At 64.5% G+C, this 49,057-nt stretch carries 37 protein-coding genes and 2 tRNA genes (1 of these 39 cut by a window edge); 25 read left to right on the top strand and 14 right to left on the bottom strand.

The annotated features are described in order from the left end of the window. On the top strand, nucleotides 1-1,973 hold the 3' portion of the coding sequence (locus CXR00_RS16500) for an FAD/NAD(P)-binding domain-containing protein (protein ID WP_258060557.1). It extends 40 nt beyond the left edge of the window; only the last 1,973 of its 2,013 coding nucleotides appear in the window; its start codon lies off the left edge, out of view; its stop codon occupies nucleotides 1,971-1,973. A 43-nt stretch (nucleotides 1,974-2,016) separates the two neighbouring features. Beyond that, nucleotides 2,017-3,243 (top strand): MFS transporter, encoded by a 1,227-nt coding sequence (locus tag CXR00_RS16505; RefSeq protein ID WP_104055869.1) that lies wholly within the window; start codon nucleotides 2,017-2,019, stop codon nucleotides 3,241-3,243. Nucleotides 3,244-3,312: 69 nt separating this feature from the next. Here CXR00_RS16505 and CXR00_RS16510 read toward each other — a convergent pair whose 3' ends face one another. Both CXR00_RS16510 and CXR00_RS16515 read right to left on the bottom strand, forming a co-directional pair. Beyond that, nucleotides 3,313-4,197: an alpha/beta fold hydrolase gene (locus CXR00_RS16510; RefSeq protein ID WP_104055871.1), complete on the bottom strand. Its 885-nt coding sequence runs from the start codon at nucleotides 4,195-4,197 to the stop codon at nucleotides 3,313-3,315. Nucleotides 4,198-4,305: 108 nt separating this feature from the next. Continuing rightward, nucleotides 4,306-5,799 carry an aldehyde dehydrogenase family protein gene (locus tag CXR00_RS16515; RefSeq protein WP_104055873.1) on the bottom strand — a complete coding sequence of 498 codons (1,494 nt, stop codon included), beginning with the start codon at nucleotides 5,797-5,799 and terminating at the stop codon, nucleotides 4,306-4,308. 224 nt (nucleotides 5,800-6,023) lie between these two features. Here CXR00_RS16515 and ctaD point away from each other — a divergent pair, with 224 nt between their 5' ends. Continuing rightward, nucleotides 6,024-7,778: a cytochrome c oxidase subunit I gene (ctaD, locus tag CXR00_RS16520; RefSeq protein WP_104055875.1), complete on the top strand. Its 1,755-nt coding sequence runs from the start codon at nucleotides 6,024-6,026 to the stop codon at nucleotides 7,776-7,778. A gap of 102 nt (nucleotides 7,779-7,880) precedes the next feature. After that, nucleotides 7,881-8,033, top strand: a complete 153-nt coding sequence (locus tag CXR00_RS18365; RefSeq protein ID WP_181032602.1) for a hypothetical protein — start codon at nucleotides 7,881-7,883, stop codon at nucleotides 8,031-8,033. Between the two features lie 93 nt (nucleotides 8,034-8,126). Here the strand turns inward: CXR00_RS18365 and CXR00_RS16525 are convergent, their stop codons facing one another. Beyond that, nucleotides 8,127-12,623 carry an ExeM/NucH family extracellular endonuclease gene (locus tag CXR00_RS16525; protein WP_104055877.1) on the bottom strand — a complete coding sequence of 1,499 codons (4,497 nt, stop codon included), beginning with the start codon at nucleotides 12,621-12,623 and terminating at the stop codon, nucleotides 8,127-8,129. A 213-nt stretch (nucleotides 12,624-12,836) separates the two neighbouring features. After that, a tRNA-Ser gene (locus CXR00_RS16530) sits at nucleotides 12,837-12,924 on the bottom strand. Between the two features lie 65 nt (nucleotides 12,925-12,989). On the opposite strand from CXR00_RS16530, the gene CXR00_RS16535 reads away from it, so the two are divergent. From CXR00_RS16535 to CXR00_RS16565, 7 genes are all read left to right on the top strand, one after another. After that, nucleotides 12,990-13,967: an NAD(P)H-quinone oxidoreductase gene (locus CXR00_RS16535; RefSeq protein ID WP_104055879.1), complete on the top strand. Its 978-nt coding sequence runs from the start codon at nucleotides 12,990-12,992 to the stop codon at nucleotides 13,965-13,967. A gap of 202 nt (nucleotides 13,968-14,169) precedes the next feature. Continuing rightward, nucleotides 14,170-16,461, top strand: coding sequence for a carbon starvation CstA family protein (locus CXR00_RS16540; protein ID WP_104055881.1), 2,292 nt, complete (start codon nucleotides 14,170-14,172; stop codon nucleotides 16,459-16,461). A 26-nt stretch (nucleotides 16,462-16,487) separates the two neighbouring features. Continuing rightward, the gene (locus tag CXR00_RS16545; protein ID WP_258060179.1) at nucleotides 16,488-16,670 is read left to right on the top strand and encodes a YbdD/YjiX family protein; all 183 of its coding nucleotides are present in this window, start codon (nucleotides 16,488-16,490) and stop codon (nucleotides 16,668-16,670) included. A 153-nt stretch (nucleotides 16,671-16,823) separates the two neighbouring features. Further along, the gene (locus tag CXR00_RS16550) at nucleotides 16,824-17,084 is read left to right on the top strand and encodes a hypothetical protein (RefSeq protein WP_104055882.1); all 261 of its coding nucleotides are present in this window, start codon (nucleotides 16,824-16,826) and stop codon (nucleotides 17,082-17,084) included. A 43-nt stretch (nucleotides 17,085-17,127) separates the two neighbouring features. After that, on the top strand, nucleotides 17,128-17,829 hold the full coding sequence (locus CXR00_RS16555; RefSeq protein ID WP_237685782.1) for a bacterial proteasome activator family protein: 702 nt from the start codon (nucleotides 17,128-17,130) through the stop codon (nucleotides 17,827-17,829). A gap of 5 nt (nucleotides 17,830-17,834) precedes the next feature. Continuing rightward, the gene (locus tag CXR00_RS16560; protein ID WP_104055884.1) at nucleotides 17,835-18,314 is read left to right on the top strand and encodes a hypothetical protein; all 480 of its coding nucleotides are present in this window, start codon (nucleotides 17,835-17,837) and stop codon (nucleotides 18,312-18,314) included. 97 nt (nucleotides 18,315-18,411) lie between these two features. Next, on the top strand, nucleotides 18,412-19,248 hold the full coding sequence (locus CXR00_RS16565) for an aldo/keto reductase (protein WP_104055886.1): 837 nt from the start codon (nucleotides 18,412-18,414) through the stop codon (nucleotides 19,246-19,248). A gap of 82 nt (nucleotides 19,249-19,330) precedes the next feature. Here CXR00_RS16565 and CXR00_RS16570 read toward each other — a convergent pair. From CXR00_RS16570 to tmk, 6 genes are all read right to left on the bottom strand, one after another. Further along, a tRNA-Thr gene (locus CXR00_RS16570) sits at nucleotides 19,331-19,406 on the bottom strand. A 79-nt stretch (nucleotides 19,407-19,485) separates the two neighbouring features. Further along, on the bottom strand, nucleotides 19,486-20,166 hold the full coding sequence (locus CXR00_RS16575) for a VC0807 family protein (protein WP_104055888.1): 681 nt from the start codon (nucleotides 20,164-20,166) through the stop codon (nucleotides 19,486-19,488). Between the two features lie 12 nt (nucleotides 20,167-20,178). Further along, nucleotides 20,179-20,772, bottom strand: a complete 594-nt coding sequence (locus tag CXR00_RS16580) for a TetR/AcrR family transcriptional regulator (RefSeq protein WP_219816040.1) — start codon at nucleotides 20,770-20,772, stop codon at nucleotides 20,179-20,181. A gap of 113 nt (nucleotides 20,773-20,885) precedes the next feature. Then, nucleotides 20,886-22,478: an alpha/beta hydrolase gene (locus CXR00_RS16585; RefSeq protein WP_104055890.1), complete on the bottom strand. Its 1,593-nt coding sequence runs from the start codon at nucleotides 22,476-22,478 to the stop codon at nucleotides 20,886-20,888. Nucleotides 22,479-22,551: 73 nt separating this feature from the next. Then, entirely contained in the window at nucleotides 22,552-23,694 is a 1,143-nt protein-coding gene (locus tag CXR00_RS16590; RefSeq protein ID WP_104055892.1) for a DNA polymerase III subunit delta', read from the bottom strand. Next, nucleotides 23,691-24,386 (bottom strand): dTMP kinase, encoded by a 696-nt coding sequence (gene tmk, locus CXR00_RS16595; protein WP_104055894.1) that lies wholly within the window; start codon nucleotides 24,384-24,386, stop codon nucleotides 23,691-23,693. Before tmk ends, CXR00_RS16590 begins: the two co-directional genes overlap by 4 nt. A gap of 60 nt (nucleotides 24,387-24,446) precedes the next feature. Between tmk and CXR00_RS16600 the strand changes: the two genes are divergently transcribed. Together CXR00_RS16600 and CXR00_RS16605 are read left to right on the top strand one after the other, a co-directional pair. Further along, entirely contained in the window at nucleotides 24,447-25,628 is a 1,182-nt protein-coding gene (locus CXR00_RS16600) for a PLP-dependent aspartate aminotransferase family protein (RefSeq protein ID WP_104055896.1), read from the top strand. A 9-nt stretch (nucleotides 25,629-25,637) separates the two neighbouring features. After that, the gene (locus tag CXR00_RS16605; RefSeq protein ID WP_104055898.1) at nucleotides 25,638-25,958 is read left to right on the top strand and encodes a DUF2516 family protein; all 321 of its coding nucleotides are present in this window, start codon (nucleotides 25,638-25,640) and stop codon (nucleotides 25,956-25,958) included. A 67-nt stretch (nucleotides 25,959-26,025) separates the two neighbouring features. Here CXR00_RS16605 and CXR00_RS16610 read toward each other — a convergent pair whose 3' ends face one another. Further along, nucleotides 26,026-26,748, bottom strand: a complete 723-nt coding sequence (locus CXR00_RS16610) for a class I SAM-dependent methyltransferase (protein WP_258060558.1) — start codon at nucleotides 26,746-26,748, stop codon at nucleotides 26,026-26,028. Between the two features lie 235 nt (nucleotides 26,749-26,983). Here CXR00_RS16610 and CXR00_RS16615 point away from each other — a divergent pair, with 235 nt between their 5' ends. After that, nucleotides 26,984-27,736: a phosphoglyceromutase gene (locus tag CXR00_RS16615; protein ID WP_104055902.1), complete on the top strand. Its 753-nt coding sequence runs from the start codon at nucleotides 26,984-26,986 to the stop codon at nucleotides 27,734-27,736. Between the two features lie 82 nt (nucleotides 27,737-27,818). Here CXR00_RS16615 and phoU read toward each other — a convergent pair whose 3' ends face one another. Further along, nucleotides 27,819-28,481 carry a phosphate signaling complex protein PhoU gene (gene phoU, locus CXR00_RS16620; RefSeq protein ID WP_104055970.1) on the bottom strand — a complete coding sequence of 221 codons (663 nt, stop codon included), beginning with the start codon at nucleotides 28,479-28,481 and terminating at the stop codon, nucleotides 27,819-27,821. Between the two features lie 186 nt (nucleotides 28,482-28,667). Between phoU and CXR00_RS16625 the strand changes: the two genes are divergently transcribed. Beyond that, entirely contained in the window at nucleotides 28,668-29,900 is a 1,233-nt protein-coding gene (locus tag CXR00_RS16625; RefSeq protein ID WP_104055904.1) for a cell wall metabolism sensor histidine kinase WalK, read from the top strand. Continuing rightward, nucleotides 29,897-30,577, top strand: a complete 681-nt coding sequence (locus CXR00_RS16630) for a response regulator transcription factor (protein ID WP_104055906.1) — start codon at nucleotides 29,897-29,899, stop codon at nucleotides 30,575-30,577. Before CXR00_RS16625 ends, CXR00_RS16630 begins: the two co-directional genes overlap by 4 nt. A 145-nt stretch (nucleotides 30,578-30,722) precedes the next feature. Here the strand turns inward: CXR00_RS16630 and CXR00_RS16635 are convergent, their stop codons facing one another. Continuing rightward, nucleotides 30,723-31,316, bottom strand: coding sequence for a hypothetical protein (locus CXR00_RS16635; RefSeq protein WP_104055908.1), 594 nt, complete (start codon nucleotides 31,314-31,316; stop codon nucleotides 30,723-30,725). A 267-nt stretch (nucleotides 31,317-31,583) separates the two neighbouring features. On the opposite strand from CXR00_RS16635, the gene CXR00_RS16640 reads away from it, so the two are divergent. From CXR00_RS16640 to glgX, 6 genes are all read left to right on the top strand, one after another. Further along, the gene (locus tag CXR00_RS16640; RefSeq protein WP_104055910.1) at nucleotides 31,584-32,066 is read left to right on the top strand and encodes a CarD family transcriptional regulator; all 483 of its coding nucleotides are present in this window, start codon (nucleotides 31,584-31,586) and stop codon (nucleotides 32,064-32,066) included. Between the two features lie 150 nt (nucleotides 32,067-32,216). Next, on the top strand, nucleotides 32,217-32,981 hold the full coding sequence (ispD, locus tag CXR00_RS16645; RefSeq protein ID WP_104055912.1) for a 2-C-methyl-D-erythritol 4-phosphate cytidylyltransferase: 765 nt from the start codon (nucleotides 32,217-32,219) through the stop codon (nucleotides 32,979-32,981). Nucleotides 32,982-32,983: 2 nt separating this feature from the next. Next, a complete protein-coding gene (ispF, locus tag CXR00_RS16650; protein ID WP_104055914.1) occupies nucleotides 32,984-33,496 on the top strand; it encodes a 2-C-methyl-D-erythritol 2,4-cyclodiphosphate synthase in 513 nt (170 codons plus the stop codon). A gap of 38 nt (nucleotides 33,497-33,534) precedes the next feature. Next, nucleotides 33,535-34,989: a cysteine--tRNA ligase gene (gene cysS / locus CXR00_RS16655; protein ID WP_104055916.1), complete on the top strand. Its 1,455-nt coding sequence runs from the start codon at nucleotides 33,535-33,537 to the stop codon at nucleotides 34,987-34,989. Nucleotides 34,990-35,113: 124 nt separating this feature from the next. Then, nucleotides 35,114-36,115, top strand: a complete 1,002-nt coding sequence (rlmB, locus tag CXR00_RS16660; protein WP_104055918.1) for a 23S rRNA (guanosine(2251)-2'-O)-methyltransferase RlmB — start codon at nucleotides 35,114-35,116, stop codon at nucleotides 36,113-36,115. A 28-nt stretch (nucleotides 36,116-36,143) separates the two neighbouring features. Beyond that, nucleotides 36,144-38,255: a glycogen debranching protein GlgX gene (glgX, locus tag CXR00_RS16665; protein WP_104055920.1), complete on the top strand. Its 2,112-nt coding sequence runs from the start codon at nucleotides 36,144-36,146 to the stop codon at nucleotides 38,253-38,255. Between the two features lie 50 nt (nucleotides 38,256-38,305). Here glgX and glgP read toward each other — a convergent pair whose 3' ends face one another. Continuing rightward, nucleotides 38,306-40,930, bottom strand: a complete 2,625-nt coding sequence (gene glgP, locus CXR00_RS16670; protein ID WP_104055922.1) for an alpha-glucan family phosphorylase — start codon at nucleotides 40,928-40,930, stop codon at nucleotides 38,306-38,308. 209 nt (nucleotides 40,931-41,139) lie between these two features. Between glgP and CXR00_RS16675 the strand changes: the two genes are divergently transcribed. The 3 genes from CXR00_RS16675 to glgB are packed head-to-tail and all read left to right on the top strand — an operon-like array spanning nucleotide 41,140 to nucleotide 48,712. Then, a complete protein-coding gene (locus tag CXR00_RS16675) occupies nucleotides 41,140-43,173 on the top strand; it encodes an alpha-1,4-glucan--maltose-1-phosphate maltosyltransferase (RefSeq protein ID WP_104055972.1) in 2,034 nt (677 codons plus the stop codon). Then, a complete protein-coding gene (gene treS / locus CXR00_RS16680; protein WP_104055924.1) occupies nucleotides 43,173-44,942 on the top strand; it encodes a maltose alpha-D-glucosyltransferase in 1,770 nt (589 codons plus the stop codon). The genes CXR00_RS16675 and treS overlap by 1 nt, the downstream gene beginning before the upstream one ends. After that, on the top strand, nucleotides 44,939-48,712 hold the full coding sequence (gene glgB, locus CXR00_RS16685; RefSeq protein ID WP_104055926.1) for a 1,4-alpha-glucan branching protein GlgB: 3,774 nt from the start codon (nucleotides 44,939-44,941) through the stop codon (nucleotides 48,710-48,712). The genes treS and glgB overlap by 4 nt, the downstream gene beginning before the upstream one ends. Nucleotides 48,713-49,057: the final 345 nt, after the last annotated feature.

The following is a 49,057-nucleotide window of genomic DNA, read 5'->3' on the forward strand; positions in this document are numbered from 1 at the left end:
GAGCGGGCCCGCGGGGGATCTCTGTTGTGGAACGTACGCTGGCCCGGTACCTGGCGCTGCCGGAACCGAGCCGGCCTGCCCTGAAAATCCGGGTCATCGATCCGTTCAATCCCGGTCCGGGCCATGTCTGGCGCACCGGCCAGTCCCGGCTGTTCCTGATGAACACGCCCTGCCTCTTTCCCACCGTGGTTCCGGCCGGTGCCACCGCCGATGAGCTGGCGGCATCGCCGTCGGGCCTGTCCTTCGACCAGTGGCGGATACTGATGACGGATCCGGGCGCCGGCACGGAGCTGCCGGCTGCCGACCGGGACGAACTGGAACAACTGACACCCGGTGCCTTTCCCAGCCGCGCAGTGTACGGCCGGTACCTCGAATGGACTTTCGCCCGGTTGCAGGAAGCGGCGCTCGCAGCCGGCGTGGAACTGGACCATGTCCGCTCCGAAGTCCTCAGTCTCACCAGGCCGGGAACCGGTGCGGGCTGGGTGCTTGAGGTGGCAGGCGAAGGCACGCTGGACGCAGACGCCGTCGTGCTCGCCCTCGGCCACCTTCCGGCAGCCCTGAGCGCGGATCAGGATCGGCTGCGTGATGCCGCGGACCGCCACAACCTGCGCTACCTGCCGCCCGCAGTTCCTTCCGACGTGGATTTCAGTGTGTTTCCCGCCGGCGAGCCCGTACTTGTCCGCGGACTCGGGCTGAACTTCTTCGACATCATGATTCAGGTGACCACCGGCCGCGGCGGACGCTTCCTGCCCAGCGGACTGCCTGCGGGCCGGGCGCTTCGCTATGAACCCAGCGGGCGTGAACCGGTCCTGGTGGCAGCCTCGCGGCGGGGAACCCCGTACCGGGCAAAGGCGCGGCTGGACTCTTACGTGCCGCGCAGCGTTCGCCTGCGCTACTTCACTGAAGAAGCCGCAGCAGCCTTCAGGCAGCAGGGAATCCTGCCCGGCTTCGACCATGATCTCTGGCCGCTGCTGCACCGCGACGCCGTTTGGGCCTACTACTCCACACTTGCCCGGGTGGCGGCGGACGAGCTGCTCGAACCCGCAGAGCTGTTCCTCGAAGAGCTCCGCGCGGCCCTCGATCTTCCCGGCCCCGAATGGGATTCGGTCAAGGAAGAAGTGCTGGACCGCTTCGTGCCGGCGGACCGGCGCACCAACCTGGAAGCTTTGGCCCAGCCGCTGGGCAGGCGCCCCTACCGCGGCGCGCATGATCTGGACAACGCCGTCCTGGCCTATTTGGAGGACGACGCCGCCGGTTCCGCAGCAGGGGAGGACGATCCCCTGAAAATGGCGATTGGCGCCCTGAACGCCGGACGCACGCTGCTGAAATCCATAGTGGCCGACGGCGGACTGGCCGACGCCTCCTGGCTTTCCGAACTGCGCGGCTGGTTTGAGCCGCTGGTGGAAGGGCTCGCGAGCGGACCTCCACCCGAGCGGATCGAACAGCTGGCCGCTCTGGTGCGGGCCGGCGTCGTGCACTTCGTGGGTCCGGACCCGCGCTTTGACATCGACGAAGCGCGCGGTGTGTTCACCGGTTCCTCGCCCTGGTCCGGCACGGAGTACGCCGCCCGGACGCTGGTGGAAGCGATGATGCCGCCCAACCGCGTGGACCGGAACATCTCCCCGCTGCTCGGCGGAATGCTGCGCGACGGACTGGTGCGGCCCAAGGTCATGATGGCGGCGGACGGAACGGCTGTGATCACCCCCGGCCTGGATGTCACCCTGCCGCCGTACCGGCCGGTGGGGATCAGCGGTGAGCCGCAGGAGAACCTGTATGTACTGGGGCTCCAGCTTTCATCGGTCCAGTGGGGTACCGCAATCGCGGCTGAAGCGGGTTCCCCGGCTGGCGCAGGCGCCCGAACACTGCGGGATGCGGACGATATTGCCTCGGCGCTCCTGACCTCAGCGGCCGGCCGCGGACAAACCGGCGGGGCAGGCAAGTACCAGCGGGCGAACGCCGGCAGTTCGAGCTGACCCGTTCCTTGCCTGCGCGCGCGGGCTTGCCTATGCTCAGGCGATGTCTGTGAAAACGATGCCGGGGGACTCAGGAAAGGCACTTCGCCGGGAACGGGCTGCGCTGCTGGCAGCCGGGCTCACCTACGGTCCTGCTGAGCTGATCGATTTCCTTATCCCGCTGTGGGCGGGAATTGCCCTGGGGGCGAGTGCCTCGCAGGTGGGGTTGCTGATCGCGGCGGAACTGCTCGTCTCGGTTCTGGTCCGGCCTCTGGCGGGACGCTTGGCCGACAGCAGGGAACGGCGGACTCTTGCCGGGATCGGTGCAGTCATTTACGGGGTGTCCTGCTGCGGCTACGCCCTTGCAGATTCCCTGCCGACGGCGTTTGCCGCTGCGGTTGTGGGTGGTGCCGGCGGAGCCGTCTTGTGGGTGTCCCTGCGTGCCATCGTGAGCGAAAGATTGGCGGCAGACTCCGGAGTCTTTGCCCGGTTTATGTCCGTGCAGTCCACCGGTTCATGGATCGCCTTTGTCGCCGGGCTGACGCTGCTGGGACAGACGGACCTCTTCGCTCCGGTACTCGCAGGATGCGGTGCGGCCTGCATGGTTGGTGCGGTGGCGCTGTTCACCAGCCCTGTCCGGCTTGCCCGGATTCCGGACGGCACGGGAACGGTCGGGGGAGTAAGCGGCGGGTCCCGGGCCGTCGCCCGTCGCGTGCGGCCCATGCTGATTGCTTCGGCCACTACCACTGTGGCAGAAGCGGCTGTTTCCGTCCTGCTGTTGCTGCACCTGCAGCGGGGATTCGGACTGGGTGTCATTGAAGCCGCTTATGTCTTTCTTCCCGGAGCCATTGCCATGATGGTTCTTCCGCCCGTGCTGCATAAAGCCGTCCTGCGGATCGGGCGGCGGCGGGCGGTCATGGCGGCGTCCGTTTTCAGTGCGGTCTTTGCCGTGTCGCTGGCATGGGTCGGCAGCCCGGTGCTGGTCTCGGTCCTGTGGATCCTGAGCGGTGTCGCGTTTGCCGTGCTGATGCCGGTTGAACAGGCCGTGGTTGCCGAGGCAGCACCGAACAGTGTCGGCACTGCCATGGGCATCTACACCGCCGTGGGACTGCTCAGTGCGGCCGCCGGCGCCCTTGCCGCAGGGGCGCTCTACGAGTTCAGTTCCTGGCAGGTAGCCTGCCTGGTTTCCGGGGCCTTGATTCTCAGCGGTGCAGTGCTGGGCCCGTGGGCAATCCGGACGCTGGGTGTTGCTGATGTCCCGGCCGACGCATCACCGGTTCTTCCGGGCTGATCCTGACCGGGGCTCCGATCCGGTGTCCCGACGGTGCCGCTTACCGCGGGATATTCGCGCATCGCCTCTTCACTCGAGGGCTTGTTCCGGCGCCGCGTTCTGCCGCAGCATCCGGCAGAACGCGGCACTGTTCTCTGCGGGCCACCAGTGTCCGCCGTCGACGGCGCTGATCCGCAGATCCCGAACCTCCTCGCGCAGCCCGTCCGTCAGCCGCGGAGACAGGAACGGATCCTGCAGCGGAACCACCACGTGCACGGGAACGCCGATGAGGGGTGGGAGTCCTCCGGCCGGAACACCGGACCCCAGCAGGTTGGCCCGATACAGCTGCAGCCCGCGGATACCGTTGTCTGTGGCGGTTTCGGTGCTGGTTCCCGCTCGCTTCGCGTAGCGCGGCCCGAGAAGCCGCCACAGGAACTCCGGCAGCACGGGAAGCTGGAAGAAGGCCACATACGTACTGCGCACTGCCTGCCCCGCTGCCAGCAGCCACCGGCGCGGAGACCGCAGGGACGCGGCAAACCAGCGCCGCAGGTGACCGATGTCCGGACCGGAAATGCTGGTGAAGCCGAGGATCGTGCCCTCGGCCCGGGTATCGCGGACTGCAGCCCAGCACTGGATGGACCCCCAGTCGTGGCCCACGAGACGGACCGCCCCGGTTTCTGCCGATGCCAGCACCGCGTAGAGATCATTGACGAGCAGCGGCAGCCGGTACGGAGCCAGGGGGCTGCCTTCCTGGTTGCTGTCCACCCGTGACGCACCCGCATTGCGGGTGTCGTAGGCGAGGACCCGGTGGTCCGCAGCCAGATCCTCGATCACACTGCGGAACACCGTGTGGTCATCCGGGTAACCGTGCACCAGGAGCACGGTGGGTGTCATCGGTGCCGCCGGCAGCCCGTACTCGAAAACGGCCAGCCGGGCGCCGTCGTTCTCCACTGTCCACTGTCGCCTCGCCTGCATCGGCTCCCCCTTCATCTGCGTGGTACCCGGCAAAAGAACGATGCCGTCCCGGCAATCAGCCGGGACGGCATCCTTTCAGCTTTCAGCTCCGGGTGGAAGCTGAACCCGTTAGAACGGGTACTGCCGCGGCTCACGCTGCAGGGTCACCGTGTGGTCGGTGGTGAATTCCTCGATCGCCCATTCGCCGTTGAAACGTCCCAAACCGGAGTTCTTCTCGCCGCCGAAAGCCACATGGGCCTCGTCCTGAACGGGGATGTCGTTGACGTGCGTCATACCGGCCTTGATGCGGCGGGCAAACAGAACGCCCCGGTCCAGATCCGAGGTGAAGACCGAGCTCGCCAGTCCGAGATCACTGGCATTGGCCAGCGCGAGGGCGTCTTCGGCGTCGGCCGCGCGGATGATGCCGGCGATCGGACCGAAAATCTCCTCCTGGAAGAGCTCCATGTCCTTGGTGACATCGGCAAAGACGTAGGGGGAGAGGACCTGTCCGTTGGTTTCGCCCTCCACCGCCAGCCGTGCACCCTGCTCCTGAGCCAGCTCAATCTTCTTCTGCAGGCCTTCGAGCTGCTTGGCGTTGATGATCGGGCCCACCGTGGTCTGCGGGTCCGTGGGATCCCCGGACTTCAGCGTCTTGGCGTGTGCGGCAAACTTCTCCACGAACTCGTCATAGACGGCATCCTCGACAATGATCCGGTTCACGGCCATGCAGATCTGCCCCTGGTGCAGGAACTTGCCCATGATGGCGGCCTTGACGGCCTGGTCCACGTCAGCGTCGGCGAGGACCACAAAGGGACTGTTGCCGCCGAGCTCGAGCGCCACATGCTTCAGCGTGGGCCCGGAAGAAGCGAGGGCACCCAGGTTCTTGCCCACCGGGGTGGAACCGGTGAAGGAGATGAAGGAGGGAACCGGGTGCTCCACAAAGGCGTCACCGATTTCAGACCCGGCGCCAACGACGACGCTGAGGACGCCTGCGGGAAGCCCGGCTTCCTCGAAGATGCGGGCGATCATCAGGCCGCCGGTCACCGGGGTGTCCGAAGCGGGCTTGAGGACGACGGCGTTGCCCAGTGCCAGCGCGGGTGCCACGGAGCGCTGGGACAGGTGCAGCGGGAAGTTCCAGGGGCTGATGACGCCGACGACGCCAAGCGGGCCTCGGTAGACGCGGGACTCCTTGCCGGGGACGTCGGACTGCAGGATCCTGCCGGACACCCGGTGCGGGAAGGTGGCCGACTCCTTGGTGATGGCGCGGGCGGAATCAACCTCGATGTTGGCCTTGATCACGGTGCTGCCGGATTCGGCGGCGAGCCAGGCGATGATCTCGTCGCGGCGCTCGTCGAAGATTTCCGCTGCGCGTTCCATGACGGCGCGGCGGGCCGCAGGTGTCTGCGCCGCCCACTGAAGCTGGGCGTTGGCCGCTGCGGTGTAGGCCTCGTCCAGGTCTTCCCGGGACGCCTGGCGGATGCTCATCAGTTCGGTGCCGTCAAACGGGCTCTTGTCCGAGAGGGTCTTTTCCGAGCTGCCGTCGCGCCACTGCCCGGCGATGTACTGCTTCGAAGGAATCCAGTCCGTGAGGGCCGGAGCTGGTGACTGAACCTGCGTTGTCATGTGTTTCTCCTTGGAGTCTCGAGGCATGTCCCCGGTTCAACCGGGTGCTGGTCGCTTTCATTCCCCACTGTTGGACCGCACCGCTTCGAGCCAGTGGGCTGCGGAAGGTTCCTGCAGCCTCTGGACGGCGGTGAAAGAGGAGACCTACGATACAGACACGGCGGGCTCTGAGGGGATCGCTGGAAGTACGTTGTTCTGGCCACTGCACCCAAGGATGGCACTGCATGTCGACGCTCAAGTACTCCACTGATGAATCCGGCACCTTCGTTGCGCCGCGCGTCGTTCCGCTGTCCAAGGGACGCATCGTCGTCAACTGGATCACCTCGACGGATCACAAGACGATCGGGTACATGTACCTGATCGCGTCGTTCATCTTCTTCTGCCTGGGCGGGGTGATGGCCCTGGTGATCCGCGCCGAGCTCTTCGAGCCCGGAATGCAGATCCTGCAGACCAAGGAGCAGTACAACCAGCTGTTCACCATGCACGGCACGGTCATGCTGCTGATGTTCGCCACGCCTCTGTTCGCCGGCTTTGCCAACGTCATCATGCCGCTGCAAATTGGTGCACCCGATGTTGCCTTTCCCCGGTTGAACGCGCTGGCTTTCTGGTTCTTCCTCTTTGGCAGCACCATCGCGGTCAGCGGGTTCATTACGCCTCAGGGCGCGGCGTCCTTTGGATGGACGGCCTATGCGCCGCTGTCCAACACCACGTTCTCGCCCGGGATCGGCGGGGACCTGTGGGTGTTCGGGCTGGCCCTGTCCGGGTTCGGCACTATCCTGGGCGCAGTCAACTTCGTCACGACGATCATCTGCCTGCGCGCCCCCGGCATGACCATGTGGCGGATGCCGATCTTCACCTGGAACACGCTGGTCACCGCCATCCTGGTCCTCATGGCGTTCCCGCCCCTGGCCGCAGCACTGTTCGCCCTCGGAGCGGACCGCCGGTTCGGAGCACACATCTTTGACCCCGACCGCGGCGGCTCCATCCTTTGGCAGCACCTGTTCTGGTTCTTCGGCCACCCCGAGGTCTACATCATCGCCCTGCCGTTCTTCGGCATCATCTCGGAAGTGCTGCCGGTCTTCAGCCGGAAGCCGATCTTCGGGTACAAGGGGCTCGTCTTTGCCACGATCGCCATTGCAGCCCTGTCCGTCACCGTGTGGGCCCACCACATGTACGTCACCGGTGCGATCATGCAGTCCTTCTTCGCCTTCATGACCATGCTGATCGCCGTACCGACCGGCGTGAAGTTCTTCAACTGGATCGGCACCATGTGGCGGGGATCCATCACGTTCGAGACGCCCATGCTGTGGAGCATCGGCTTCCTCATCACGTTCCTCTTCGGCGGCCTGACGGGCATCATCCTGTCCTCGCCGCCGCTGGACTACCAGGTCTCTGACACCTACTTTGTGGTGGCACACTTCCACTACGTGATCTTCGGAACCGTTGTGTTCGCCATGTTCGCCGGCTTCTATTTCTGGTGGCCCAAGTTCACCGGGAAGATGCTTAACGAGCGTTTGGGCAAGATCCATTTTTGGCTGTTGTTCATTGGGTTCCACGGCACGTTCCTGATCCAGCACTGGCTGGGCGTTATCGGCATGCCGCGCCGCTACGCCGATTATTTGGTGGAGGACCGCTTTACCGCCATGAACCAGCTGTCCACGATTTCCTCCATGATCCTGGGCGTTTCAATGATTCCGTTCTTCTGGAACGTGTACATCACCTGGCGCCGGGGACGCCGGGTGGACGTGGATGATCCCTGGGGCTTCGGGTGTTCGCTGGAGTGGGCCACGTCCTGCCCGCCGCCGCGCCACAACTTCACCTCCCTGCCCCGCATCCGGTCCGAGCGTCCTGCCCTGGACCTGCATCATCCGGAGCTGAAACCGCGGGCCAACGAGGACACGGACAACCCCATGGTCAAGGTCTTCGGGGCTGCGGATATGGGCAGTGAGAAGCCCAACGATCCGGACCCGCGGGACTAGCTGTCTGAAGGCAGCCAGCGGGTCTAGACCTGCCGCCGCGCGTGCACCATCCTGACCACCTCGATCCTGGGCAAGACCATCGAAGGTTCGCTCGGCGGCACCGTGGCCGACATCGAGGAGGTCTTTGACCTGATGCTCCGCGGCGAAATTACTCCGGGCTACGAGGAAATCACGTTCGACCAGATCGGCGAGGGCCTCGAGCGGCTGAAGAACAACCAGGTTCTCGGCCGGCTCGTTGCCCGCTTCGGGAACTAGACGCCGCAAATAAGAGGCGGTGCCGCCGGGACCCAGGGTCCCGGCAGCACCGCCTCTTATTTGTCTCAGGCTCTATTGATCAAGCAGCCCGGACTAGCCCCGCTGACTCAGACAGACCAGGTACTTGGCCCACTCGAGGGCGTACCGGAGCCAGCCCCGGACATCCCACCAGTGCTGGGGCGGAACCGGAGCCTTGCAAACCGGAGCCGGCGGAACTGTCGGAGCAGCCTCCACCGTGACAGGAAGCGTCACCGTGGTACCGGACGGAGCCGCGGTGAGCACCAGGGTGCCCGAACCGGAAGCCGACGCCGGCAGGGTGACGTTCACAGTTGCCGTCCCGGTTGCCACAGGGGCTGTTCCCAGAGCGGTGGCGGTGCCGGCCGCATTCACCCAGCTGGCGGCCAGCCCGGTGTTCGCGGGGCTGCCCAGCGAGGTCAGATCCAAACCGGACACGGTGAAGGACGCCGCGGTTCCGGCCGTTGCAGTTGTCGGGGCGCCCTTGACGATGACGCCCTGGCGGGCAAAGTCCGGGGAGAGCGGACTGTTGGCTTCGATGTAGCTGATCCAGGCATCACGGTCCACCAGTCCGGAGTCACGGGTGTCAGTGCCTTCGGAGAAGACGGTGAAGTTGTCGCCGCCCTGGGCCAGGAAGCTGAAGGTGCCCACCCGGTAGGCGCGGGACGGATCCATGGCGGCACCGTTGATGGTGACGGTCTGGATCCGGGAGCCGCGCGGCTGGTCCGGATCATAGGTGTAGGTGATGTTGTCGGACAGGCCCAGCGCCAGGAAGGCACGTGAGCTTCCGTCGGGCTGCCACTGCTGTTCCAGCATCGTCTTGAGCTGGGCACCGGTGAGCGTGGTGGTCCACAGGTTGTTGACGAACGGCAGCACTGCGTTGGCTTCGGCGTAAGTGATCACGCCGTCGTCGCCGTAGTACAGCTCGGCGCGCAGACCGCCGGGGTTGGTGACGCCGATTTCGGCGCCGCCGCGCTCGGCGGAGGACAGCGTGTTCAACAGGGAGTCTGCCACGAGGTTGCCCAGCGTGGATTCCGAGCTGCGGTCATCGCGGACCGTCCCGTTGAACGCCGTCGTAATGTCAGCCGTCACCGAACCGACCGGCTGGTTGCCGATCTCGGCAGCGGAGGCCAGCGCCGCATCCACGATGGACTTGACCTCTGCCACCGCGGGGTAGGCGGCAACGAGTGACTCAGCGCTCGCGGTGGTCCGCGGAACGTTGGTCGCCGTGTAGGACAGCACCTCATCCGTGGCCGGGTTGTAATCCAGGGTGATCTGGCCGACAAACTCGCCGTAGGAACCGGTCTGCAGCACCGGACGGGTCTTGCCGTCAGTGCCGGGAACGGGGGCATCCCAGGCGTACTGCTTGTGGGTGTGCCCGGTGTAGATGGCGTCCACCAGCGGGCTGGTGCCGTTGATAATCTCGGCAAACGCGCCGCCGTCCGCCAGTTCATCGGCGAGGGAAGCGCCGTCGGGGGTGCCGCTGCCGGCACCCTCGTGGTACTCGGCGATGATGACGTCCACATCGCCCTCCGCCTGCAGCTTTTCAGCTACGCGGTTGACGGCTTCCACGGGATCACCGAACTCCAGCGCGGCAATTCCGCCGGGCGTGACCAGCGTGGAGGTCTCTTCGGTGACGGCACCGATGACGGCCACGGAAACGCCGTTGACGTCCAGGACCGTGTATTCGTCCAGCGCCGGGGTGGTGGTGCCCTTGAGGTAAACGTTGGCGCCCAGGTACGGGAAGTCCGCAGCCGGATCAACCCGGTCCGTGAGGTCCGAGTAACCGGCATCGAACTCGTGGTTGCCCACTGCCGAGGCCCGCAGTCCCAGGGCGTTCAGCACGTCGAGGGTGGGGACATCCTGCTGCACCGAGGAGGCGAACAGCGAAGCGCCAATGTTGTCTCCCGCGGAGAGGAACAGCGAGCTGCCCTCGGGTGCGGCGGCCTTGAGCTGTTCAACGGTTCCGGCGAAATTCACGGTGTTGTCATCAATGCGGCCGTGGAAATCGTTGATGTTCAGCAGGTTCAGTTCCTCGGTTTCGGTTCCGGCCGGGGTCAGGTCCAGGCCGACGAGGATGGGATCGTGGTCCGAGGAACGGTACGGATCCGGTGCGTAGTAGTTGGTGACGTTGGTGTTGTAGCGGCTGTATTCCAGCGCCACCGACTCCACCGAGTTGATGTTCCAGATGTCGGCACCGGTGACGGCTTCAGCTGCTTCCTCAGATGCCAGGATGTGGTCCAGGGAACCAACCATCCCACTGAAGGCGTAGGAGTGCTTGCCGGTGGCCTTGCCCAGATTCACGTAACCGGCTTCGGCCAGAACGTTCATCGGATCCTCGGCGGCGTAGGAGTTGAAGTCTCCCAGCAGGAAGACCTTTTCCGTGCCGGCGGCTTCGGCTGTGCTGTCGGCGAAGGCCGCCAGTGCCTGAGCCTGCCGCACGCGGTCAGCGTTCCAGCCGCCCTGCCCGGTGTCGGCGTTTTCTCCGGAAGCCGGAGCCGATCCCTTGGACTTGAAGTGGTTGCTGACGGCCAGGATGGTGGAGCTGTCATCCCCGCCGGCGGGCTTGAAGGCCTGGGCCAGCGGTTCACGGGCGTTGGAGAAGACGGTTTCATCGTTGAGGATGACGGATTCACCCACCGGCTCGGCAACGGCTGTGCGGAAGATGAAAGCGGTGCGGATGACGTCTTCAGCGTCCGGGAGGGCTGCGGGGGAGCGGACATAATCCCAGGTTCCCGGTGCTGCCTCATTCAGGGCGGCGGTCAGGTTGGCCAGGGCTTCATCGCGGTCCTTGCCGAACACTGCGGAATTCTCCACCTCCATCAGGGACACGACGTCGGCGCCGAGCGCGTTGATGGCGGACACGATCTTGGCCTGCTGGCGTTCCAGGTTCTCCGGGTTTGCGGCGCCGCGGGCATCGCAGCCACCGCGCACGGTTAGCGGTGCGCCGGACCGGTCGTTGTAGTAGGTGCAGCCGGTGAGGTCCGTGCCGGTGGTGCTGAAGTAGTTGAGCACGTTGAAGGAGGCGAGCTTGAGGTTACCTCCCACGCTTTCAGGTGCGGCGGTGCGCGTGGCTTCGAACGACGCCGGGACCACCTCTGCAGCATTGGCTGCCGTCAGAGCCGTCAACGGCTGGAACTTCCAGGCACTGTTGCGGTAGTCCAGGATGACGCCGGTGGTGAAGGTGGCGGCTGCGCCGATGCGCACCGGGTTGTCCATGGTCAGGTACGGAAGCGGGATGCCCTGGTTGGCGGCGCTGAGGAAGTTGATGCTGGCGCCGTCGTCGAGCTTTACGGCCCGTGCCGCATTGTCGGCTTCGGCGGCGGCGTGTTCCGGGGTGCCCACGGCAGCGACGGCGGTGGGCTGGACCAGGGGCGAGTCGCCTGCGGCCAGTCCGATCTCCGCGTACTGGTTCAGGGAGTAGTTGTCGGTCACGGTATAGCTGCCCTGCGGTGCCAGCAGCATGCCCTCGAGGGCTTCGCGCTCCGCGTCGGAGGCAGGCCAGGCAACAGCGGCAGGCTTGACCTCTTCGGCAGGCAAGTCGAGCTTGGTCATCTGGCCGGCGGCAACGGTTATCTGGGTAAGGCCGAAGTATTCGCCGACTGCGCCGGTGACCTCAACATAGTCGCCTGCTGCCACTGAGCCGACGGTGTCTGCGGAGAACACAAAGATGCCGTCCGAAGCGGTGTGGGTGGCCGGATCCAGTGCGCCGCCGGTGCCGGGGGTCTGGATGTAGTAACCGTTGAACCCGCCGGTGGGATAGACACCTGTGACTTTTCCGCGGGTGGTGACGGTCTGGCCCACCAGCGGGCTGGTGTCACCGGTCCCCTGGATCTGGGCAATGGGAATGGCGCCCGCAGGCGGTTCGACGGGCGTGGTGGGGGACGGCGTGGGGGTTGGAGTCGGCTCAGTGGGAGCCGTTCCGCCGGTTCCGGTGGGGGTCACAGCCGCACTGAGCACGAAATCCGCTGCGTTGTTGTTCGTGTCCGCGAATCCGGTCCGGTTCAAGGACTTGGGATCGCTGTTTCCTGCCGGTGCGGCGGCCGCCGAGGTTTCGAAGGTGTTCGAGGTTCCGTAGCCAAGGAGATCAACGACGCCGGCGGCGGCGGTGACCGAACCGGTGGGCAGGGGATCCACCCGGGTGGACTGGCTGGACAGGATCAGGGTGCCGCCCGAGCCGGAGAAGCTGGCGCCGATCGTCGCATCGGCTTCGGGCAGGGGTGCTCCGGTGGCTCCGTTGGAGGCGCCGGAGACCAGATAGTAGCCGCCGGCAGGAATGGTGCCGGACAGTGCGCCGATGCCGGTGGGAGCCCCCGTCGAGCCCGCGGCACGGTACTGAAGCGACCAGCCGTCAAGGCTGACGTCGGCGGAAGTCGGGTTGTGCAGCTCCACGAACTTGCTGGCAAACGGTGCATTGGCGCTGCCGCCGCTCAGGTAGGCCTCGTTGATGATGATGCCGGGGGAAACAGCAGCACTGCTGTCTTGTGCAAAGGCCGGCAGCGCCGTGATCGGTGCTGCCAGCAGGCCGGCGGTGAGGGTGGTTCCCAGCGCTGCCTTCCAGAATGGTCTTCTCATGCCTCTTGCTCCTTGGTCCGCTGGGGTGCCAGCCGACAGTAGTGGACACCGCCGAGCGGCGCCAAGGGGGGTAACTGGAGTGACGCACGTAATACTATGTGGTCCACGTTACGAACACATGGCCTGCAGGAGACGAATCGTAGTTTTTGCCGGCGGGAGAGTCCGGGCAACAAAAAAGCGGCCCCGATAAGGGACCGCCTTTAAGGCTTTACGCGGAAGGTAAGGGATTCGAACCCTTGGTACGGGGTTACCGCACACTGGTTTTCAAGACCAGCTCCATCGGCCGCTCGGACAACCTTCCTCACTAGTAGTCTGGCAGAAAGGTGCAAAACACCCAAAATTCGATCAAGCACCGTGGAGGTCAGAATGAGAGCAATTGTCATTAATGCACCCGGGGGTCCGGAAGCCCTGCAGGTTCAGGAGGTGCCGGCACCGGTGCCCGGTCCCGGGGAGGTCCTCATCGATGTGGCAGCTGCCGGCTTGAACAGGGCGGATGTGCTGCAGCGCCAAGGCCATTACCCGGTTCCGGCCGGCTCCTCCGAATACCCGGGTCTTGAGGTGTCGGGCCGGATAGCCGCAGTGGGAACCGGCGTCGAAGGACTCTCGGTGGGGGCCGACGTCGTCGCCCTGCTGACGGGCGGCGGTTACGCCGACCAGGTGAATGTCCCGGCGGGGCAGGTCCTGCCTGTCCCGGCCGGCCTGGACCTGGTGACGGCGGCAGCCTTGCCGGAAACCGCTGCCACTGTGTTTTCCAACCTGTTCATGGCCGCCGGGGTCACTGAGGGGGACCACGTCCTGATCCACGGGGGAGCCGGCGGAATCGGAACCATGGCCATCCAAATGGTCGCGGCGTTCGGTGCCGTCCCTATGGTCACCGCGGGATCACCGGAGAAACTGGAACTGGCGCGGTCCCTGGGCGCCCAGGTCCTGATCAACTACAAGACCGAGGATTTCGTGGCTCGGGTGCGCGAAGTCACCGACGGCCGCGGAGCTGACGTCATCCTGGACGTCATCGGAGCGAAGTACCTGCAGCGTAACCTCGAAGCACTGGCGGTATCCGGACGCCTGGTTATTATCGGCCTGCAGGGCGGCACCAAGGCGGAGATCGACCTCAACCTGCTGATGCGCAAGCGGCTGGCCGTCATCGGGACCACCCTGCGCGCCCGCCCGACTGAGGAAAAGGCCGCCATCATGCAGGCGGTCAAGCAGTATGTCTGGCCGCTGGTTGAGGCAGGAAAAATCCGTCCGCTGGTGGACAAGACCTTCCCCCTGGCCGAAGCCGCAGCAGCCCACGAGTACTTCGACTCCGGTGTCCACACAGGAAAAATCCTGTTGACCACCTGAGGCAGCGGATACCTGCCGGTGCGGGTATCCATCCCTGTATCCCGGCGGGGCCGGTGACTGCTCCGGACAGTCACCGGCCTGTCTTGTGCCCGGGGTCACAGCGCACTGCTACCCTCTGTGGCAAGAGTCCGGAATCTTCCGGCTCCCGCCGGTTCCACTGCCGGCTTCCGCGCTTCATTACCGCAAGCAAAGGGACCCCTCCATGAGTGAGAATCGCCGGCGCCGGGCCGCTCCCGGAAAACCTGAGGACAGCGACGTCCTGGTGCAGGATCCGGACCTTCCGCCGGTGGCCCTTGACGCCGAAACGGCAGACGCCCAGGATCGGGAATGGACTCCGCTGAAGATCGCCATTTGGTCCGGCATCGCCCTGCTGGGCGGCGTGAGCTGGTACATGCTGGCCCTGGTCCGCGGGGAAACCGTCAACGCCATCTGGTTTGTGTTCGCCGCTGTCTGCACGTACTTCATCGCGTACCGCTTCTACTCCAAGTTCATCGAGCGCAAACTCCTGCAGCCCAATGACCTCCGCGCCACCCCGGCGGAGTACAAGGCGGACGGCAAGGATTACGCCGGCACGGACCGCCGCGTGCTGTACGGGCACCACTTCGCCGCCATCGCAGGAGCGGGACCCCTGGTCGGGCCCGTCCTGGCGGCCCAGATGGGCTACCTGCCCGGCACCATCTGGATCATCATCGGCGTCGTCCTGGCCGGCGCCGTCCAGGATTACCTCGTCATGTACTTCTCCATGCGCCGCGGCGGGCGCTCGCTGGGCCAGATGGCCCGCGAGGAACTCGGACGCGTGGGCGGCACCGCGGCCCTGATCGCCACCCTCGCCATCATGATCATCATCGTGGCCATCCTGGCCCTGGTGGTCGTCAATGCACTGGCGGAAAGCCCGTGGGGCGTCTTCTCCGTGGGCATGACCATTCCGATCGCCTTGTTCATGGGCGTGTACCTGCGGTTCCTGCGTCCCGGCAAAGTCACCGAAGTTTCCATCATCGGCTTTGTCCTGCTGATGCTGGCCATCATCGGCGGCGGCATGATCGCGGACACCGCGCTCGGCGACGCACTGACCCTGGACAAGACCGTCATTGCCTGGGGCATCATCATCTACGGCTTCATCGCCGCCGTGCTGCCGGTCTGGCTGCTGCTGGCCCCCCGTGACTACCTCTCCACCTTCATGAAGGTGGGAACGATCGTGATGCTGGCGGTTGCCATCATCATCGTCCGGCCGGAAATCACCGTACCGGCCATCAGCGAATTCGCGTCAACGGACAACGGCCCGGTGGTTGCCGGCCCCCTGTTCCCGTTCCTCTTCGTCACCATTGCCTGCGGAGCCCTGTCCGGGTTCCATGCCCTGATCGCCTCCGGAACCACTCCGAAGATGATCGAGAAGGAACGGCAGACCCGCTTCATCGGCTACGGCGGCATGCTGATGGAGTCCTTCGTGGCCATCATGGCCCTGGTCGCAGCCATCTCCATTGACCGCGGCATCTACTTCGCCATGAACTCCTCGGCTGCAGCCACCGGCGGCACCGTGGAAGGCGCCGTCGCCTTCGTCAACAGCCTGGGCCTGGCCGGCGTGAACCTGACTCCGGACATGCTCACCAACATGGCCTCAAACGTGGGCGAGGAATCCATCGTGTCGCGCACCGGCGGCGCACCCACCCTCGCCGTCGGCCTGGCCCAGATCATGCAGAGCCTGATCGGCGGCTCCTCGATGATGGCGTTCTGGTACCACTTCGCCATCATGTTCGAGGCGCTGTTCATCCTCACCGCAGTGGACGCCGGCACCCGCGTGGCCCGGTTCATGCTGCAGGACTCCATCGGCAACTTCATCCCCAAGTTCCGTGACACCTCCTGGCGCACCGGAGCCTGGATCTGTACGGCCGTCATGGTGGGAGGTTGGGGCTCGATCCTGATCATGGGGGTCACGGATCCATTGGGCGGCATCAACACGCTGTTCCCGCTCTTCGGCATCGCCAACCAGCTGCTGGCCGCGATCGCCCTGGCCATCTGCCTGGCCATCCTCGCGAAGAAGAACGTGTTCAAGTACATCTGGATTGTGGTGCTGCCGCTGGCCTTCGCCTCGGTGGTGACCATCACCGCGTCCATGTACAAGATCTTCTCCACTGTTCCGGCCGTGGGTTACTGGGCGCAGCACAACGCCTTCAAGGGAGCCCTGGAGCGGGGCGAGACCAGCTTCGGAACGGCCAAGACAGTGGAAGCCATGGAAGCGGTGGTTCGGAACACCTTTATCCAGGGCACGCTGTCCATCGTGTTTGTCACCCTCGCCATCATCGTCATCGTCACCGCCGTTCTCGCGAGCATCCGCTCGTACCGCTCCGGCGGTGCACCCAGTGCCGAGGACCCAGCAGTTCCCTCGCGGATGTTCGCACCCTCGGGCTTCCTCGCCACCCCGGCGGAGAAGGAAATCCAGGCGCAGTGGGATGCCCTCCCGGAGGACCGCAAGGTTGTTCGAAAGGCCCATTCGTGACCCCGGCCGGTGCCCGGACGGCAGGAGTGAGGGACGGGCTTCGCGGGTTCGTCCGGTTGTTCCGCGACGTCATGGGTGAAGACGCCTACCGGAAGTACGTGTCCTTCCACCGGGCCTCCGGATGCACTGGGCCGCTGCTCAGCGAACGTGAGTTCTGGAAGGACAAAATGGACCGCCAGGACGCAAACCCGGCGGGCCGCTGCTGCTGACGGATCCAGTTTCATGACGATGACGGCGGCACCAGCCCTGGTGCCGCCGTCATCGTTTGCGCGGCAGCTGCCGGCAACGGACCGGACAGCCCGAAGCATGTCGTTATGTTTCCCGGCCTTGAGCGTCAGCCGCGCATCGGCCTACCGTGAAGAATGGGACATCACCGGAATGCCGAGAACATGCCGCAGGACGAGCACCTGCGCGATGACATCAACCTCCCCGTCACAGATACGGCCGACAACGGGAATGAACACTTGGCCGAGGACATTAACCTGCCACGGGAATCAGGGGTGGGGCCCGAATTTGATGACCGGCACTACACCGCCGGACAGCTCAATGCCGGCCAGCAGGTCGCGGGCCTGAGCCCGAGCGGGGAGTACGCGAAAATGCGGGAGGAAGAGCTCGAAAACTAGCTCGCCACCGGGTAATCAGGGTCAACCATGAGAGCATTAACGCATGACTGAAGAGAACGGATCCGCCGACCGCGGGACTGCGGCGCGTGCGCCCAAATCCGACGATTCATCACGTGCCGGGAAAGTCGGAGGTGTTGAGGCGCCGTCCAGCAACCCGCCGGTGGGCGTTCCGGGCGCCGGCGGCGGAGCACCCGGCAACGGTGCGGAAAACCCTGCCTCCGGCGGCGACAGCGTAGCCGGTCCGCCAAAGCTGCGCGATCTGGTGGACCAGCCCGCAAAGGTCATGCGGATCGGAACCATGGTCAAGCAGCTCCTGGAGGAGGTCCGGAACGCGCCGCTGGATGACGCAGCGCGTAACCGCCTGGCGGAAATCCATGAGCGGTCCCTCCATGAACTTGAGGACGGACTCGCGCCTGAACTGGTGGAAGAACTCCACCGCATTAACCTGCCTTTCGGAGATGACACCGTTCCCACCGACGCCGAACTTCGCATCGCCCAGGCCCAGCTGGTCGGGTGGCTGGAAGGACTGTTCCGGGGCATTCAAACCGCCATCGCAGCCCAGCAGACCGCCAACCAGCAAATGGCTTCACGTCTGCAGCTGCGCCAGCTCCCGCCCGGCACCGTCCTGGCCCCCGGCGTCATTATCGGCGAGAACGGTGAGCCGCGCCGTGCCGATTCTTCGGCCCAGAGCCGCATCGGATCCACCAACCCCGAACCGCATGCCGGTCCCGGGCAATACCTGTAGGACCAATGGCACTTTTTGCAGCCGCCCGGCAGGGGCGGAAGGACGACACCCAACTCGGAAAAGGCGTGTGGCGCCGGGCCCATGACCGCTTTACCCGCGGTTTGGACCGGTACCACCAGATGCTGGAGGGGGTGGAAGACGACGCCGTTTACAACGAGCTGGTGACGGTGGCCAACAGCTTGTCGGAGCTGCTGCCGCGGGTGCGGGAGGTGTGCATGGCTGCCCAGCGCCGGCTGCCCAGCGACGGACAGGACATTCCGGGAGCCCTCATCGCCGTGCACCGCGCTCTCTCCCGCAGCGGCAACTCCCTGGCAGCCACCGCGGAGGCCGCGGCCATGTCCCGGCTTGAGGGCGAACGCTGGGGGTATGCCTCCGCAGGTCTGCAGAACGTTCACCGGCGGGCGCAGCTGGTCGCCGAAGACGTGCTGGAAGCTGAACGCGCATTGAAGGTCGCCGTCCCCGGACCCGCCGGCTCCAGAAAATAAATCCGCAAAACGGGAATAGGGCGGGTGCTTTTTTCGCGTCCAGCATAGAGGCGTCATTCAATGCCGGATACCGCCGGTCATTTGCGAAGATAGGCGAATGACTACATCACCGGTTTTGACTTTCAATGACGGCAACACCATCCCCCAGCTCGGCTACGGCGTGTGGCAGGTTGAGGATGAAGTTGCCGAAAAGGTAGTGGGACAGGCCTTCGAGGTTGGCTACCGCCACATCGACACTGCCAAGATCTACGGCAACGAAGCCGGCGTTGGCCGTGCCATCGCTGCTACCTCTGTTCCCCGCGGGGACATGTTCATCACCACCAAGGTGTGGAACGCGGACCAGGGCTACGAAGAGACCCTGAAGGCCTTCGACGCTTCCATGGAACGCCTGGGCCTGGAAACCCTGGACCTGTACCTGATCCACTGGCTGCAGCCGAAGCAGAACAAGTACGTGGACACCTGGAAGGCCCTGATCGAACTGCAGAAGCAGGGTCGCGTCAAGTCCATCGGTGTCTGCAACTTCACCGTGGAGGCGCTGCAGGAAATCATCGACGCCACCGGCGTTGTCCCGGTCCTGAACCAGGTTGAAACCCACCCGTACCTGAACCAGTCCGAGCTGCGTGCCTTCGAAGCCAAGCACAACATCCTGCATGAGTCCTGGTCCCCGCTGGGCTCCGGCAAGGGTCTGCTGGAAGATCCCAAGCTGGTGGAGATTGCCGCGAAGTACGACGGCGCCACCCCGGCCCAGGTGGTCATCGCCTGGCACCTGGCGCTGGGGAACATCGTGATTCCGAAGTCCGTGACCGAGTCCCGGATCAAGGAAAACTGGGAGTCCCTGGACCTCAAGCTTGCGGATGAGGACATCGACGCCATCAATGCCCTCGACAACGGCACACGCTACGGAGCGGACCCGGCCACAGCCGACTTCGCCTAGGCCGCCGGCGGCCTCCGCCTCAGGAGGCCACCGACGCGACACGCAAAAACCCCTGGAAACTGAGTTTCCAGGGGTTTTTCTGTGGAGCCTCCTGCCAGAATCGAACTGGCGACCTTCTCATTACGAGTGAGACGCTCTACCAACTGAGCTAAGGAGGCGGGCTTCACCTGTCCGCTAAGGGCCAGAATCCACAAGGAACAACTTTATATGCCACAGCCCGGCTGGTCAAAACGGGCGTCATTGGGCCGGAGTTTCCGGCACGTCATAGAACAGGGACCATTTTCGGGCAGTCCCTGTCACTTGGTAGTAAACGTTGGCGAACGTTATGAGTACCACGGTGGTGAGCGCGGACAGTGCGGCGGACAGCGAAGGCACGCTGTCAACGGGCAGCGTGTAGGCCATGAAGATGCGCAGAACGCAGTCAATGATCAGCGCGAGGCCCCATGCCACTGAGGTGACCCGCCAGACCCGGCGGAAACGGGGCACGCGCTCCCAGACAGCGTCCCAGTCGCCGGGCCAGCCGAAACGGCCCTCCAGCAGCGGTCTGCTGAACAGGTAGACCAGCGGCCGCCGGGTAAAAGCACTGGCCAGGAACCATGCTCCCGCGAGACCAGTGGCCCATGCACCCCGGGCCAGCAGGAAACGCACGTCGCCGGCGATCAGAGAAACTCCCGTGCTGAAGACCATCAGGGTGATCACGAAGGCCGTCACCGGTCCGAGCGTCCGCCGGCGGACAACGTCGACGGCGGTTCCGGCCAGGGAAACGGCGGTTCCCGCCAGCAGGGCCAGATAGGCGCTGACACCCATGGCGCGGAGCCCGTAGAACAGCGCCAAAGGCAACAGCAGGTCGGCGGCCAGCCGCAGGCCGCGCATCAGCCGCTTTAGAGTGGAACCGTGCTGTACTGCCGGACGTTTCACCTCGCTCCTTCCTTATGCTTCACTCCGGGTGCCCAGCTCAAACAGCATCGCCAGCTCGCGGGCATAGGCAGCGCAGTCCAGCTCCGGTTCCCGCTCCAGCAGGAACGGCAGCCCGTCCACGCAGCGCTGGACGGCGGCTGCCATCACCAGGGGGTCAAAGGGCCGGAACTCTCCGGCCTCCTGGCCCCGGCGCAGCAGTTGCTCCAGCGGCGCCCCGGCCCCGGCATCATCGGCTGCCGAATAATTCAGGGCTCCCGCCAGGAGAATCTCTGTCAGGGCCTTCATGGGCGCGCGGTTGTCGGCAATGAACTGCACGGTCGCTTCGATGTACGCCCGCAGCTGGGCGGCAGCACTGACATGGGACCGCATTTCCCCGCCGGTCCAGTTGCCGATGGCGGTGATGACGTCCGCCGCCACGGCGGCCATCAGGTCGGCTTTTCCGGCGAAATGATAGGAAATCAGGCGCGTGCTGGAGATTCCGGCGCGCTCAGCGATGCGGGCGAACGACGCACGGTCGTACCCCTGTTCAGCGATGACTTTGATGGTGGCGTCAATGATCTGGGTCCGCCGTGCGGCCCCGGTGACCGTCACCGGTCTTACCTGCATGAGTAAAAAATACGCCGCCGAAGTAACGGCGGCCAGAGGCTTCCACAAAATAAAAAGAGCTGCCCTGCCTGGCCTGGATTCCAGACGTCGGCAGGGCAGCTCTTTACAAAGGGTTAGGAGCAGACCTTGTCCTCGCCGGGCACGGTGCCGTCAATGAAGTAGTCGTCCACCGTATCGGCGATGCAGTCATCCCCGCGTCCATAGGCCGTGTGTCCCTCGCCCTCCCAGGTCACCAGGGTGGCCGAATCCAGCTGTTCGGCCAGGGCCACCGACCACTGGTACGGGGTGGCCGGATCGCCGGTGGTGCCGATGACCAGCAGCTCAGCGGCGCCTTCGGCCTTGATCTCGTGCGGGGTGTTGACCGGTTCGTAGGGCCAGGACTCGCATGTGATGCCGCCGTAACCGAGGAATTTCCCGATCGTGGGGGAGGCTTCTTCGAGTTGCTTCGCGTCCAGGGCCATCTGTTCGTCGTCGGCCGTCATCGGATAGTCCAGGCAGTTGATGGCGCTGAAGGCCACCGTGGTGTTGGACCCGTAGGTGCCGTCCGGCTGGCGGTCGGCGTTGAGGTCTGCAAGGTACAGCATCGTGGACGGATCACCCTGGAGCGCTTCATCAAGCGCCTGCGTGAGGATCGGCCAGTTGTCCGAGTTGTACAACGGCACGATGAGGCCCGTGACAAAGGTGGACACGGTGACGGTCCGGCCGTCCTTGGCCCTCATGGGGCTGGCCTCGACCGAGGCAATCAGGTCCCGGATCGTCTGTACGGCCTCGTCGGTGCTTCCGGACAGGGGGCAGCCAGAGGAGGTCAAACAATCCTCTACGTAGGCACGGATGGCGTTTTCGAAGCCTTTCGCCTGCCCGAGAGTGATCTCTTCATTGCTGGCGGAAGGATCCAGGCCGCCGTCGAGAACCATGCGGCCCACTTTGTCGGGAAACAGTTCGGCGTAAGTGGCACCCAGGAAGGTGCCGTAGGAGAAGCCCAGGTAATTCAACTGCTTGTCACCGGCCACCGCGCGCAGGATGTCCATGTCCCGGGCCGCGCTGACGGTGTCCACGTGGCCCAGCAGTTCGCCGGTCTTCGCTTCGCATTTCGCCGCCAGTTCCCTTGCGTCCTCACGCGCGGCTTCCCGCCCGGCCGGTTCGGCCGGGTCGTAGTATTCTTCGCGAAGCGCATCCAGTTCGGCATCGGTGAGGCATTCCACCGGGGTGGACCGTCCGACGCCGCGGGGGTCAAAGCCCAAGATGTTGAAGTTCTCCCGCAGCCGGTCCGTGGTTACGTAGTCCACGGACTCACGGACGGTGTCATAGCCGGAGCCCCCGGGACCGCCCGGATTCAGCAGGATGGTGCCCTGCGGCGTGTCATCGGACCGAGCCAGAATGGCGGCCAGTTCAATGCTCTCGCCCTCCGGATCCGCGTAGTCCAGCGGAACCTCCACCGTGGCGCACTGGAAGCTGCTTCTAAAACCCGTCTCGCATTCTTCCCAGGTCACTTCCTGGCTGTAAAACGGCAGCAGGTCCTCGGGGACGTCTCCGATCACGTCAGCCGAGGCTGCCGTAGGAGCAGCGCTGGCGGACGACGACGGGGAGGCAGTGCCGGTTTCATCCGACGCAGTGTCCCCGGTACAGGCAGCGATGCCCGTCAGCAGGACGACGGCGGACGCTGCAGCCAGCGCGAGTCGGGGAAAGCGGCGGCTGGCTGTGGTCATCGTTGCTCCTGTAAGCGGTGGATGGTGCGATGGTTGTCAGCGGACTGGTGCTGGCCGTGCTGGCTGCGCGGGCTTATAACAGGCTAACCGCCATGGCTTCGATGGCCAGCAGCGGCGCCACGTTGGTGGATACCAGGCGCCTGCGCACCACGTTGATTTCCTCCATCCGCAGCAGTGTCTGCTCCGGAGAGCCCTGCGCGGCGTACTCGGTCAGCTCACGGCGCAGGGATTCATTGACGAGGGTGTCGGCGTTGCCCAGCTGGAGCATGAGCACGTCCCGGTAGAAGGACAGCAGATCGGTCAGAGCCCGGTCAAAGTAGTCGTTCTTCGACCGTTTGGCGCGGCGGACCTGGTCCTCCTCGAGGCGCTTTACCTGGCTTCGGATCGACGGCGGCAGCGTTCCGCTTTCCGGTGCGCCCAGGGAGGTCAGCAGCGACTGCCGCTCGGCGGCGTCTCGCTGCTCAAAGGAACTGGAGGCTTCGGCTTCGGCCAGGGCCACCAGATCGGCCGCCGCTTTCATGGCGCCGGAGACATTGCGCAGGGACAGGGGAAGCCGCACGATGGAGTCCCGGCGGCTGCGTGCGCCCTCATCCGTGGCCAGCCGTTTGGCAATGCCAATGTGACTTTGGGCGGCACGTGCCGAAGCGCGGGCCACCTCGGGGTCAATGCCGTCGCGGCGGATCAGGAGCTCAGCAACATCTTCGACCGGAGGCAGACGCAGGCTGACGGCACGGCAGCGGGAACGGATGGTCACCAGGACGTCGCCGGGGCTGGGGGCGCAAAGCAGCCAGATGGTGCGCGGCGGCGGTTCCTCGATGGCTTTGAGGAGCACATTGGTGCTGCGCTCCTGCATGCGGTCGGCGTCTTCGACGATGATGACGCGCCAGCGGCCGGTGGAAGGCTTGTCCTGGGCCTTGCGGACCAGTTCCCGGGCTTCATCGATGCTGATGGTCACTTTCTCCGTGGTGACGGAAGTGACGTCCGCGTGTGAGCCAGCGAGTGCAGTCCGGCAGGCCTTGCATTCTCCGCAGCCGCGCAGGGCCGGGTCCTGCTGGTCGCACAGCAGGGCGGCGGCAAAGGCGCGGGCGGCATTGGAACGCCCGGACCCGGGCGGTCCGGTGAACAGCCAGGCGTGGTTGGGGGTTGCCTGGGCGGCCCCTCGGCGCAGCTGGTCAACCACGGGAGCCTGGCCCTGCAGATCGTCCCAGACACTCACGGCAGCAGCTCCTGCACCTTGGCCAGGATGGCGGCTGCCAGCTCTTCCACCGGCCGTCCGGCGTCGAGCACCAGATAGCGGTTCGGTTCGGTGCGGGCCTGTTCCAGGAAGGCCCGGCGGATTCGCAGGTGGAAGGTGTCCGGCTCGGATTCCAGCCGGTCCTCGGCGGCCTCGTTTGCCGTGCGCCGCAGACGGCCCTGCCCGGGATCAACGTCGAGCAGCACGGTGAGGTCCGGGGTGAAGCCCTCCGTGGCCCAGATGTTCAGCTGCCGCACCTCGTCCGTGCCCAGGGACCGCCCGGACCCCTGGTAGGCCACCGAGCTGTCGATGAACCGGTCGCAGACCACCACCTCGCCGCGTTCCACCGCCGGGCGGATTACCTGTGCCACGTGCGCGGCCCGCGAGGCCGCAAAGATCAAGGCCTCAGTGCGGGCGTCGATTTCGCCGTTGCCGTGCTCCAGCACCAGGGACCGGAGCTGTTCTCCCACCGGCGTTCCGCCGGGTTCACGCGTGCGGACCACGGTGTGCCCGGATGATTCGAGGGCCGCAGTGAGCTTGGCGGCCTGTGTCGACTTGCCGGCACCGTCGCCGCCCTCGAAGGTTATGAACAGGCCGGGCGTACCGGCTGGGACATCAGAAATACTCACCTGCCTAGCGTACCCAGTCCGGCTGGGAGGCAGCTGCCGGTCCATGGGTCCCTGCGCGAACGTAATGCGCGGACCTATCCCGAATCAGCGCATTAGGCTGGTCCCATGAGCCAAGCGCCGAACCACCACTGGACAGCGAACCTTTCACCGGACACCGTAGTGGTGTCCGCGGGGCGCCCGCCGCGTGAGCCGGATGCACCGGTCAACCCGCCCATTGTGCTTTCCTCCACTTTCCACGGCGCAGGGACTCCGGCTCCCGGCGACCGGGTGTACGGACGGTTTTCCAACCCCACCTGGGACCCCTTTGAAACGGTTCTGTCAGAGCTTGAAGGAGCAGCTTTGCCGGCCCTGGTCTTTTCCTCGGGCCTGGCTGCCGTGGCTGCCGCGTTGTCGCTGGTTCCCGCCGGCGGAATCCTGGTGATGCCGCAGCACAGCTATCAGGGTTCCCTGCTCCTCGCCGCGGAAGAGGCAGCCAACGGACGTTTCACCGTCCGGACCGTGGACATTGCGGATACGGAGCAGGTGCTGGCTGCCCTGCAGGGTTCATCGGGGGAGTCCGGAACCTCCCGCCCGGCGGACATGCTGTGGATTGAAAGCCCCACGAATCCGATGCTAGAGGTGGCTGAGATCGACGTGCTGGCCCGCGCCGCGCATGACGCCGGTGCGCTCGTGGTCGCGGACAATACCTTTTCCACGCCCCTGGTAACCCGTCCGCTGGAGCTGGGAGCCGACGTCGTCCTCCACTCGGTCACCAAGTACCTTGCCGGGCACTCGGACGTAATCCTTGGAGCACTGGCCACGTCGGATGAGGACCTCCGCGCCCGGCTGCACAACCACCGCTCGCTGCACGGCGCCATCGCGGGACCCTTTGAGGTGTGGCTGGCGCTGCGCGGGCTACGGACCCTGGCGCTCCGGATCGAAAGATCGCAGACCACGGCGGGCCTGCTGGCGGACCGGCTGCTCGGACATCCGGCCGTGGAAGCGGTCCGCTACCCGGGTCTGCCCGGGGACGCCGGATATGAACGCGCCGTCAAGCAGATGGACGGGTTCGGTTCCATCCTGTGCATCGAAGTTGCCGGCGGGGCCGAGGCTGCGGAAGCCGTGGCAGACAAGGTTCGTTTGTGGCTCCCGGCCACTTCGCTGGGCGGAGTGGAATCACTGATTGAGCGCCGGCGGCGCCAACCGGGGGAACCGCATTCGGTGCCGGAGAACCTGCTGCGGCTCTCGGTGGGCATCGAGAACGCCGAGGACCTCTGGTCGGACCTGTCCCAAGCGCTGGCAAGGTAGGCTGAAACGGTGATTGCCGTTCTGCTTCTTGAGCCCATCCTGTACCAAGTCCTCGGCTTGGCTACTCTGATCATTGCGCTGTGGGCCTTTTCGGACGCGCTGCGCCGCAAGCCGCAAATGTTCGAGGCTGCGGACAAGCGGACCAAGGGCTTTTGGCTGGGCATGACCGGTGCCTCTACAGCTGTCGGAGTGTTCAGCTCCCTTACCCCCGGCGCGCTGCTGCCCTTCACCCTGGCGGCACTGGTGGCAGCGTGCGTCTACTTGGCTGACGTCAAGCCTTCGGTCAGCGGTTCCGGCCGCGGAAACTCCGGCCCCTACGGGCGCTGGTAACGGCTCCATAAACGCTCAAACGGCGGCTTAGCCGGCGTCCGGCGGAGCCGGCCGGGACCCCGGCGGCTCAGCTCGGGGCGACGGCGTCCCATGCGACGGTGATTTCGCCCAGCCGCCAGCGGGCCGGGCCGGTCATCAGCGGCCAGCCGGAGGCACGCAGGTCCGCGCACATTGCCAGCCAGCGCTGCCGGTTGCCGTAGGAGCCCTGGGGCGCTGCCGCCAGCCACGCCTGGTCCATGGCCTGCAGCAGGGCATGGACTTTTTCGCCCGGGACGTTGCGGTGGATCAAAGCTTTGGGCAACCTCTCGGCCACGTCCGAGGGCAGCGTAAAAGCACCAAAGCGCAGGGAGATGCTCAGGGACACCGGCCCGTTGGAATCCAGTTCCACCCACGTGGAGCGCCGGCCAATCTCGTCACAGGTCCCGTCCACGAAGATGCCGCCGGGAGCGAGCCGCGAGAGAACCATGTCCCAGTGCGCCCGGTATTCGTCCTCCGAATACTGCCGGAGCACGTTAAATGCCCGCACCATGACCGGACGCCGTCCGTCCGCAGGCAGTTCGAAGCCGCCCTGCCGGAAGGAGAGGCCGTCCCGTTCCAGCGGCTTCGCCGCGCGCACCCGGGCCGCGTCAATCTCAATACCCATGATCTCGACGTCGGGACGGACCCGCCCCAGGCGGGCATGAAGCTCGACGGCGGTGGTCGGGGCGGCCCCGTAACCGAGGTCAACAATCAGCGGGTCTGCCGCTCTGCGCAGGCGCCACCCCTGAGGGCCGGCCAACCAGCGGTCCACCCGTCGTAGTCTGTTGGGGTTTGTAGTGCCCCTGGTCACATTTCCTACGGGTTTCTGCAGTTTTTGCACTAAACAATGTTACTTGTCCGCAACCGGGTCCCCGGACCGCGTGCAGCGGACTAAGGCTGTGCCCCGGGAGGGTTCACGTCGCGCAGGCACCCAAAGTAAGCCGTAACGTTGGCCGCCAGGACGCAACCCTGCCCCCGGTGCGGTGTCCTCCGTTACGATGACATATATGACTTACAAACTGATCCTTCTGCGCCACGGCCAGAGCGAATGGAATGAAAAGAACCTGTTCACCGGCTGGGTGGACGTGGATCTGACGGACCTCGGCCGGGCCGAAGCGCTCCGCGGCGGCGAGCTGCTCGTGGAAGCGGACATCCTCCCCGACATCCTCTACACCTCGCGGCTGCAGCGTGCGATCAACACCGCCAACATTGCCCTGGGCGCGGCGGACCGCATCTGGATCGATGTAAAGCGCAGCTGGCGCCTGAACGAGCGGCACTACGGTGCCCTTCAGGGCAAGGACAAGGCCCAGACCCTGGCGGAATACGGTGAGGAGCAGTTCATGCTCTGGCGCCGGTCCTATGACACCCCGCCGCCGCCCCTGCCCGATGACAGCGATTTTTCCCAGGCACACGATCCGCGCTACGCCGATCTGTCGCAGGACGAGCTGCCGCGAACCGAGTGCCTCAAGGACGTCCTGGAGCGGTTCCTGCCGTACTGGGAGTCGGACATCTCCGCCGATATCAAGTCGGGCAAGACGGTCATGATCGCCGCGCACGGCAACTCGCTGCGTGCCCTGGTCAAGCATCTGGACGGCATCAGCGACGCGGATATCGCAGCCGTCAACATTCCCACGGGCATCCCGCTGGTTTATGAACTGGATGAAAACCTCAAGCCGGTCAAGGCCGGCGGCACGTACCTGGATCCGGAGGCCGCAGCGGCGTCCATCAAGGCCGTGGCCAACCAGGGCAAGAAGAAGTAAGCGTCTTTCCCGGCTTCTGCCGGGAACAACAGGAAAGGGCGGCCCCGCGGGGCCGCCCTTTCCTGTTGTTGTTCCTCGATGTTTAGCGGCTGGACTCGGACATCGGCTGCCACTCGCCGGTCACCAGGTAATTAACCTTCCGGGTGACCGAGACGCCGTGGTCCGCGAAGCGCTCAAAGTAGCGGCTGGCCAGGGTGAGGTCAACGGTGCTGACCGCGGACACGTTCCAGTCCGGCGAAGCAATGGCCTTGAAGACGCCGGCGTGGAGCTCATTGATCCGGTTATTGCAGGCGTAGATGTCATTGCTCAGTTCCAGGTTCCGCGTCTCGAGCAGCTCAGTAAGCAGCTCGGAAATACGGATGTCCAGCCGCGCCATCTCGCTGAAGGTTTCCACCATGGGCTCGGGCACCACATGCTCGGGGTAGCGCAGGCGGGCCAGCTGGGCGATGTGCCGCGCCAGGTCACCCATCCGCTCCAGTGAGGCGCTCATCCGCAGGGAGCCCACGATCATGCGCAGGTCGCTGGCCACCGGCCCCTGCAGTGCGAGGACATCGATGGCCCGCTCATCGAGGTCATTCTGGAGGAAGTCGATGCGCGCGTCGGCGGCAATGACATCCTGCGCCAGTTCAGTGTCGGCGCCTTCGAAGGCTGCGGTGGCTTTCTGCATCGCTTCGGTGACGAGCTCGGAAATCTGGGTCAGCTCTTCGCCAATCTGATGAAGCTCGGCTTGAAAAACCTTACGCACTTCGGCGTCCTTTCGGTTGTGCAGCATCCTGCCCTGGTTGTCCGCAGCTGTTGATCGCGGCCATGCTGGCAGGATTTCAGTTAGCGGTTAACGGTTGGGCTTCTTTTGATGAACGTTAGTTTAACGGATCAGCTTATGCCACCGGAGAAGCCTCCCGCATTTCCGCGGTCAGCCTAAGCTAGGAGAGTGAATCCTGTATTGCTGGGCCTGATTGCCGGGGTCCTCGGCCTGGCCGTGGGCGTTTCCGGTGTGCTTGCGTATGTGTCCAGCCGGCGCCAGCGCCAAGAGCTTGCCGCAAACGATGACCCGGCCATCCCCAACGGAGCAGCGGAAGTGCTGGCCGCCATTGGCCGGGCTTACATCGTGGTGGACGCGGTCGACGGCGTGGTGCGGGCCAGTCCGGGCGCCTACGCTTTGGGGCTGGTCCGGGGGCACACCCTCGTGCCGCCCGAACTGCTGGCTATGACCTCCCGGGTCCGGCGTGACGGAGTCATTGAGGAACGGCAGCTGGAGCTGCAGCGTGGACCGTTGGGCCAGGGCAGCACCATCCTGCAGGTTCGAGTGGCAACCGTGGGGGAGGAGTACATCCTCATCCTCGCGGACGACCACACCGAAATCGCCCGCACCGAAGAGGTGCGCAATGACTTTGTCGCCAACGTATCCCATGAGTTGAAGACCCCCGTGGGAGCAATCTCGCTTCTTTCCGAAGCTTTGGATGACGCCGCAGGTGACGAAGAAGCAGTGCGGCGCTTTGCGGCCAGAATGAGCAAGGAATCCGCGAGGCTCACGTCGCTGGTCCAGGACATCATCGAACTCTCACGCCTGCAAAGCACCGACATGGTGGACCGGGCCCGTGAGGTGGACCTGAACCAGCTCGTTGCCGAGGCGGTGGAAGCCAACCGGCTGCCGGCCGAGAACCGCAAGACAACCGTCGTCGTCGGCGGCTCCGTTGACGGCGCTGTCTATGGCGACGCGAAGATGCTGACCACGGCCTTCCGTAACCTGATCGACAACGCCATCCGATATTCGCCGGAGGGGAGCCGGGTGGGTATCGGCCTGCGGTCCCGCGACGGTATGGCGCAGGTTTCGGTTACCGACCAGGGGCCGGGGATCAACCCCGAGGACCAGGAACGGATTTTTGAGCGTTTTTACCGCATCGACAGTGCCCGGTCACGGCACACCGGCGGCACGGGCCTGGGTTTGAGCATCGTCAAGCACGTCGTCTCCAACCACGGCGGGGAGGTGAACCTCTGGTCCCAGCCGGGGCAGGGTTCCACCTTCACGGTCCGGCTGCCGGAGATGGAGTCCGCTGAGCCGTCTGCGGAGAAGCAGCAGCGATCGGACGCCGCCGGCGCCCGTGCACGGAAGGCAACCCCGCCGGCCGGCGGAGGAACGCGCGAACAAGGAGTCAGTGCTTGAGCAGGATCCTGATGGTTGAAGACGAAGAGTCCTTCAGCGACCCGCTGTCCTATCTTCTGGAACGGGAAGGTTTCGAGGTCCAGGTCGTGGACAACGGTAATGATGCCGTAACGGAATTCGACCGGCGCGGCGCGGACCTCGTGCTGCTGGACTTGATGCTTCCGGGCCAATCCGGCACTGAAGTCTGCCGGCAACTCCGCCAGCGATCCGATGTCCCCATCATCATGCTGACAGCGCTGGACGGAGAGATCGACAAAGTCGTGGGCCTGGAACTGGGGGCTGACGACTACGTCACCAAGCCCTACAGCTCCCGCGAACTGCTGGCCCGTGTCAGGGCAGTGCTGCGCCGCCGAAGCGACAGCGGGGAACTGTCCGGACCGTCCGTTGAGGCAGGACCCGTGCGCATGGATCTGGACCGCCACGTGGTCAGCGTCAACGGAGAGAACGTGCCGCTGCCGCTCAAGGAGTTTGAGCTGCTCGAGTTGCTTCTTCGCAATTCCGGCCGCGTTCTGACCCGCGGCCAGCTGATTGAACGGGTGTGGGGCGCGGACTACGTAGGTGACACCAAAACACTTGACGTGCACGTCAAGCGGCTGCGCGGGAAGATTGAACCGGATCCGTCGCTGCCGCGCCATCTGGTGACAGTGCGCGGGCTGGGCTACAAGTTCGAAGCCTGACCGGCTCACGGGTCCCGGAAGCCGTGGCCTGCCCGACACGGAAAATCCGTCTCACACTGAAAACGTCGCACACGGAAAAAGGGACCAGGCCCGGTGGCCATGATCCCTTATCCCTGCCGGCATTGCGCCGGCACAAGCTGATGAACTAGTTGGACTGCACCGGCGCAGGCGTTTCCGCAACTCCGCTGTCAACGCCTGTGTCCTGCTCAGCGCCGGCCTCGTCGGAGGGAACCATGGTGGCAACGTCCGAGGGCGCAGCCGACGGTGTCGGCAGGTACTCGCGGTAGTCAGCCAGGGTTCCGTCAACAACCGGGATGTTCACTTCGACGGTCTCGGTGCCGTTGCTCGCGTCGCCGCGCAGTCCGGTTCCCGGCTTCACATCCACGTTCGGCACAGTCACCTCGGCGGCAGCTGCGTCTTCGAAGACCACTTTGTCTCCGGCTTCGATGTTCCAGGTAAGGGTGGTGCCGCCGGTGGCCAGCGAGAATTCAACGTCCTCGGAGGAGGCGTTCACCACTGTGCCCAGGAGGCGGCCCTCTTCGCCGTCGCCGTTGCTGACCATCAGGATGTTGCGCAGCTCCACGTCTCCGACGTTTTCGACGATTCCGTCAGACGGGGAGTACTCGCGCACCGTTGCCTGCTCGTTCACGGCGCTGCAGCTGGAGACTCCCAGTACGGCCAGCGCAATTACACCGGCGGCAGCTGCTCGCTGCGCCCGGTTCTTGGGTGTGAATCTCACAGCACAAACTCCTGGGGTATTGCGGTCTCTCGACCGGCGGCGTTTCTTTTGTGCCTAGCCTATCGGCAAACCCTCAAAATGTTGGATTTTGGCCCGTTGCGGGGGACGTAAAGCTGGGCCCAGGAAGACGCATCGCCGCAGGTGGGAATGGGAAATAGGGTCCGAATAATACTCAGCCTGATGACGATCGACTACCTGACCTGCGAAAACTCTACTCGGCGTATCGCACACATGGTAAACTAGAGGTTGGGAAAGGGGAAAGTCCACATGGTTTTTGAGGTTGGCGAAACAGTTGTTTACCCTCACCACGGTGCCGCGAAGATCGAAGAGATCAAGATGCGGACCATCAAGGGCGAAGAGAAAATGTATCTCAAGCTTAAGGTGGCACAGGGTGATCTGACCATAGAAGTACCGGCTGAGAACGTCGACCTCGTTGGGGTTCGGGACGTAGTGGGCAAAGAAGGTTTGGAGCATGTTTTTGACGTGCTGCGGGCCGAGCTCACTGAAGAACCCACCAACTGGTCGCGCCGCTACAAGGCGAACCTGGAGAAGTTGGCTTCCGGTGACGTGGTGAAGGTGGCAGAGGTCGTACGTGACCTGTGGCGCCGCGACCACGACCGTGGGCTCTCCGCCGGGGAAAAGCGTATGCTCGCAAAAGCCCGCCAGATTCTGATTTCAGAACTTGCGCTGGCCGAAAAGACGGACGAGGATCAGGCCGCAGTTGTTCTGGACAAGGTCCTGGCAAGCTAAGCAGCAGCATCCAAGATAGAACGCAGCACCTACGGCACGCTGCCGGTCCTTTGGGACCGGCATTTTGTCGTTAAAGTGCGTCTTTCATGCCCGGCTCCCGGACGTGCCGCCCGAATACGCTGCCCGGCCGAGGGGCACTAGGCTGAAGGGGTGCCAACAACCACTTCATCCCGTCAACGCATCGGTGTCATTTTGGTGGCGGGCGGTTCCGGCCAAAGGCTGGGCTACGGGATCCCCAAAGCCCAGGTGCCGCTGTCCGGCGTCGCACTGTTGACCCGGGCACTGCGGGGTGTGGAAGCATCCGGGGTTGCCGCCGCGGTCAGCGTGGCAGTTCCGTCAGGGGACACGGTTTTGCGTTCCCTCTGCGCTGAAGCCGGGATGAGCGTGCCGCTCGCCGTAGTTGACGGCGGGGAAACCCGTGCCCACTCTGTCCGGGCTGCCCTGCAGGCCCTTCCCTCGGACATCGACTCGGTCCTGGTCCATGACGCAGCCAGGCCACTCACTCCGCCTGAGGTGTTCCACCGGGTCGCGGCGGCCTTGGCCTCGGGCGCGGAGGCGGTCATCCCTGCCGTTCCCGTCACCGATACCATCAAGTCAACCGCCCCGACAGGGCCCGGGCAGGCAGGCATCGCCTCACGGACTGTGACGGGCACCCCCGACCGTTCCGCGCTTAGAGCTGTGCAGACGCCCCAGGGTTTTGACGCCGCGCTGCTGCGCAGCGCGCATTCGGCAGCTGAAAGCTTCGACGCCGCACAGGCCGCAGCAGTCACCGACGACGCCATGCTCGTTGAATCCCTCGGAGCAGTGGTTTACGTTGTCGAAGGCTCTCAGACATCCCTTAAGATCACTACGCCGCTGGACCTGCTTCTGGCCGAAGCAGTCCTGGCTCAGGAACAGAATTGTCAGGAGGACTGACCATGCCCGCAGTGAACCTTCCCCGCACCGGCATCGGTGTGGACGTCCATGCGTTCGCTCCCGTCGACGCCCCGCGTCCCCTATGGGTGGCAGGACTGCTCTGGCACGGCGAGCGCGGACTTGCGGGCCATTCCGACGGCGATCCGGTGGCCCATGCGGCGGCGGACGCCCTGTTTTCCGCCGCCGGTCTCGGGGACCTGGGTACCCACTTCGGTACGGACCGGCCTGAATATGCAGGTGCCTCGGGGCTGACGCTGCTGGGCGAAGCCGCCCGGATTGTCCGCAGCGCCGGGTTTGAGATTGGCAACGTGGCGGTGCAGCTGATCGGTAACCGGCCCAAATTCTCCCCGCGCCGCGCAGAGGCTGAAGCAGTGCTCTCGGGTGCAGCCGGCGCACCGGTGAGCGTTTCCGCAACCACCACCGATGCTCTCGGGTTCACGGGACGCGGCGAGGGCATCGCAGCCGTGGCAACCGCCGTCGTCGTATTGGTGCATGAGTCCCTGCGCGACATCTAGATCGCCGCGGAGGCGCCACGGCGCGATAGCCTAGAGCGGTGAGCTTGAGATTCTATGACACCGCTTCCGCGCAGGTCCGTGACTTTGTTCCCTTGAAGGAGGGCGAGGTCAGCCTGTACTACTGCGGCGCCACTGTGCAGGGCCGGCCGCACGTGGGGCATATCCGCTCCGCCATTGCCTTTGACCAGCTCACCCGTTGGCTGCAGTTCCGCGGCTACCGGGTCACCACGGTCCGCAACGTGACGGACATTGATGACAAGATCCTGGCCAAATCCGCCGAATCCATGGGTGCCGAACCCTCCGCCGACGTCGTTCCCAACGAACCCTGGTGGGCGCTGGCCTACCGCTTCGAACAGGAATTCGCCAAGGCTTATGACACCCTCGGCGTCCAGCGGCCCACCTACGAACCCCGCGCCACCGGCCATATCCCGGAAATGCATGCGCTGATTGCACGGTTGATCGACGCCGGCCACGCCTATCCGGCGCTGGATGATTCCGGCGACGTCTACTTCGACGTCCGGTCCTGGAACAAGTACGGGTCGCTGACCCGGCAGAATATTGACGACATGCAGGCAGCGCCCGACGCCGGCCCCCGCGGCAAGCGCGATCCGCGCGACTTCGCACTGTGGAAAGGCTCCAAGGAGGGCGAGCCCCAGACGGCTGCCTGGGACAGCCCCTGGGGGAAGGGCCGGCCCGGCTGGCATCTGGAATGCTCGGCCATGGTCACCAAGTACCTTGGCCCGCAGTTCGATATTCACGGCGGCGGACTGGACCTGCGCTTCCCGCACCATGAGAACGAGATGGCCCAGTCGCAGGCAGCCGGCGACGGCTTCGCTAACTTCTGGATGCACAACGGCATGGTCACCTTCGAGGGCGAAAAAATGTCCAAGTCCATCGGCAACACGGTGAGCCCGGCGGACATGCTGGCCGAAGCAACACCCCGGGTAGTGCGGTATTACCTGGGCCAGGCACATTACCGGTCGGTGCTGGACTACCGGCCCACCTCTCTGCAGGAGGCAGCAGCCGCCGTGGAGCGGATCGACGGGTTTATCGCCAAGGCGCACGCCAAGGTCTACGGCGCCGGAAACTATGCCTTTGTCCTGAACACTGATGCCATGCCGGCGGCCTTCGCCGAAGCCATGGATGACGACCTCAACGTTCCTCAGGCGCTGGCAGCGCTGCACGATACCGTCCGCGCCGGAAACACCGCCCTGGCCGAGGGCAATACCGATGCCGTCCGTGAGGCACTGCACGCGGTGCTGACCATGACGGGTGTTCTCGGCCTGGATGACGTCCGGCAGCCGCAAACAGGCACGGGCGCCGAACACCGGGCCCTGGACGCACTGGTCCAATCGCAGCTGGAAGAGCGGCGGGCCGCCCGCGCCGCCAAGGACTGGGCCCGTGCCGACGCCATTCGGGATTCGCTCGCAGCCGCGGGCATCACCGTGGAAGACACCGCAGACGGCGCCAGCTGGAGTATGGCCCAGGGCTGATTCCGTCCAGAGGGTGAGCCTGGAATGTTTGCTTTCGGAGTACACTGCGGGGCGTGGAACACGCAGGGCCGTGAGCCTGCGTAAACTAGAAGTAATGCTTTCTTCTAGGTTTAAGGTGTAATCGATGGCCAACAACGGACGTCCCGGCGCAATGCGTAAAGCCAAAAAGGGCCCCAGCGGGGGCACCGGTGGATTGGGCCGCAAGGCCCTTGAGGGCAAGGGACCCACGCCCAAAGCCGAAGACCGCCCCTACCACAAGGCGTTTAAGAACAAGCAGCTCTCCGAGCGTTCGGCAGCCAAGCGCGGGGATTCCCGCGACAACCGTGCCGCCGGCGGCCGCAGCGGCACCAACGTCCGCGGCAAGGTGGCTGAGGAAGTCGTCACCGGCCGCAACTCAGTGGTGGAGGCCCTGCGCGCAGGCATTCCCGCCAAGGCGCTGCACGTCGCTGTCCGGATCGACATGGATGACCGCGTGCGTGAATCCCTCAAGATGGCGGCCGACCGCGGCCTGCCCGTGATGGAAACACACAAGCCCGAGCTGGACCGCATGACCAACGACGCCGTGCACCAGGGCCTCGTGCTGCAGATCCCGCCGTATGAATACGCTGACCCCACGGATTTGGCAGCAGAAACCATCGAGGCCTGGAAGAAGGGCCACATCCGCAACGCACCGTTGTTTGTGGCGCTGGACGGTATTACCGATCCTCGTAACCTGGGTGCCATCATCCGCTCCGCATCCGCCTTCAGCGCCCACGGCGTTGTTGTTCCGGAACGCCGCGCGGTGGGCATGACTGCGTCCGCATGGAAGACCAGCGCCGGTGCAGCCGTCCGCGTTCCGGTGGCCCGCGCAGGAAACCTGAACAACACCCTGAAGACCTTCAAAAAAATGGGCATCTTTGTCCTCGGCCTGGATGGCGACGGCGACGTGTCGCTGCCGGACATCGTCCTGGCCAAGGACCCGGTCTGCATTGTCGTTGGTTCCGAGGGCAAGGGACTGTCCCGCCTGGTCCGCGAAAACTGCGACCAGATTGTGTCCATCCCCATTGATTCAGCCATGGAGTCGCTCAACGCCTCCATGGCGGTAGGCATCAGTTTGTACGAGATTTCACGGCAGCGTTCCGCCTGATCCAAGGCGGAGTCATCCCGGAGGCAGCATGGCAGACTTGACCAGCATTAAGCAGGGCCAAGCCGCCGCGCGGCGGGTTTCACGGCCCTTTCCCCTTGGCGTAAGGAATTCCGTTCCCGGTGTTGATGAGGTGCCGGGAACCGCCAATGTCTCTGTTTACGCACCCGGTCTCACCGGCGTCGAGATCCATTTTGAAAGGGCGCCGGGAGACTGGTCCTCGGCGCCCCTGGGTGAATCCGTTGCGGGAATCCACCACGGCCGCGTGAGCGGTCTGTCCTACGGCAGCCGTTACGGATTTTGGCCTGCGGGAAAGGAGCTGCCGGGCAGGCCCGGCAGCTTCCAGCTCCTGCTGGACCCCTACGGCCGCGGAATTGACGAAGTTCCGCATCCGGACGGCGTCCCCCTGTTCTTCTCCGTCCATGTGGATCCGTCCTTTGACTGGGGCGGCGCACGCCAGCCTCATATCCCGTGGCGTGACACCGTCATCTACGAGGCCCACGTCCGGGGACAGACGATGCTCCATCCGGACATCCCCGAGGAGCTGCGCGGCACCTACGCCGGCATGGGGCATTCCGTGATGGTCAATCACTTCAAAGAGCTTGGCATCACCGCGGTGGAGCTGCTGCCGGTGCACTTTCACACCGACGAAGCCCATCTGCGTGAGCTCAACCTGACCAACTACTGGGGCTACAACACCCTCGGCTTCTTCGCCCCGCACACCGCCTACGCCACCAAGGCAGCGCAGGCGGCAGGGCCCAAGGCGGTGCAGGACGAGGTCAAAACCATGATCAAATCCCTGCACGCGGCAGGCCTTGAGATCATCCTGGATGTTGTCTACAACCACACGGCCGAAGGCACCAAGGACCAGCCGGCGCTGAGCTGGCGGGGCCTGGGCGATAAACAGTATTACCGGCACGACGGCGAGGGCCGCTATCTGGATACCACCGGCTGCGGCAACACCTTGGATTTCAGTCAACCGCGGGTGATCCAAATGGCCCTGGACTCGCTGCGCCACTGGGTCCAGGACTATCAGGTGGACGGGTTCCGCTTTGATCTTGCGCCTGCGCTCTGCCGCGATGAAGACGGCCGTTTTGACCGCCGGCATCCGTTCCTGGTGGCAGTCGCGGCTGATCCCGTGCTCCAGGGGATCAAGCTCATCGCCGAGCCCTGGGACATTGGGCCCGACGGGTGGCAGACCGGGAATTTTCCGCCCGGCTGGGCCGAATGGAATGACCGGTTCCGTGACACCACCAGGGACTTTTGGCTCCGGGATCAAGCCGCGCTGGACGCCGGCGGCATGGGAAGCTCGGTGGCACGGATCGCCGGTTCGCTCGCAGGATCGGCAGAGGTGTTCGCCGGATCCGGACGCACCGCGCTGTCTTCAATCAACATGGTTACTGCCCATGACGGTTTCACCCTGGCGGACCTCACGTCCTACGAGCTCAAGCACAACGAGGCCAACGGTGAAGACAACCGGGACGGCAGCAGTGAGAACCGCAGTTACAACCACGGTGTCGAAGGCCCCACCCCGGACCGGGATGTCCTGGCCCGAAGGGCGCAGAGCGCCCGGAATATCATGGCGACCCTGCTGATGTCCCTGGGAGTTCCCATGATCACGGCCGGCGATGAACTTGGGCGCACGCAGCAGGGCAACAACAACTCGTACTGCCAGGACAGCCCCCTCACGTGGCTGGACTGGAACCTGGACGAGGGCGGCCGCCGGATGCTGGCAACCACGCGCACATTGCTGCGCCTGCGCCATGAGTTCCTCGCCTCGCAGCCGTACCGTTTCCCGGCGGACGCCAATGAAGCATCGTTGCTGTGGTTCGATGTTTTCGGCCAGCCCATGGCGCTGGACAGGTGGGAGGATCCAAGCTCCCGGGTGGTCCAGCTGCTGGTGAGCTCCCGGAACGGGATGCTGAAGGGCCTCATGGTCCTGAACGGCTCGCTGGAGGATACCGAATTCACCCTGCCCGAGGCTCAGGCCCTGGAGGGATCAGGTGCAGCCCGCGACGAAAACCACTCCTATGAACTGCTGCTGAGCACCGCCGCCGATGCGCAGGAGCGCACCGGCTTGCGGCTGCGCGGAGGGGAGAAGGACATCCTGCCGGCCAACTCAGTGAGCCTGTACCGGGCCTAGACGAGCCCGGACCGGCATCTGGGTTGTCGCCCAGATGCCGGAAGGGCCAACTAGGCGTTGGCCACCAGCCCCAGTTCCGCTTTGGAAGCCAGCCCTGCGTGCACCGGAAGCACCCTCACGGTGTATCCGAAGGGGCCGGCCTGCTCAATGCCGATCGTGCCGGAGAACATGTGGCGGCCAGAGCCGAGGTCCTCTGCCTGGACCAGCTCCTCGGTCCGCGGGTCCGCCAGCTGGTCATTTTCCAGGGCCTTGCCGTACGCCACTTCCACGCTAACGTCCTCCGGACGCAGGGAGCCCAGTGATACGTAGGCCTGCACTTTCAGCTGGTCACCGATTTGCGGGTCATCGGTGATGCCGATGGAATCCACATGTTCCACCGAGACAGCGGACCAGCCGTCGCGGATTCGGGTGATCCATTCCGCCAGTTCCTTCGCTGCTGCGTACCCGTTGGCGGAAGCAGCACGCCCGGACTGTCCGGCGGGGCGGTAGAGCTGGTTTACGTAATCGCGCAGCATGCGGTTCGCAGACACCGCCGGACCAAGGTCGGCCAGCGTGTGCTTGACCATTTCCAGCCACTCGCTGGGCAGGGAGCCTGTCGGTGCATCCGAAGGGCCGGCGGAACCAGCCTCCGCGGGCGGTTCCTTTCCATAGAACATGGGCGTCACAGCGTTTTCCAGCAGGTCATACAGTGCTGCCGCTTCCAAATCATCGCGCTGGTCCGGTCCGTAAACCTCCCTCGTACGCGCTCCCTGGGTCGGGTTGGCGGAGGGAATGGCCCAGCCGTTGCCGCCGTCGAACATCTCGTCCCACCAGCCGTCCAGGATCGAGAGGTTCAGTCCTCCGTTGATCGCAGACTTCATGCCCGAGGTGCCGGATGCCTCCAGCGGCCGCAGCGGGTTGTTCAGCCACACGTCGCAGCCGGGAAACAGCGTTCGTGCCATGGCGATGTCGTAGTTGGGGAGGAACACAATGCGGTGCCGGACCTCCGGATCATCGGTAAACCGGACGAGATCCTGGATCATGCGCTTGCCCTGCTCATCGGCGGGATGCGATTTGCCGGCAACCACCACCTGAAGCGGATGGGTGGGATGCAACAGGAGGGCTTTCAGCCGGGCGGGATCCCTGAGCATAAGGGTCAGACGCTTGTAAGTGGGGACCCGTCGGGCGAACCCGATGGTAAGGATGTCCGGGTCCAACACGTTCTCGGTCCAGGCAAGCTCGGCATCAGTGGCACCGCGCTTGCGCCAGGCGGCACGCACCCGGCGGCGCACGTCATCGATCAGGTTGGAACGCAGTCGGCGCCGAAGGTCCCACAGATCTCTGTCGCTGATCTCGTAGGCCCGGCTCCAGTCGCGGTCGTGAACCGTGGCGACACCGAACTTCTCGCGGGCCAGTTTGGTGAGTTCCGGATCAACCCAGGAGGGCACGTGCACGCCGTTGGTCACCGAGGTGATGGGCACTTCGGAGATATCGAACCCGGGCCACAGGCCCGAGAACATTTCCCGGGACACCTTTCCGTGCAGCTTGGCCACGCCGTTGGCACGCTGGGCCAGGCGAAGACCCATTACTGCCATGTTGAACTTGCCGGGATCACCGCCGTCGTAGCTTTCAGCACCCAGGGCGAGGACCTTGTCCGTCGGGACCGACTGCGCCAGCCCGGCGCTGAAGAAATGCCGGATCTGGGACTGGTCAAAGCGGTCAATGCCCGCAGGGACGGGAGTATGAGTGGTGAAGACAGTGTTGGCACGGGTTGCGGTCAGGGCTTCTTCCCAGCCCATGCCGTTGTCCATCAGTTCGCGGATGCGTTCAACGCCCAGGAACCCGGCATGGCCTTCGTTGGTATGGAACACCTCAGGGGCCGCCGTGCCGGACAGGCGCTCGTAAACCCGCAGCGCCTTGACGCCGCCCATGCCCAGTAAAAGCTCCTGTTGCAGGCGGTGGTCTCCGCCGCCGCCGTAGAGCCGGTCCGTAATGCCGCGGGCGGCGTCGTCGTTGCCGGTAACGTCCGAGTCCAGCAGCAGCAGCGGAACACGTCCGACGTCGGCACGCCAAATCTGCGCGGAAAGCCGGCGGTTATTGGGCAGCGGGAGGTTGACCCGGGCGGGGGTGCCGTCTTCTTCGCGCAGCAGTGTCAGCGGCAGGCCGTTGGGATCCAGCACAGGGTAAGTTTCCAGCTGCCAGCCGTCGCGGGACAGCGCCTGCTTAAAGTACCCGGCCTGATAGAGCAGGCCGACCGCTATCAGGGGGACACCCAGATCCGAGGCCGACTTAAGGTGGTCGCCTGCAAGGATGCCCAGGCCGCCGGAGTACTGGGGCAGGACGGCACTGATGCCGTACTCGGGGGAGAAATACGCCACGGCACGCGGTGCGTCTTCACCCAGTGTTTGATACCAGCGCGGGGCGGTCAGATAGGCATCCAGATCTGCACCGAGATCCTGGATGCGCTGAACCAGTCCAGCGTCCTGTGCCAGCCGTTCGAGGCTGCCGCGGCTCACTGACCCGAGGAACTTGACCGGGTCATGCCCGCTGGCCTTCCAAGCCGCCGGGTCAAGGTCGGCGAAGAGCCGGGTGGTGGGCTCATGCCAGGACCACCTCAGGTTTGAGGCCAGCTTACTCAGGGGAGCAATGCTGTCGGGGAGGACGGTTCGGACGGTAAACCTTCGAATTGCCTTCACCCGGGTTACGCTAGCGCAAAACGAACCCCGAATGGCATGGGTAGTGCTTGGAATCTGTTAGATTTCTGCCAATTGAGTCTCTGTGTCGGTGCTGCGCGAAAAACCCGCCAATACCCGCCGCCACCTGCGGCAAAACCCCAGAAAGTACGTTGGCTTAGCATTCTGCCCGGAATGTCGCTAACGTCTAGTCTGTGACCAGTTCCAGTGCGATGCCATCCAATGACCTGCCCGCCGAGGAACTCCGGTTCGGCCGGATTCCCATCATCAACGTGACCCCGGTGGTTGAATGCGGCCGCATTCCGGCCAAAGCCATACCGGGTGAGGACCTCGTCATCGGGGCCACGGTCTTCCGTGAAGGCCATGACCTCGTGGGCGTCAGCGCAGTGCTGTATGACCCTGAAGGCACCGAGATACAGCGGGTGCGGATGCACCCGGTGGGCATCGGCCTGGACCGGTGGGGCGGTTTGCTCCGGCCTGAAGGCACCGGCTCCTGGAGCTTCGCCGTCGAGGGCTGGGCTGACCTGTACTCCACCTGGCACCACAACGCTGAAGTGAAGATCAATGCCGGCGTGGACACAGACTTGATGCTCGCGGAAGGGGCTGCCCTGTTCCGGGATGCCGCGCAGGAGCGCACCGGTGACAGCGCACGGATTTTTGAGGCTGCGGCAGCAGCGCTCGCCGACACCGGTCTGCCCGTGGAGGACCGCCTGGCGGCAGCAGCTTCCGATGCTGTTCTTGCGGTCCTCGACCGGGAACCGATCCGCGACCTGGTGACCAGCAGCCCCCGTTTCCCCCTCCACGTTGAGCGTGAGCTTGCCGGCCGCGGTGCCTGGTACGAGTTCTTTCCGCGCTCCGAGGGCGCAAAACTGGATCCCGCAACCCGGGAGTGGACTTCCGGGACCTTCCGCAGTGCCGCGCGCAGTCTGCAGCGGGTAGCGGATATGGGCTTTGACGTGATCTACCTTCCGCCGGTGCATCCAATTGGCGTGACCCACCGGAAGGGGCCCAACAACACGCTTGTCGCCGGCCCCGGAGACCCCGGCTCCCCCTGGGCCATCGGTTCCGCTGAGGGCGGCCATGACGCCATCCATCCGGATCTCGGTACCTTCGAGGACTTCGACGCGTTCGTGGACACGGCCCGTGAACTGGGTCTGGAAGTGGCTATCGACCTTGCCCTGCAGGCGTCCCCGGACCATCCCTGGGTGACCAGCCATCCGGAATGGTTCACCACACGCGTGGACGGCACAATCGCTTACGCCGAAAACCCGCCGAAGAAGTACCAGGACATCTATCCCCTGAACTTCGACAACGACTTCACCGGCTTGTCGGAGGAGATCCTGCGGATCGTGCTGATGTGGATCGGCCACGGCGTCAAGATTTTCCGCGTGGACAATCCGCACACCAAGCCCCTGAGGTTCTGGGAATGGCTGATAAAGACGGTCAATGAAAAGCATCCGGAGGTCATCTTCCTAGCCGAGGCATTCACCCGCCCGCCCATGATGCATGCCTTGGGCATGGCCGGATTCCAGCAGTCCTACACGTACTTCACCTGGCGGAACACCCGCAAGGAACTGGAGGAGTACTTCACCGAGGTCTCGTCTGAGACTGCCGCATTCTTCCGGCCGAACTTCTTCGTAAACACTCCGGATATCCTGACCGAGTTCCTGCAGTACGGTGGACCGGCGGCCTTTAAGATCCGGGCCGTTCTGGCCTCCACAGCCAGCCCGCTCTGGGGCGTTTACGCCGGCTACGAGTTGTTTGAGCATGTGGCCCGTCCCGGTGCCGAAGAGTACATCGACAACGAAAAGTTCGAGTACAAGGAGCGTGACTTCGCTGCGGCGGAGGCGGAGGGCAGGAGCCTGGCCCCGTACATCACCCGGTTGAACGAAATCCGGCACACACATCCGGCGCTGGGGGATCTGCAGAACCTGACGGTGCATTCCAGCACAGACGAGTCAATCGTGGTGTACTCCAAGCACAAGGAGGTCCGCCCCGGGGACCCCGCCAGCAGGGACACCCTGATTATCGTGGTGAACACGGACCCGCACAGCGCCCGGGAATGTGGCGTGTCGCTGGACCTGGGGGCACTGCACCTTGATCCGAAGGACTTCAACGACGACGGAACCTTCTGGGTGGATGATCTTCTCAGCGGCCAGAGCTGGCGCTGGGGAGCTCACAACTATGTCCGGCTGGACGCCCATTTTGAACCTGCACACATCCTGTCAGTTCGGAGGAACTCCTAGTGCCCAACCCGTTTCAGCTGCACGCCCCAGGTCTCACGAATGACCCGCACTGGTACCGCAAAGCAGTTTTCTATGAAGTGCTCGTGCGCGGCTTCGCGGATGCCAACGGGGACGGGTCCGGCGACTTCACCGGTCTGATCGACAAACTCGACTATCTGCAGTGGCTCGGCGTTGACTGCCTCTGGCTTCCCCCGTTCTTTAAGTCCCCTCTTCGGGACGGCGGATACGACATCTCTGATTACTACGATGTCCTGGACGAATTCGGAACCATCAGCGACTTCAAGCGGCTGGTGGCTGAAGCCCACGCCCGCGGCGTGCGCGTGATCATTGACCTTCCGCTGAACCACACCTCGGACAAGCATCCGTGGTTCGAAGAATCCCGCAGTGATCCGGACGGCCCTTACGGTGACTTCTATGTCTGGTCCGACACGGACCAGAAGTATGAAGACGCACGCATCATCTTCGTGGACACCGAAGAGTCCAACTGGGCCTTTGACCCCGTGCGGCGGCAGTTCTACTGGCACCGTTTCTTCAGCCACCAGCCGGATCTCAACTTCGAGAATCCCAAGGTGGTTGAGGCGATCTTCGACGTCGTCCGGTTCTGGCTCGACCAGGGCATTGACGGGTTCCGCGCCGATGCCATTCCTTACCTGTTTGAGGAGGACGGCACCAACTGCGAGAACCTTCCGGCGACGCACCGCTTCCTCAAGGACCTGCGCACCATGGTGGATGAAAACTACCCCGGACGCGTCATCGTGGCGGAGGCCAACCAGATGCCGCATGAGGTCGTGGAGTACTTCGGCGACGAAACCGGGCCCGAATGCCACATGGCGTTCCACTTCCCGATCATGCCCCGCCTCTTCTACGCGCTGCGCGACCAGAAGGCTGCGCCCATTGTGCAGACGATGGAGGAAACCCCGGACATTCCGGCGGGTGCCCAATGGGGAACCTTCCTGCGCAACCACGATGAGCTCACCTTGGAAATGGTCACCAACGAGGAGCGCCAGGCGATGCTCGGCTGGTACGCACCGGATTCACGCATGCGGGCCAACGTCGGTATCCGCCGGCGGCTCTCGCCGCTTCTGGACAACTCCCGTTCGGAAGTGGAACTGATCCATGCGCTGCTGCTTTCGCTTCCCGGCAGCCCGTTCCTCTACTACGGCGACGAAATCGGGATGGGCGACAACATCTGGCTTGAGGACCGGGACGCCTCGCGAACCCCCATGCAGTGGAACCCGGACCGCAACGCCGGCTTCTCCACCGCCGATCCCGGAAAGCTGTACCTGCCCGTGGTGCAGTCGTTGGTCTACCACTACAACCACGTGAACGTGGAAGCCCAGCTGGCGAGTTCCAGCTCGCTCCTGCACTGGATCCGCCAGATGATCATGGTCCGCAGGACCCACCCCGCGTTCGGGCTCGGTTCCTACCGGAATGTGCCCACCGAGGCGGAGTCCGTCCTGGCGTTCCTGCGCGAACTGCCGGCGGATAATCCCGAAGGCGAGGTGGGAGAAGTCATGTTCTGCATTTTCAACCTCTCCCAGCACCCGGTTTCGGCCACGGTGAGCCTGCCCGAGTTTGCCGGGCGCGGGTTGCGTGACGCCTTTGGCGGTACCCCGTTCCCGGCCTTCGGGGCGGACGGTTCCGTCACCCTGACCCTGGGCAGCCACGATTTCTACTGGCTGCGCCTGCGCTCTCCGAAATCAAACACTTCCTCGCCCCTGACCGAAGCGATTCCCCTCATTCCCATTTCGGAGGCCGTGAAGAAATGAGCCAGTTGACTCCGTCGCTGCCTGAACTCCTGACCGCCTGGCTGCCGCAGCAGCGCTGGTTCCCCGCGAAGGGCCGCGAAATTTCCCTGGACAGGGTGGGCGGCATCCGCTTGGAAGACCCGGCGGGGGCTGTGGAACTGGAAGTCCATCTCATCGCCGTGAGCTCGGGTCATCGAACGGACGTCATCAACGTCCCCGTCAGCTACCACAGCACCCCGGTGCCCGAATTGGCCGATTCGCTGCTCGGACGTGCCCAGCATGCCGAGCTGGGAGAGCGCTGGCTCTATGACGGTACTGCTGATCCGGTATTCGTTACGGCGTGGTTGGAACTGATGCGTTCGCAGTCGTCCTCGGTGGACGGCCACACCCACGGCATCGCGTTGGCCGGATTTGCCGAGTGGCCGCCCTTTGACAGCGTGGTGGATGCCAAGCTGATGAAGGGCGAGCAATCCAACACTTCCGTGGTGGTGCCCGCCCGGCCCAACCAGCTGATTATCAAGTTCTATCGGGTCCTCGCCGCGGGAGAAAGCCCCGATGTACAGGTCAGCGCCAAGCTCACTGCCATGGGTTCCGCCGACGTGCCGACCACCTTTGGCTGGGTGACGGGGAGCTGGCGGGATCCGCTGGCCGACGACGGCGCCTGGGTCGCCGGGGACCTCAGTGTCCTGCGCGAGTTCATCCCCAACAGTGAAGATGCCTGGCGCCCTGCTTCCGCTGCCGCCCTGGCGAATTCCGATTTCACCGCCGAGGCTGAAGAGCTGGGGGCAGTCACCGGGCGCATCCACCAGCAGCTGGCACAGGCTTTCGGCAGCCAGCCTCCCAGTGCGGCGGAACGCTCCGATTTCCTTGAGTCCCTTGAAAACCGGATCCGCTGGGCCTGGAAAGAAGCCCGGAGCTATGTGGGGGAGTACGACGAACCGCTGGAGTACCTGCTCCGGCAGATCAGCAACCTCGAGAAGCTGCCCAACCTTCAGCGCATCCACTCTGATTACCACTTGGGCCAGGTGCTGAAATCAGGCACCCATGGCTGGATGGTGCTGGACTTTGAAGGAGAGCCGCTGCGGCCGGCCGCTGAGCGCAGCGTTCCGGACGTGCCGCTGCGCGACGTGGTGGGCATGCTCCGGTCCATTGACTACGCCGCCGGCGTGGCGCTCGTCGAAGGCCCCGGAGAGGGTGACGCTGCCAGTTCCAAAGATCAGCAGCGCCGCGGCTTGGAAGCCGCACGCTGGGCCGCTACGGCGTCCGAAGCTTTTCTCCGCGGCTATGAGAAGGAAACAGGCACGCAGATCAACCGCAGCGATCCGCTGTACCTTGCCCTGTGGCTGGACAAGGCCCTTTACGAAGTTGTCTACGAAATACGCAACCGCCCCGACTGGGTCCGCGTGCCGGTCGCTGCCGTTCGGCAGATTCTGGAACAGGCACGCAGGCAGGTCCACGGAACGAGCAGCCAGGAAGAGAATTCAGTGACTAAGACTCCACCCTCCGCTCCTAAGGGGAACCGTCCTTCGGAATCCGCGCTGCCCGCGAAAGCGGACGACGTCGTCGTACCGGCCGCCGGCGAAGCTGCCGTGGTGCCCGCGCACCGCAACCCGCTGCCGGTTTCCACGGATGTGCTGCAGGCCGTGTCCGAGGGCCGGTATCACCAGCCGCACGCTGTGCTGGGCGCCCACGTGGATGACCAGGGCCTCGTGACGATCCGCACCCTGCGTCCCCTTGCCCAGCAGGTAGTCGCTGTGACTGCCGGCGCACGTGTTGAGCTTCAGCACGAGTACAACGGCATTTGGGTTGGCACACTTCCTGCTGATCGTCCGGGCCAGGTTCCCGATTACCGGCTCGAAGTGACCTACGAGGGTCTTGGCGCGCAGCGCTTTGATGACCCGTACCGGTTCCTGCCGTCGCTGGGGGAGATCGATCTGCATCTCATCGGCGAAGGCCGGCACGAGAAGCTGTGGACGGTGCTTGGAGCGAACCTGCACCATTACAAATCTGTCCTCGGTGATATCGACGGCGTCAGCTTCGCCGTTTGGGCACCCAACGCACAGGCGGTGCGCGTCAAGGGCGATTTCAACGCCTGGGACGGCAGGATTCACGCCATGCGCTCCCTGGGCGGCTCCGGAGTATGGGAATTGTTCATCCCCGACGTGGAACCCGGCGCGCGTTACAAGTATGAAATCCTCGGCAGCGACGGAATCTGGCGTGACAAAGCCGACCCCCTGGCCCAGGCCACGGAGGTTCCGCCGTTGACCGGTTCCCGGGTGGTGGAGTCCACCTACGTGTTCCAGGATGCGGAGTGGATGGAAGCCCGGGCGGCACGGGACCCGCACAATGCACCCATGAGCGTCTACGAAGTGCATCTCGGATCGTGGCGCCTCGGCCTGGACTACCGCCAGATGGCGGACCAGTTGGCGGAATACGTGAAGTGGCAGGGGTTCACCCACGTGGAGTTCATGCCAGTCGCTGAGCATCCGTTCGGCGGCTCGTGGGGTTACCAGATCACCTCCTACTTCGCTCCCACTGCGCGCTTCGGGCATCCGGACGACTTCCGTTACCTGGTGGACAAGCTGCATCAGGCGGGCATCGGCGTCATCCTGGACTGGGTGCCGGGACACTTCCCCAAGGACGAATGGGCGCTGGCCAAATTCGACGGGCAGACGCTGTACGAACACGGAGATCCGCTCCGCGGCGAACAGCCCGACTGGGGCACGCTCATTTTCGATTACGGCCGCCGGGAGGTCCGCAACTTCCTCGTCGCCAACGCGATCTACTGGCTTGAAGAGTTCCACATCGACGGCCTGCGAGTGGATGCCGTGGCCTCCATGCTGTACCTGGATTACTCCCGGCCCGCCGATCAGTGGCGTCCCAACGCCTTTGGCGGCCGGGAGAATCTCGAGGCCATCTCCTTCCTGCAGGAAGTCAACGCCACCGCGTACCGCCGTGTCCCCGGCATCGTGATGATTGCGGAAGAGTCCACCGCGTTCCCGGGCGTTACCCAGCCCACCAGCAGCGGAGGCCTGGGATTTGGCCTGAAATGGAACATGGGGTGGATGCACGACACGCTGGAGTACATGTCCGAGGACCCCATCAACCGGATGTACCACCATGCCAAGTTGACGTTCTCCCTGGTGTACGCCTATACGGAGAACTTCCTGTTGCCGATCAGCCATGACGAAGTTGTGCACGGCAAGGGTTCACTGCTGCGGAAGATGCCCGGCGACCGCTGGCAGCAGTTGGCCAACGTTCGGGCCTATCTGGCGTTCCAGTGGGCACACCCGGGTAAGCAGCTCATCTTCATGGGCACGGAATTCGCCCAGGAAGCGGAATGGTCGGAACAGTACGGTCTGGACTGGTTCCTCACCGACACCCCGCAGCATAAGGGCGTGCAGCTGCTGGTCCGCCAGCTCAACGAGATCTACCGGAATACACCGGCTCTTTTCGACCGCGACAACGAGCCGGCCGGATTCCAGTGGATCAACGAGAACGACGGCGCCCGCAACGCACTGTCCTTTATCCGGTACGACCATCAGGGCAACCCCCTGGTGTGCATCGCCAACTTTGCCGGCGCCCCGCATGAGAACTTCAGGCTCGGCCTGCCGTGGGCCGGCGAATGGGTGGAGGCATTGAATACGGATGCGGCTGAGTTCGGTGGATCCGGTGTGGGCAACCTGGGCGTTGTCACCGCTGAAGAGGGAGCCTGCAACGGACAGCCTGCCTCGGCGACGCTGACTGTACCGCCGTTGGGTGTGCTGTACCTGTTGCCCAAGGACGTCTAGGCCGGGCAATTTAGGGTGATCAGGCCCGGGGCGCAGCCGCTCCGGGCCTGGTTCACCGCAGCCGCAAAACCGTGCTAGAGTTAATACCCGCGCTGATCGAGGCAACGAGAACAGCTGAGCGTCACGGAGCCTAGGCTCCATCCGGTTCGCCGGAAGGACGAACAGCCGTTTTGACAGACTCTGATCAGGGCGGTAAGATTGAAAAGTTGCTCCGGAGCGATGCAGAGCGGAAGATCCTTGGATCTGAGCCTGTTGGTGCCGGAAGCAGTCTGTTGTTTGAGAACTCAATAGTGTGCCAAGTTTATTGATACCAATTATTTTAATTGGTTGAACTGGTTGTTTCCG

This window comes from Arthrobacter sp. 9E16 (genome assembly GCF_002929435.1).
In the GTDB taxonomy this organism is placed as follows: Bacteria; Actinomycetota; Actinomycetes; order Actinomycetales; family Micrococcaceae; genus Arthrobacter_B; species Arthrobacter_B sunyaminii.

Excerpts from the sequence above, each read along its gene's own strand:
- tmk (WP_104055894.1), bottom strand. The coding sequence starts at position 24,386 with ATGGACCGGCAGCTGCCTCCCAGCCGGACTGGGTACGCTAGGCAGGTG.
- CXR00_RS16550 (WP_104055882.1), top strand. The coding sequence starts at position 16,824 with ATGGGACATCACCGGAATGCCGAGAACATGCCGCAGGACGAGCACCTG.
- CXR00_RS16615 (WP_104055902.1), top strand. The coding sequence starts at position 26,984 with ATGACTTACAAACTGATCCTTCTGCGCCACGGCCAGAGCGAATGGAAT.
- CXR00_RS16560 (WP_104055884.1), top strand. The coding sequence starts at position 17,835 with ATGGCACTTTTTGCAGCCGCCCGGCAGGGGCGGAAGGACGACACCCAA.
- glgB (WP_104055926.1), top strand. The coding sequence starts at position 44,939 with ATGAGCCAGTTGACTCCGTCGCTGCCTGAACTCCTGACCGCCTGGCTG.
- CXR00_RS16505 (WP_104055869.1), top strand. The coding sequence starts at position 2,017 with ATGTCTGTGAAAACGATGCCGGGGGACTCAGGAAAGGCACTTCGCCGG.
- CXR00_RS16525 (WP_104055877.1), bottom strand. The coding sequence starts at position 12,623 with ATGAGAAGACCATTCTGGAAGGCAGCGCTGGGAACCACCCTCACCGCC.
- CXR00_RS16515 (WP_104055873.1), bottom strand. The coding sequence starts at position 5,799 with ATGACAACGCAGGTTCAGTCACCAGCTCCGGCCCTCACGGACTGGATT.
- CXR00_RS16510 (WP_104055871.1), bottom strand. The coding sequence starts at position 4,197 with ATGCAGGCGAGGCGACAGTGGACAGTGGAGAACGACGGCGCCCGGCTG.
- CXR00_RS16535 (WP_104055879.1), top strand. The coding sequence starts at position 12,990 with ATGAGAGCAATTGTCATTAATGCACCCGGGGGTCCGGAAGCCCTGCAG.
- rlmB (WP_104055918.1), top strand. The coding sequence starts at position 35,114 with ATGGCCAACAACGGACGTCCCGGCGCAATGCGTAAAGCCAAAAAGGGC.
- glgX (WP_104055920.1), top strand. The coding sequence starts at position 36,144 with ATGGCAGACTTGACCAGCATTAAGCAGGGCCAAGCCGCCGCGCGGCGG.
- CXR00_RS16600 (WP_104055896.1), top strand. The coding sequence starts at position 24,447 with ATGAGCCAAGCGCCGAACCACCACTGGACAGCGAACCTTTCACCGGAC.
- CXR00_RS16565 (WP_104055886.1), top strand. The coding sequence starts at position 18,412 with ATGACTACATCACCGGTTTTGACTTTCAATGACGGCAACACCATCCCC.
- CXR00_RS16580 (WP_219816040.1), bottom strand. The coding sequence starts at position 20,772 with ATGCAGGTAAGACCGGTGACGGTCACCGGGGCCGCACGGCGGACCCAG.
- CXR00_RS16640 (WP_104055910.1), top strand. The coding sequence starts at position 31,584 with ATGGTTTTTGAGGTTGGCGAAACAGTTGTTTACCCTCACCACGGTGCC.
- CXR00_RS16585 (WP_104055890.1), bottom strand. The coding sequence starts at position 22,478 with ATGACCACAGCCAGCCGCCGCTTTCCCCGACTCGCGCTGGCTGCAGCG.
- ispF (WP_104055914.1), top strand. The coding sequence starts at position 32,984 with ATGCCCGCAGTGAACCTTCCCCGCACCGGCATCGGTGTGGACGTCCAT.
- CXR00_RS16675 (WP_104055972.1), top strand. The coding sequence starts at position 41,140 with ATGCCATCCAATGACCTGCCCGCCGAGGAACTCCGGTTCGGCCGGATT.
- CXR00_RS16540 (WP_104055881.1), top strand. The coding sequence starts at position 14,170 with ATGAGTGAGAATCGCCGGCGCCGGGCCGCTCCCGGAAAACCTGAGGAC.
- CXR00_RS16555 (WP_237685782.1), top strand. The coding sequence starts at position 17,128 with ATGACTGAAGAGAACGGATCCGCCGACCGCGGGACTGCGGCGCGTGCG.
- ctaD (WP_104055875.1), top strand. The coding sequence starts at position 6,024 with ATGTCGACGCTCAAGTACTCCACTGATGAATCCGGCACCTTCGTTGCG.